The following is a 56561-nucleotide window of genomic DNA, read 5'->3' on the forward strand; positions in this document are numbered from 1 at the left end:
ACGCAAGTCAGCTATGGCAGCCTGCTGCAGATCTACTTCTCGGTGGCCCACAACCCGACCGAACTCAACCGTCAGGGCCCCGACAGCGGCACGCAATACCGCTCGGCGCTGTTCCCGGTCAACGCTGACCAGCAACGCGTGGCGCAGGCCTACATCGCTCAACTCGACGCGGCGCATGCCTACAGCCAGCCCATCGTCACGAAACTGGAAACCTACAACGGCTTCTACCCGGCAGAGGACTATCACCAGGACTTCCTGACCGAGCACCCGACCTACCCGTACATCGTGATCAACGACATGCCGAAGGTCGCGCAGTTGAAGCAGTTGTTTGCGCAGCGTTATCAGGAGAAGCCGGTGTTGGTGAAAAGCGGGACCTGATCCAGGCCTGTTACTTGAGCCTTGGCCGCTCCATGGCAATCACCGACGTTGCGAACCCCAGGCTGGTAAAAAATGCCTCCGCGCTTTCACGTCCGGCGCGCAGTACCCAAGAGATGTCGGGGTTGTCTCCCATGACATGCTCGACCAGCGCACGCCCGACGCCTGCGCGCCGATGCTGGTCATCGACCACGACCATCGACAGATAGCCGTTGGACAAACCATCGGTGATGCCTCGGGAGAAACCGATGATATGCTCGCCGCTCAGCGCGACGGCAGTGCGTTGGGAGTTTTCGATGAGTCGGGCGAAGTGGTCGCTGGAGCCTGTTCGGTGCCCCCAGCCATGTTGCCCGAGAAACAGCCGCACCGACTCCACTTCAGCGGGCAACAGATGACGTACGGTGATGTGGTTGTTCATTGGCTGGCGGCGTCCTTGTCGGCGGTTATTCGAGCGTAGTTGATCGCGACCGGTGTCAGGATCTGCCCCAGGTTTTCATCGCGAACTCGACGAAGCGCCGTAGCTTGGGCAAGCGATAACGATCCGGCGCGTACAGCAGATGCAACGGGCGGCTCGGGGGCTGGTAATCGGGGATCACCGTCACCAGTTTGCCGTCGCGCAGATCCTGTTCCACCAGCGCATCCGGCAGCATCACGATGCCCATGCCGGTGCGTGCTGCCTGATGCAGGCCGGCGGAGGTGTTCATCAGCATCGGGCCGCTGACGTCGACCAGAATCTCGCCGTCCGGGCCGCTAAGGCGCCAGCGTTTTTCCACCGATTGCCAGTCATCGCCGGCGGGGTAGGCGAACGACAGGCAGTCGTGTTGTTGCAGGTCCTCCGGGGTGATCGGCATGCCGCGCCGGGCGACGTAGGCCGGAGAGGCGCACACGGTCAGGGTGTAATCGATCAACGGTCGGGCGATCAGGTTCGACTGCTCGAAATGCCCCAGCCGAAACGCCACGTCGAGGCCACTTTCCAGCAGATCCGGGCGACGGTTGGTCAGCACCACGTCCATTTTCACCAGCGGGTACTGCAGGGAAAACTCGCTGAGCGCCGGTGCCAGGCGTTCGACACCAAAGGTCAGCGGCGCGGTGATGCGCAGCAGGCCGCGAGGCTCGTCGAGGGCCTGTTCGGCCAGGCGTTCGGAGTCGGCCACCAGCCCCAAAACGTCCAGACAGCGTTGATAATAAACGCTACCGAATTCGGTCAGCCGTTGTCGGCGAGTGGTGCGCTGCAGCAGCTGTACGCCGAGTCGTTGTTCCAGCGCGCGCAGGTGATTGCCGACCATAGTCGTGGACATTTCGCACTGCAGCGCGGCCGCCGTCATGCTTCCGGTTTCCACGACCTTTACGTACACGCCCATCGCCTGCAACAGGTCCATTATCAAGCTCTGCTTTTAAATGATTGAAGTTTTGCCGAGTTTATCCAGTTCTGGTGGCTAACCATACTGCAAACACACCGACCTTCACTGGAGTTTGAAGTCATGACCGCCGCCCTGATGAACACTTACCAACCGCTGGCCTTGAGTTTCACCAGAGGCCTGGGCACTCGCCTGTGGGATCAGGCCGGTCGTGAATACCTGGATGCCGTCGCAGGAGTCGCGGTGACCAATGTCGGCCATTCGCATCCGCGCATCGTCGCTGCCATCAGCGAGCAGGCCGCAATGCTGCTGCACACCTCCAACCTGTACAGCATCGACTGGCAGCAACAGCTTGCGCAGAAACTCACGCAGTTGTCGGGGATGGATCGAGTGTTCTTCAACAACTCCGGCGCAGAGGCCAATGAAACCGCGCTGAAACTGGCGCGTTTGTACGGCTGGCGCAAAGGCATTGAACAGCCGCTGGTGGTGGTCATGGCCAACGCGTTTCATGGCCGCACATTGGGGACGTTGTCGGCCAGCGATGGCCCGGCGGTGCGCCTGGGTTTCAATGATCTACCGGGGGATTTCGTCAAAGTGCCGTTTGGTGATCTGGCGGCGCTGGAGCAGGTGCAGCAAAAGCATGGCGAGCGGATCGTGGCGATTCTGGTCGAGCCGATCCAGGGCGAAAGCGGCGTACAACTGGCGCCGCCCGGTTACCTGAAGGCCTTGCGCGAACTGTGCAATCGTCACGCCTGGCTGCTGATGCTTGATGAAATCCAGACCGGTATCGGCCGCACCGGCCAGTGGTTTGCGTTCCAGCACGAGGGCATCGTTCCGGATGTCATGACCCTGGCCAAAGGCCTTGGCAACGGCGTGCCGATCGGCGCCTGTCTGGCGCGAGGCAGGGCGGCCGATCTGTTCACCCCCGGCAGTCATGGCAGTACATTTGGCGGTAATCCGCTGGCCTGCCGGGTCGGCTGCACGGTGCTGGAAATCATCGAAGAACAGGGGTTGCTGGAGAACGTCCGGCTACAGGGCGAACGCCTACTGAGCCGCCTGCGCGCCGAACTGGCGGACAACCCCAACGTGCTGGCGATTCGCGGGCAGGGCTTGATGATCGGTATCGAGTTGAAACAGCCGATCCGCGATCTGACGCTGATTGCGGCGCGGGATCATGGGTTGCTGATCAACGTTACACGCGGCAAGACGATACGGCTGCTGCCGCCGCTGACGATTGATGAGCGGGAGGTGGGGATGATTGTCAGAGGTGTCGGGCTTGCTGTAACCGCGCACTGACAGGCAGCCGATAACCCCTGTGGGAGCGAGCCTGCTCGCGATGGCGGTGGGTCAGTCGATATTTATATTGATGATCAATTACCTTCGCGAGCAGGCTCGCACATTGGAAAATGTGTAGCGCTAATCAGGATAATCCCCCAACTCCGGCGCCAGCATCCGCGTCTTCACCGCCCCATTCGAATTGTGCTGAACGATCTCGCTCGGCTGTCCGTTTTCATTGAAAAACACCTGCCCGATCCCCGCCGAATTCCACAGTCGCTCACCCGCTTCGGCATGTTCCGGGGTGTACGGCACGATGCGCATGCGCCGGCGTTTGGTGAACCAGTTGAGCGGTGAGCGCGGCGAGTAGAGCCAGCGGTTGAGGCGGTCGAACCATTCCAGCAGGGTTTTCGGAAACTCGTTCTTGATCCCGCTGCTGGTGATCTGCCAGATCCGTGGCCCGGCCTTGCGGTGTCGGATCAGCACTTCGTAGACAAAGGAATAATGCACGTCGCCGGACAGCACCACGTAGTTCCCGGGTGTACGTGAGTGTCGGAAAATGTTCAGGATCACCTGCGCGGCGCCACGGTGGGCCATCCAGTTTTCCGCGTCGACCAGCAGGGGATATCCGCACCAACTGAAAACCTTCTGCACGGTTTCGATCAGCTTCACGCCGAAGATCGGCGCCGGCGAAACGATGATTGCCGACGGGTGATCGAGCAACTCTTGCTGCAGCTCGCTCAAAGCTTCCCAATCGAGCAAACCGGAAGGTTGCTTGAGCGCCATTTCGCTGCGCCAGCGGCGGGTGCGGGTGTCGAGGACAACCAGCGCGGGGCTGCTCGGCAACACGAAATGCCAATGCTGAAAGCGCAACAAATCATCGATCAGCGCGTCCTGTACCGGGCTGTCGAGATAGCGATCATCGCCGCTGGCGCTCAGGCGTCGGGTGTTCTCCAGCACATCCTTGAACGCCTCCGGATTGTTACCCCAACCCTGACACAGCATGTACGCGATCAAGGCATTGCCGATGATGCGTTTGGAGAACGGATGACCATAGGCGGTTTCCTCCCACTGCGCGGAAAGATTCCAGTCATCGGTGATATCGTGGTCGTCGAAAATCATCAGGCTCGGCAGGTGTGCCAACGCCCGGGCGACCTTGCCCAGGCCGGCCTTGAAGCTATCGATGCGGGTCTGTTCGAGGGTGTAGCGCTGCAAGCGCTCAGGCGTCAGCGCTGGCGCAGTCGGATGGATCAACGTCCACGCAACCGGCGACCACACCAACAAGTACATCGCCATGACTTCGGCGAAGGTCACCAGGTGATTGTCGGCGCTGCTGCTGGTGAAAATCGGCTTACGCGCGCCGCCGAAAAATCGTTCGCGCAATGTCTCGTTGCTCTCCAGCGCCGGTAACAAATCCGCGCGGTGGTAGTAGCTGGCCGGGTGTTCGTAGAGCCTGGCGCTGTCGCTGACCACGGTACCGTCGAGGTGTTCGTCGAACAGGCCGAGGCGTTCGATCAAGGCATGAATTGCTCGCAGCATCGGGCCGGCGACGTCATCGGCGTAGATCTGGTCGCCGCTCATCATCAGCAGGGCGGGGCGTTGTTGCGGATCGGTTTCTGCTGCCAGCAACTGATCGACACAGAGCAAGCCATCCGCTGCCGGGTGATGAGGCTTGCGGCAGGAACCGTGGAGCAATTGATCGATTCGCGAGCGCACCACCAGGTTGGGACTGGAGGCATCGCCATACAACAGATGTGGCGCCCAGTCAGCGATTCGCTGCTGGCCATCGATCAGCAAGTCGTAGCCTACAACGGTATCGCAGGGCAGCGCGCTGTCGAGGGCAACGTCGATCAGATGGATGAACGCTTGGCTGCCTACGGGAATAACCGTGCATTTCCCGGCATCGAGAGGAATGTCTCGGACACCCTGCAAGCGCAAGGTCAGCGACAGCTCGCGCGTACCGACCAGCCACAGCACCAGCCGCGTCGGTTCCAGCCGTCGCAGCAGCGGGCCGGCCAGGACGGGAGGCAGCGGGTTCAGGTCAGCAGGTGTCGGGGACATTCGGGGGCAAAGCTCAAGGCGCACAGGCCGGCGATGATAGCGCAGCCGGCGCCTTGAACCCTTAAACGAGGCTTAAGAGTCGATCTTCTTCAGCTTCAGGTCGAGCAGTCGCCACGCGGCCTTGTCAGCATCTTTTGCGTCCACTTGTTGGACTGAGCAGTCGAAACCGTAGCTGACATTGTCGCCCAACATGTTGAGAGCGCTGACGGTGCTGCTGACGGTATAGGTCTGATCCTTGAACCGTTGGCTGCTCGCGCTCTTGGCACTGGCGATCGCTGTCGACGCCGAAAAGCGCATGGCACTCTTGATGAAGGGTTCGCACATCATGAACGCCATCATGGATTTGTCCGCGTTCGGATGAGAGCCGGCCAATCGGCGCGAAACGGTAAAGTCGTTATGCACGTTGTCCTTGAAGTCCTTCTCCAGCAGTGAGGCGGGCAGACGCTTGCTGTAGTTCGGCAGAAGTGCGGACTCGGGCGCAGAAGGCTCGTTCTGTGGTTCGCTGGCGACATAGGTCGCAAGGTTGTCGGACTCGGCAGGGGTGGATGCGATCACCGGTCTAGGCTGCATTGACCGTTCTAACTCAGGCATGAGTGCCGCCGCAGCACTCTGTGTCTCGCTGCTTTGTGTTTGCGTCAGCGCCGATGGAAACAACGACAGCGTGATTGACAGCACCACCATCGCCACAATAAAACCACCCGCCGCGCCAACGAGGTTGCCGTAGAAAATATTCCAGCTACCGCGGTTCTTCACCACCCAGCGCCACATGAAACCCCAGGCCGCGACAAACGCCAGAAAACGCAGAAACTCCATTCGATCCTTTCCTTAACTTCAAAACCTGAAATCAACGCACGCCCGAAGTGAACGCTGACGATGGGCGGCAAGATAACAAAACAGACGTTTAATGCCAGTGACGATAGCGGCGATCAGTGAAAGTTGAGCGCAAAAAACATCAACGTCGTCACACCGGCAGCCAATCCACAGATGCCGGCGAAAAGTTGACGGGCCAGCGGATTCTCTGGCTCAGGACGCCTGACCAGCCACATCCATACGCCCGCCAGTACGCCGATCGTTGTGATCACTTGCAGCACGCTACTGGCCAAACCTGCTGGTGAAGGAGGCACAAACGACGGGAAAAGGCTTGAGCAGACCACCGAAAAGGTCATGGCTACGATGAAGCCGCAAGCAGCACCCGCCAGATTGGCGAGGATCAGGTTCCAGGCCCCCCGGCCCTGAACCACCCAAGCCCAAACCGCTGCCCAGACGAAAAAGTACAACAACGCCATCATGGTGTTTTTTACCTCTGAAAATTGATCTCCATCGAGGCGCTGGCGACCTCTTCATTGGCAGTGGACGGCAAGATATCAAAATAGTAGCTTCGCGCCACTTTCTTGATTCCTGTAATGGACTACTCATGTCAAAAGCCGCTTCTGCGCTGCGCCTGCTTTGTGCAATCACGCTCGCCACCGCCATTACCCCGGCACTCGCTGCCTGGAAAGAGCCGCCGGAGAGCAGTTGGCAGTATTACCTCGCCAGCTGTCAGCGAATGCAGCAAAAAATGGCCGACGTCCAGAGCGGTCGCGTATCTGGCGCCATTGAGGTGATAGGCGATCTGGAAAACAGCCTGCGAATTATCAATGAGCGCCGCTCGAACCTGACGCCCCAGTACTTGGGCTCGCAAGAGTTCGCACAATGCGAAAACGTCGCCGCCCAGGCGGAAGCGACGATAGCCCAAGGCAGAGCCGACTTCGCCGCCAAAATGAACCAGTCCGCCGAGCAAGGCCGCATCGCCCACCAGAACTCGCCCGCCTATCAACGCGCGCGTTCACTCGGCTACAGCGATGTCGGCGACATCTCCTTCCTCAAACTGCACGAAGACATGGACGGCGAAGCACGCCTGAAAACCATGCTGATCACCGTCGATGAAGTCTGCGGCCAATACTTTCGCGCAACGCAGTATGTGAAACCGTATGTGATCTACACCGTTCGCCCGTCGGATGGCGGCTGTGGTGAAGAAAAACGCGTGGCAATCGTCGGTGGTCGGTCGGTGGAGAAGGGTGATTACATCGATGAGCGGGGAGAGTTTCAGTATGTGGGCTGGAAGAAAATTGTCGGTGCGGATGGATTTGCAACGGATATTCGGGTGTTGAAGGCTCGGCGCTGATAAAGAAGAAACACCATCAATGGCTGACAGAGCCATGGCTTTATTAATTATGTGAGTTTTGTTTATGCAAGTATCTGGCGGGTTTGAGTGGCGGGCGTCGTATCTCCGTGAGGGCTGGAAAGGAAGAGCATCCATAGCGTTTCTGGGTTTTGTCTTGTATTGGCTGATGCAAGTCGCAGGTGGATATGTTTTCCGAGAGAGTTCCGGTGAGTTCCTGGTCGTGGTGGGGGCTCATCTGGTTGCCTGCATTGTGATGGTATTGCTGTTTTGCTTGCTTCGAAGAATGCACCCGATCGGAAACCGTTTCAAAGGTGAGGGTTTTTCGAGCAAGGCCTTATGGATGGGGCTTGCAAGTGTGGCGTTGCTGTATGTGGCCAGCTATGCGTTTTCAAAATGGATAGGGCAACCTCCCGAGCCATTTATGCAGCAGTTCATGAGCGCGCTGCAGGCAGGATCGATCTATAACAGTGGGATATTGCTGTTTCTTATTCTTGTACTGGCGCCATTGGGTGAAGAATTGGCTTTCCGTCATTTCCTGATCAATCTGTTTGCCTTCAAGAAGACGTTTTGGCGATACGCCGCAATCCTGTTTTCAGCCCTGCTGTTTACAGCCATTCATTGGCAGTATTCGTTCAAAACTACCCTCGTTTCTCTGTTTGTTCTGGCGCTGATGTTGGCGATTGCCAGGCTCGCAACAGGGGGGCTGTTGTTGCCGATGATCATGCACGGCTTCGCCGGCCTGCTGGCGGTCGGACTTTATCCGTTTTTTTATTCCTGATCTGCCACAGGCGCGGCGAGAGCTTTTGCTGACCGGAGGTCGCAGGCGCCCGTGTAGGAAGTAATCGGGGAGGGAGTATCAACTTCCTCCCCGATCAAACTACTGAATATCCTTCAGGTAGTTCGTGAGCAGAACCACGGGTTGCTGCAGCTGTTCAACAGATTCAGCCTGACTGAACGCCATCGACAGTTTGTGCAGCTCGCGGCCCAAGGGTTTCTCGATCCCACCCACCGCACTCATCGCCAATTCAAGGCACTCATTCAGCTTAAACTGAATGGTCTCGACATCCCCGCGCCGCACCAGCAATTCGAACACGTCTTTCTGATAGTCACCCATGACCATGTCATCCCGCAAAATCGGGCTCAGGCCTTCTTCCTCGTAAGCGAGCTTGAGGGAGAAAAGGGCGACTGTTTCCAGTGACGTTTCCATGCAATGAATCCTTTGAGATGTCCTGTCGGTGGAGCGGAGGAAGATCAAAAGATCGCAGCCTTCGGCAGCTCCTACACGGGAGGCACTTTCCGGCAGACGAAAAAAAGGCCTTGCTAAGCAAGACCTTTCTTAATTTTGGTGCCGAGGGAGACTCGTGCGTTCTATATAATTCGTGGCTTGCGGACAAATTATACAGTGAGGGATACAGATAGGGATACAAGCTGTTCCTTGCTATTCGTATCTCACGTCGGATCGATATTTAGTTTGAAAAGGACGTCATCGGTTGATGCCTGGTAACAGCTGACGTGAGCGAGCATCGAGTTTTCGCCGATCAGTTCAAGAAATTTTGCCCTAATGGCCTGGGGCATGCGAGCTCCTAGTATCACAGACTTGATGCAGGAGGAGGGGAACTCAAAAAGGTGGTAGGTTTTCTCGTGAACCGACAGGACCGTTGTAGCGTCATTCAAGTCCACCATCATTCGCCACTCTCGTTCGTAGGACCAATGCTCGCTCTTCGTGAGCATGGCTTTCATATCGGCATTATCGAAGATCAGTGATGGCCTGACATTTGAGTATTTAACAGGCCTGAGGTGCCTGAATTCATCTTTTGCAGATCGCCGCTGATTAAAAAAAACTGACTCTGGATCGAATTCGATCACAAAGCCCTCATGGGAGCACGCGTAGTGCGCCCACATCAAAATGTCGTCGGGTTTCTCCGTCAGGCAAAGAATACCAACTCTGTTTTCCATTACTTGATTAAAGCGTGAGTGAAGGGCAGGAGTTAGCTCCTTCAGGATTTTGAGAAAGCCATTATCTTTCGAAAGCAATTGAGCTCGCGCCCGAGACTCAATTTGCCTTTTCGTCGCTTGATTCCTAAAGGGGGGAGGTAGCTCGGCGAGCGTCTCTTCGATCAGGGCGGGCAGCAGCTCATCGACCATAGCCCACATCGATTCGTCTGATTCATAAAGGCGTACAGGGGGCTTCAGCTCAAACGGGTCATTAAGGTTGAGCGAAGAGGAGAAGCAAATTTTGCACGCCTCCAAGACATCGATCCGGTCGGAATGTAGATATTTGAACAGTCGCGGCGGTGTCGTCTGGGAAGAAGCGTCAGATTCACTCGGGCTTTGCATCAGAGCCAGCCTCAGCAGAAAGTGAGATTAAGGCGAGAGTCAGAAACCCTTCATTCCTATCCAAAGCAGCCAGGGCGCCTCGAACGTTATCAGCCACGTCTATGGAGCCACGTTGTTCAACCCAGTTCGAAAGCTCTTCTACAGCAGCCCCTAACGCGATTTGGTTTTCGTTGATGCGTTTTAGTACCGAAACCAGTAGTGCTTTGTCTTCCATGAATTGTTCCCATTTTTCAGCCTGCGGTCAGCGAACGTTCCAGTCAATGAGCCTAGTCCAAGCATCGTATGCCGGCGGTTACCCAAATACCACTGGGGACCCTGAGAGTATTCTTCTTACACGGGGTCGGAAACCCGCGGGATCTTGTTAGCGGCACAACTTTAAGCTTATTGAATTTCAATCATTGAAATCGAAAGGGTTTCGTTTGAAAAAGGCCATCGTTACAGGGGCGGTAACGATGGCTTGTTGTGTTGATGATTCCGCACGTCTTCGGTCGTCAACCGTGGCAACCTGTCAACCAATGCAAAAAAATCAACCGGCCTCAAGATCACGCGGGTTTTATGCCCCGGGTCGTTTAGAAATACCCAGACTCCCCCGGCTACCTCCCAGTACCTTGTGCAAGTGCACTGTTGAGCTGCGTGTTCATCTAGTTCACCAGTTCACTAAGCTGGGCACCTGTCCGCTGACACCGTCCCGCGGTTACCGACCCGTGTCTCAAACCTAGTCTCAGGGGCTCCGGCACAACATGGGGAAAACGCCTGATATCGCTGGCGGCGATTGATGCCTCCGGGGAGTGGGGATCCGAAACCGTGAATAGATTGGTGTTACTGAAGTTACGGGTGTAACGAAGCGGGGTAAGTGCCTGTATTTATTGGATATGGACAAAGTAACATTCGCTTTGTGTGCGCGTTTTGATGAGTGTTACTAGTCCAATAGGTGTAACGCTTGAAAGTTGAAAGGTAGAGGCTTGAAGGCAGCACTTACAAGGCAGAAAAGGGAGGGGCGGCCCTTTCTAATAATGTGGTCGAGAATGCCATACGTTCCGACACTCAGAGTGAATAGTGGATTGACTTCCACAGAAAAGACCACGCTTGGCAGGGCTTCGGCAGGCCTTGGAAGGCGACGCGGCTAACCGCCCAGAGAACCACGATGAGCCGGCCACAAAGGGCGTGACCTGTGAGTACATCCGCTTAGCTAAAATAGCGCATTGACGTTTTGTGTGGCTTGGGGCAATTTGCCTTCATGTGAATCTCTGCCGGCCCTTCACAAAAGGGCCAGGGTGGCTTCCGGCGTTATGATCATGGAGGCGAGGATAATGAAGGTTAAGGAGCAATAGAATGGTTGAAATTAAAGTAATTACTTTGAATGCAGTTCCTAACTCCTTAATTACTAGTATCGAAAGTCGGGACGTATCTCTTTGGGTTAGAGATATCGATAATAATAAGTTCTCAGCTGAGACGTTAGCAAAGTTTATTGGGCTGCCATGGCGCTCGGTGTTCATGGAGTCCTACTGCCCAGAGGTAATAAAGTTACTTGAGAGTTCGCTAAGCTTTGAAGCATCAGAGACTCGAAAGCGCGGTTTTATACAGGTTGTTGATAGCGACCCCTCAGCTATAACTTTGCCTCATAGATGTTTGCCTCTCTACCTTTTATCTGGCAGATCTTCCCTCCAGACAAATGATTTCAAAAGTAAGCTTCGACGAATGTCGATGCTAAATGTATTACAAGAGTCTCAAGTCAGAAACGTTTTGGTAATAGGCGAGGGCGTGGATGCAGTTCCTGCTGCATTAGGCGAGCTTTGGGATTCGGGATTTAAATCTTATCTCACGGTATGTACAACTGTTCCAGGCGCTATTAACCTTTTGGAGCAGTGGGTTGATAAGCATGGCGATACCCATACAGCAAACTTTTTACATCGAAGTATAGATGAATTAAGTGTGGAGGTTGTTAGCAGGTATCACGAAACATACCCAGATACTGCTACTATGGTAAGGATGAGGCAGAGAGACGGTGGTTTTCGAAATGTCGATCTATCCTCTGCTGATGACCCTCAGCGTCCAATCTCTGAAAATTATAGCATCATCCAATTAAAAGATTTATCGCCGCTGGTTCCAGAAGATTTACCTGAAGAGGAATTTATTGATTTTTTTAAAAACTCTGAGGATTCTTGGAAGCCCTACGCTGCAGGGGTGCCTTGGATTAGAGATAAAGCAGCTTCAAGGAAGTTGACAGGCTACATGAATCGCCTGGACGCAACAGGTGCTGACGATAACTGTATTGCATATATCGCATCTGAGTCAGGCGCCGGCGGAACTACATTAGCTCGTGCTCTCGCATGGGAGCTAGCACGCGAGGGATACCCGGTACTCATAGCTAAACACTTGCCATTTACTCCTGATGCGTTAAGTGTTTCAAATTTCCTTACTCGTGCGCACGAGTGCTTTGAGACTGGGGCGTCGGCGGTAGTGGATTCGGGGGAGGGGGAGGTTGTTACCACCAAGGGTAGCGCATCCAAGAGGTACGAAACTCCTTGGGTAATATTGTTTGATAGCTTGCATTGGCAAGGGCGCGACGCGGAGTTGCAAAGGTTTAATCAAGAATTAATTAAATCCGGCCGTCCAGCTTGTCTATTGGTTGTGACCGGCACTGTTCTTGGTCTTTCTTATTATAGTTCCGTATTCAAGAAGCTTGCCGAGCTTAATCATGCGATCGATGAGGAGAGTACCCGTGATTTGGGGCGTCATCTCAATAAGTTTTTGAAAGTTTATGGGAAAGTAAGAAATGAAGCTCAGTGGAATAACTTTTATAAGTCCCACTCAGTCGAATATATAGAGGGAGTAGCAGCTTTTTGGGTTGCGCTCTCATTTTGGATACAAGGGCAGTACGATCTGTCTGAATCTATACAGACTTGGATGTATCGTAATTTTAAAGAGTCAACCGACAGCGTCCTCATCCAGCGCGCAGTAGTTGAAATTGCGGCGCTGAGTTCGGAGCGTCTCCCTTTGCCTGAAGGTCTTCTGATTTCCGAGCCAGGCCAATGGCCTACCTCTCATTTATTAGAAGACCAGAGGGCGGCGCTGTCATCGCTTGGGTTAGTGAAGGTCGCCGCTAATGGCGAGCGATACTGGGCTCTTACTCACGATATTCTTGGGCGCTTTCTGCTAAATGCAATATTTTACGATAATGCAATGAAAATTCTTTTAGGGCTGGATGCAGCACGGGATGCCGAGCATCTAAGGTTTTTGGTCCTAGAGCAGATATCACAAAAGTCTCAGCTTGGGGAGGTCCGTTACAGAACCATCGGTGAAGATTTTTCTAAGTCTATTTTTAAAATTGACCCAGCACATGGTCGCGCTAATTTTCTATTTTTTTGGCGAGAGGTACTTGATGCCTTAGATCGTATGCCGTCAGGTTTGCGTAATACTAGTAGGGTTTTTCGGCACCATACAGCTATTTCAAGGCGGCGGATTGCAAAGATTGATGAGCGTAGTAATACCGTCAGTAGTCTTGAAAGGAAAGAGTTACTTCAGGCCGCGATTGTGGATATTCGGTATGCGCTTGAGTTTATACAGTATGAGCCAGGCTCGGAGCCGGATATAAATTTATATAACTCTTTGGCTAATGCGTATTTAGACTTGGCTCGAATCCAGACAGCTCTGGAAGAGCCAAAGCCAGATATTATCGAAAATATGTTGTTGGCTAGTGTCGCCACGAAAAAGGCATACGATCAAAATCCGAGCAGTCCATTTGTAATTGAGACGTATGTTAAGCATTTATTGGAAGAAGCATCGCTAGCGCCAGTGGAAAGCGCTATTGGCCACTGCGTAGAAATATTAGGGGTGTTGTTCTCGGCGCTATCGTCAAATTCTCATACTAGGCGAAATGTACAGCTGCAAAGTCTAGCGGATGAAGCAATACGTAAGTTGTTCAGGCTAAGTCCTTTCGATTTGGCGGCAAAGGAGCCTGAGAATGCTATTGATATGCTCGTTAATGCATGGAAGATTTTGGCCCGTGACTTTCCTGATTTAGAGAGAATGGATTTCTCTATGGTCTCTAAGGAAACTAGATCAGAAGCTATTGATCTTTTGTCTCACTCTTTGGGTGTTGGAAATATCCAGGTCCTTAGTCTACGTTATGAACTGATTTCTCTCAATGAGCCTTATGGTTATAAAGGGCAGCTTGAGATATTGGAGCAAATAGTATCTTCGAATTACCGCGCTCCGCTTCAGCTAAGCTTGGAGTACGCAATTTTACTATTTCAGGTAGGTAGGGCAGTTGAAGGTGATCGAATTTTTAGGGACCTGAGGAGGACATGGAGGGATAGCGAATATTATGTTCAGGTTCCCACTCGGCTTAGATGGTTGCGGATAGCTGATTCCGATCAACTTCAAGTGGTTCATGCCGAAACTGGATCGGACTATGAGAAGCGATCGCTTGCTAAAGTTCAAGAGTTTGTCAACGTCGCTGTACCTTTTAGGGTACAAGAATTTGGCCATCGTGAGCTTAAGCCGGGAATAAGGTTCTTTGCACACGTATCTTTTGGACATAATGGGCCATTTTTGCGTCCCGTCCTGTCATCAACTCAACGGGATGAATAGCGTTATGACGGACCATATCGCGATGTACGCCGCATCTCTTGGTATGCAAATCAAGCCCCGTACTATTTTAGTAGAGGGCACATCTGATGTCGCACTCTTGGGTTTGGTTTCATCTCTCGAAAAAGAACTCTCTGGCAAAGAACTTTTTGGGGACTTTGCTATTGTTGCAGCAGGAGAGAGAGATCAAGGAGGGGTGAATGGTGTTGTGCGGGAACTAATTGCATTCCGAGGGATGGCAAGAACTTTTTTGCAACCCAACGGGAAACCTGTTTATAGATTTGTCGGGTTGTTTGATAACGATTGGGCTGGCAGAAGAGCCATCGCAACTGCTCGTGATCTGGATTCCAGTATTCTAGAATACAAAGATGTTTTTAGGTTGATGCCTGTTATGCCTGAACCAGGTAATTTGGACCCAGGAACAGTTGCAGCGGCTTTTGCTCGTAGTAATGAGCCATATAAGGGTTTGGACTGGGAAATAGAAGATTTGGTTTCTGAGGAGTTGATAAGTGCTTTCGATGATGAGCATTACGGCGCTATTAAAAAACGCAATGTTCTAGCGGATAAAACGCATCATGAATTTACCCGGGACGGTAAAGCGCAGCTTCATAGGTTTGTAAAACTACACGGGATGCGAGAGGATTTGATGAAAGTCGTTGAGCTAATTCATGCTTTGCGTTGCTATCTCAACCTACCCTCATTGCGATAGCATCTATAGCGAAGAAGGTCTAACGGTATACTTTCCTGAAATACTCAGAAAGTCGAAGGCAGACCATAGGATTACTGTGAGATGTTAAACACTCTCACTGTTTGCGCATAAACAAAAAGGGCTCTCTTGAGCCCTTTTTCAGATGAAGCGATCTTACTTGTTCAGCCAGCTCTCGACTACATCGGAACCGTGCTGGTTTTTCCACTCCTTCAGCGTCTTGTGATTGCCGCCTTTGGTTTCAACCACTTCACCTGTGTGCGGGTTCTTGTAGATCTTCAGTTCACGAGGTTTACGCTTGCCTGGTGCCGCCGCCGGCGTTGAAGCGCGCTTCGTGCTCTGTGGATCCAGCAGGTTGATGATGTGCTTGAGGCTGAAACCGTACTGATTCAGCAGCTCTCGCAGCTTGGTCTCGAACTCGATCTCTTTTTTCAGCGCACCGTCGCTCTTCATCGACTCCAGTGCCTGGAGCTGTTCAGCGAGGTGTTTTTCCAGCTGACGGTATTCGGCAAGTTTGGACATGGTTTTTTCCTATGTTTGTTTAATGACAGTTTGAATTTTGTGCGGCTCAAAAGTTCAGCCCTATTCTGGCAGCTTCAGATACTCCTTAATGCTAATAATCTCTGCCTTGATCAATTTTACCGTGAGAATCTCGACTTTCGTTTTTATGCGAGGTTTGTCCACGAACTCCAGCATTTCCGATAAGGAGACTATTCTTGCTTTCAGTAGGTCTTTCCAGTTGGGGGTGTTTCTAAGGTCAAATTGAATGATCATTTTTTAGCCTGTTGAGGTTGAACAGCCTACCTGCGCAGGCTGTTTCGGTGGCTCAATGCCCTACAGCGAAAGGATGTCTTGCACGCTGTACTTGCCGGCTCGATCCGACAGCTCGCGCCAGGTCCAGCTATGGAAGTCTTCGCCTTCTTGTGGAAGTACCAGCTTCATCAGGCTGAGGTGTTCCCCTCCCAACATGCCTTGTACATTCCACAGCTTGCCGCCCAACTCCATCAGCGCTTGCGCTTGTTCGTTCCATTGTTCCTCCAGCACTGTGCGGGCCAGGAACATCGCTGTTTTTTGGATCGAGCCGTATTCCCTTTGCGCCTCGGCAATGTGCTGGTCGACGATGGCCAGCTCTTGTTCCAGTGCAGTGATGATCAGGTGTTGGCGCCGATTGTGTTCGGTCGCCGTCGCGAGGTTTTTCGCAGCCTTCTGCGCATCGGCATTGGCGTTCTTTTCGCCTTCGGTATCGCCCCAGGCCACGGCCTGCGCATAGGCGGTGGCGGCGTCGGTTTCGGCTTGCCGGGCCTTGGCCATGTCCTCTTCCGCTTGCTGCTGAATCTGCGCCAAGCGGGTGCTGAGGCTGTCGCGTTTTTCGTTGAGTTCTTGTTCGTCGGCTTTCCAGTTCGCCATCGACTCGGTGTAACCCGCCATCAGGGTTTCATGATTGAGCAGTTTCTCGCGGCGAGTGATCTTCGCATCCAGCAGCCAGGCACGGTGCTTACTGGCGTCGTAAGGAACTTTCAGGCTGCTGTGCTCCTTGCGGATTTCGGTCAGCCGTTCCTCCTCGATGACTTCGTCGCCTTCCAATAGCGCCTCCAGCGGCGCCATCTTGGTGTGGTGCTGTTCAGCGTCGCTCAGGTGTTTATCGCGTTGGGCGGTCAGATGGTTGATCTCGTCGATCAACCGTTGTTTCTTGTCACAATGACCGGTCGCTGCAGCGTTGTCCGAAACCGGCCGTGCCAGCCCGGTGGTCTCGCGGCCGAGCAGTTCGTGTTGTTCGGTAGAAGCGTGGAATTCTTTCATCTGTCTTGTTCCTTCAAAAATGGGTTTGGGTTGAATGAGCGGCTGGCGAGGCCGGGAATAAGCCGGCGCTACCTCGATCAGCGGACGTGCTTTCAGGCAGCCCGAGCCTCGCTCTCATCCGTTCCCGGAATCCTCTTCACGATGTAGCAGCGCTGGGGCCCAAGTCCGGGCAATCGGACCAGACTCGATGCCTTGCCATCGCTGGCCGGCTCCAGCACGCCGCGCTGCAACAACTCCTTGTTCACGGCGTTGATGTTCATGCCCCGGAAGATTTCGGAGCGCCATGCCTCCGGCAGCACGTAATAGGTGTTGGTGGTGTGCATGGTGTCGCCCATACCGTGCTCCAGCGTCTTGCGAAAACCGAGGCGGTCGATGGTGCGCGGACCGTGTTCATCGATCTTCGCCGCTGCCGATTCCCAGCGAGTGAAGCGACTTTCGCCGAAGCGTTCGATGACCTGGCGCAGCCGCGCCAAAATCGCATCGCCCTCGAAGTTTCCGGCGCCACCGCGCTCGTGGAGCCAAGCGTTCAAGCACACGCGAGCGGCGGTGGTGGCCGTGCCATCCGGCCAGCCGGTGATGCCCATCGCGGTGGCCAACTCGCCAGCGGCTGCTGCAAGGCCGAAGCGGGCGGCAGCGCGGTGCGCCTGTCCGCTGGCGGATGCAGGGAGCGACTGCGCAATAAAGCCTTCCAGCGTGCGGCGCAGGATTGCCGCCCAGCCGTGGCGCTTGCCGGGTTCGCATAGCGCGGACAGGAACGCGGTAAGCGGGGTGCCGTAGTAGTTCGCTACGCGAGCCTTGAGTGCGTCGGACAGAGTGGCGGCGTCTTCGAAACCGTTGAGTGTGTCGAACATGCCAAGGCCTCTGCTGGCATCCGCCGGAACGGCGAGCATGCGTACCTCCATGCCGGCTTTCAGCTCCTTGTTGGCCTCGGCCATGTGCTGGGCTAAGGTCTTTTCACCGGTGGAGAGAAACAGCAGGCGCCATTCCTGCACCTGTCGGCCCGCTTGGCCTCGATCATTGGCGCGGGCCTTGCCGGTGCCGTTGCCGAGCATGTACACGGTCTCGCCGATGATGCGGGCATCACACATGCCGATTTCATCGAGCACCAGAAGCCCGTCGGAATGCGCGGCAGCGATCGACTCAAGCGCGTTGTCGGTCGAGCGCCACGAGCGCACCAGGCGCGGCCCTCCGTAAACCGAGGCGGCAACCTGCAGGTGCGTGGTCTTGCCGCCGGAGCTGTCGCCGTACAGGTGAAAGCCGCCCGATTCGTGGCCGAGCATGTGCAACAGGGGGCCGGCGAAGGCCACGCCGACGACAAACGCCAAACGATGGTTGCCGATACACAGCGCACCGATTTGCTGTTGCCATTGTTCCAACGTGCCCGCTTCGCTGATCGGCGGAAGCTGCGCGCCGGCCTCGTAGAAGTGCAGGTGTTCCGCGTGCATGCCGACCTGTTGCTCGGGCAACAGAAAGGCGTTGTCATGCCAACCCAAACGAGTGACCAGACGCGCACGTTGAGCACTGTCGAAGCCGCCCAGGTAACTCTGCAAATCGTTGCGTGCGTTGCGCCCCGAACGACTGCCGGCTAGACGCAACCCCATGTCCACCAATGGGCCGAGTACGTCCTTACCGAAGTCGCCGGTCATGGTGCGCGCCGGGATGTTCCAGCGTTTCTTGGTGCCGTCGGGGTCGTCGAACTCGACCAGCAAGCCCCAGTTGTGGCCCTTCTCGTCACGGGTACGCGCAAGGATCGCCAGCGGCGAACATACCGGGCGTGCTTCACCGTCGTCGCCGGCATAAAACACACCTTCGGGCGTCAGGCGAAAGCCTCCCGGCATCAGATCGTTTTTCGATTTTGCCGGACGCTTGGTTGCTGCTTTGGGTTTCGGTTCCGGCTCTGGTTCCGGCTTGGGTCCCACCTGGGCAATTACCGGTTTTTCTTCGATCACTCCGAACAGCTCGCCGCTGCTTTGCAGTTCGGCGAAGTGGCCCGCGCTCCAGCCTTTGGCGAGCGCATCGGCGGCATCGTCGCCGTCATCCCATTGACCACCTTTGGCGAACGCGGCGTGGTCGTTCTTCAACGTTGGCTTGCGTTTAAACACCTCCAGCGCGATGACCCGGACCGAGGCGGCGCCGATTTCCCGCAGCCTCTCGGCGACGATGTCCATGCAGGCTTTACCGCTATCATCGTTGTCCGGCCACAACACCACGTCGCGTCCCTTGAGCGGCGTCAGGTCGGCTTTGTGCCAGGAGTTGGAGCCGTTCGGCCAGCAGGTGGCCACGTAGTCCTGCAGCAACTCAGCGGCGGCATCTGCCGCTTTCTCGCCTTCGCACAGAACCACCGGTGCGTCGGCGCGCTGGGCCAGTTCATCAAGGCGCAGCAGCGGACGCGGATCCGGCAGCCCCTGCCAGCGCCATTGTTTGGTTTGGCTATCGGCGCGCTGACACCACGTCAGGGGCGCAAAGACCTTCTTCGGCTTGCCGTCTTCATCGGGGCCGAGGTCGAAGCGATACAGCGCCATGAGCGGCTGACCCTGCGCGTCACGATAGATCCAGACCTTGGACGGCACACCATGATCACGATGCTTGGCCGGACACTTGTTCATGGCCTCGGCCGGGATCGGCTGGATGGCGTTCCACGTCGGTGCCTTCGACTTACTTGGGGCGGCCTTAACCTTGGCGGCGCCGGGCGCAACGTTCAGCCAATCTGCCAGTTTGTGGCAGGCTTCCACGTCGGTGCCGCCGTCCAGATAGCGCACCAGATCGATCAGGTCGCCGCCTTTGTCGCCGGTGGCAAAGTCTGCCCAGGTACCCTTGTTCAAATTGACCTTGAGCGAACCGGCGCGCTTGTCGCTGCGGGTTGGATTGGGGGCGGTGTATTCCTTGCCGCCGTCCACGCGCTTGCCATTGGGCAGCCAGTGCGACAAGACACGATCAATGTCTTTCAGCGCGGCGGCTTTCACGTCGGCAAAGCTTGGGCGTTTCGCGGTGCTGTTCGGGCGCTGGCTCATGTCTCAGCCCTCGGCAGAAACAACGCGTCGTTAATGTCATCAATCAGCGCTTTGGCCATCTCGCCCAGGTACAGAGCAGGCCAACTGAAACGCTCGCCGTTGTCACTCATGGCAGCGTCGAAATTGAGTTGATTCGCGTGATGCTGAAGCAACGACACCATCTCCAGTGCGTCTTCGACTGGCACACCGGCATTGACGCGAAACAGCTTCAGGTCAGAGGCATTGACGCGGGAAAAGGTGGCGTGACCTAGCGTGGTGGAGGTGGTCATAGCGCACCGCCTTTCTGCACCGCAGGCGTTGACGTGGTGTCGCCGTGCATGGCCAGCGTTTTGATCAGGCCGAGGGTGCCGCGAACGTCCCAGAGGACGGCAGCAATGACGTGATTGGCAAGGCGCGAGGATTCGTTTTCGAAGTGATCCTCAAGCAACGTCAGCACCGAGTCAGCGCGGTCGATAGCGCAGGTGATGGCGTCGATAGGAATGCCGGCCTCTGCGGTCGGATTCACGCAAAGCAGGTTTTCGGGCAGGGCAAAACTCAGTGAGTTGTTCATTGGGCACCGCCTGCGGTTTCGAGCGCGCGGGCTTTGGCCATGTGAGCGTTGTAGCGGGAGAGGCGTGTAGCGAGGCTGGAGTTGGCGTGTAAAGCGGCGAGAGCCATTGCACGATGTGCAGCGGCGCGAATTTTGGACGGATTGAGGGCGTGTTGCATTTGTGAAGGCTCCTTGTACTGAGGAACCGCCACCGTCTGCCGCCAAGCAGATTAGGGTGACGGATTGCGCAGGATTGGCGGACCGGCGTACAAGGAGACCGGCGCACCCGAGGGTGCTCCTACGCAACCCGCCATAACACGGGAATGCGGGCACAAAAAAAGCGCCTGCAATCGTAATGGGGGCGCTGTTGCGCCTTGTACTGTATGGGCCGCCAAGCCCAATCGCTGAATTTGCAGCGACGCCCAGAGAGTAACGTCCGTTTTTCCAAAGTGCAACTGCGCTGATGGCTTGCGGTTTTTTCAGGTGCGGCATAAATTGTTCGAGCATGTAGATTGACCTCAACGCCTCCGGATCGCTTCCGGAGGCGTTTTCGTTTCAGGCATGGGCTTCCCAGCGCAGGGAGAGAAGGGGCAGGAATCCTCCGCTGAGCATGGAGCGGGCATCTTCGTAGGCGTCGACCTGCTGGCCTTCGTCGACGACTACGGCACCCGTCTTTTCGCAGTGGAGGGAGAGGGCGCACCAGGTGCCGTCGGCCCAACTGAGCACGCTGACAACGCGACCTTGCCTGTCATGCTGGCTGCGGTAGCGTTCAAGACGCTGCATGACGCGAGACGAGAAACCGATCCGACGCAACACGGAAAAGGGATGCATCAAAGCGTTGTTTGCAGTCTTGTGGCTCATGCAGCCACCTGATCGCGTGCCTCGATGCGGCTGCGCGCCCACGCTTGAACTTCAGAAAGGACCCAGGCGACAGGGGCGCCGCGTGCGTTGCTGTTGCTCAGTTTGACGGGCTGCGGAAAGCCGCAGTCGGTGCGCTGCATCAGTTTGTAGATGGTCGAACGCTTCATCCCCACGATGCCTTCCACCTCCCGCATGCGGATCAAAGTTGAAGTGGCATCAAAAAGTGAGGTGGCGTTGGCGGGAGTCTTGCGGGGAAAATCGGTGACAGAGGTGTTCATAGGTATTGCTCTCGATTGATTTGGACAACGAGAGCAATGGTCTAGAGATTGGTCGGTGGTGAGCAGTTCACTTCCATTTGAAATGACATTGAAATATCGGTCACACCACCAAATTGCGCTTCAGGATTCCCTCCACGCTTTTGCGGGTTAGCGCTTTTTCGGTTTCCAGTGTCACCCACTCAGCGCGCTGCTTTAGTGGTTTGGACACCTCCCGTTCCAGCCAGGCGTGAACCGCCGTGGTCACGTTACGCCGTGACATTCCGCTAGCCACGTAGTGTCGACCTTGCCTAATGATTGCTGTATCTCGTGCGCCGATTTCTTCGTTACGCTCCATTCCGCTGATGATGCCTCCCTTAGTGCGGATAGCGTTCTCGATTGCCCTGTAAGCGATTGGGGTCAGCTCGTCACTGATCAAGCAGGGTAGGGATGTTATGGGCTCCAAAAACAGCACGTACTGGTCCAGTGCCTCAATACGTTCGTTAGGATCGACCTGCCTTTCCACAACCTGACAATAAAGGTCCCACGGCCAATCCGTCGGAGGCTCGGCAACATGCGACCAAGCCTCTTGTTCGGTGGAGCGCATCCAGTCCGCTAAGGCGCTCAGCGCTTTTACTGCGCAGGCCATGATGTAGGCTGCGTATGCCTCGCGTTCCGATGCTGAATGGCACTTGCTGTATTGGCGAACCCAATGCGCGAGACGGTTTTTTTTGTCGGTTGAGGCGTACTGAAAAATAGCCTCCTCATGCATCGTTGTCTGGATGCACATGCTGCTCATGTCGCTGCTGATGTTGCCGGCGTGGATGCGAATGCAGCACTGATTGATCAGCTCGCACGCGTCAGTGATCTGTTCATTGCAGAGCACGTAGAGTGGCTGCTCTGAGAGATATTGGATCAGTCCAGCGGTTAGCGCCGAGTGCAAAATCGGGTGGGTATCAATCATGCGAATGGCTCTCGACGTGCAACCCGCTTTCCCTCGCCCTGCGAGTTTGAAGCGTAGCCAGCGGGCTTTGCGCTATGGCCAAGTGTGAGGGAGTGTCGGCCCGCAGCAGGCAAGGGGCCTATCGTAGCGTTACACAATCGGCGTGCGTTACATCGAGTGTACGGAATAGCGTGCTGGAGTGTAACGGGGTTCAAAGCCAATGAATCCGGGGGATTGGCCGGCACCGTTACACGAGTAACACTCGTAACATGGATTCTGGAGGCGGTATGGATAGGTGCATTCATACCGCTTCTCCAAATTGTTCCTTGGTCACCTGGTCGTTTGCCAACGCATCAAGGTGATCTGCATACCACTGCATCATCTTCACCCTGTACTCTAGGTATTGAGCCTTGTTGTATACCCCGGATATTCCCTCTTCTTTGTGAGCAAGCTGCGCTTCGACATGCTCTTTCGGCCAGCCGTGTTCCCTGAGCAAAGTGCTGGCGGTGTGGCGAGTCCCATGCCCAACCAAGCGGCCTTTGTAACCAACCGTCGCGAAGACTTTATTGATTGTGTTTTCACTAATCGTTGGATTCTTCGCGCCCACTCCGGGGAAAAGCCAGCGGCTGCGACCAGTAAGGCAGTGAAGTTCTTTGAGAGCGGAAAGCGCTTGCTTAGGGAGTGGGCATACAAAGTCCCTGCGCATCTTCATCTTGGCGGCAGGCGTCGTCCATAACGCTTTATCAAGGTCGAACTCTTTCCATTCAGCTAACCGAACCATGCCCGGTCTAGATGCGGTCCAGATACAGAGCCATGCTGCAGTCCGGGCCGTCAGCCTGCTGGGAGTGTTTTTGAGTGCTTGGAGGAACTCTGCCAACTCAGGCTCAAGTAAATGAGGATGTTGCTGAGTCTTCGGAGCTTGAGCTGCAATATCTCGTAGCCGACTGCCCGGATCGTTTTCCGTGAGGCCCAAACCGATGGCTCGCCCGAATATCTGATTGATCCAAGTGCGACACTTTTCCGCCACGTTGTGTGCGTCCCGGGCTTCGATGGATGCTTGGAGCTCCGCGCAGTCGGTACGGGTGACTTCGTCTAGAGGCTTATCTCCCAGTGCCGGAAGTATGTCTTTGTCGAGGTAGGTGCGGATTTTGTTGAGAGTGGAGGGTGCGAGACCCTTTTCCTCTTTTGCCTTCAGCCAGGCATCAGCGGCAGCTCGAAAGGTTCGGGTCTTGGCCGCATCGATAGCAGCTTTCGCGGATCGCTTTTGTTCAAGAGGATCGGCACCGCTACTCACTACTTTGCGTAGATCGGCAGCTTTGTCCCTTGCCAACGCGCCACTAACTTCCGGGTAACCCCCGAGCCCCATCCAAGCCCAATTGCCCGCCGGACGTTTGTAGCGGAGCTGCCAGGATTTACCACCATCAGGTTTAACCCTGAAGTAGAGGCCGTTTCCGTCCAGCTCCCTGTATTCCTTTGATTCCGGCTCCAATCCCGCAAGTGTCGTGTCAGCGAGAGGGCGGCGCTTGATGTCTGCGCGCTTCATCCTTGTATCCCAAAGTTCGGTATTTTTCTCAGGATACAAGCAGGGATACAGGGATACAACGGATAAGGGGAGACAGGGGTAGACAGACAGGCACAAAAAAACCGGCCAAGTGGCCGGTTTCTTTGGGTCTGAGAGGTTGGTAGAGACTCTCAGATACTGCTATGTGGTGCCCCGAGGGAGACTCGAACTCCCACTCCTTTCGAAAACGGATTTTGAATCCGCCGCGTCTACCAATTCCGCCATCAGGGCTCAATGGCGGCGAAGTATAGAGAGGTGATTACCGTTGGTCAATCACGTTTCATGGTCAATTTTTGATAATTCCGCTAGACTTTCCGGCCCTGCTAGACGAACCCCATCATGCGCGTTGCTGACTTTACCTTCGAGCTTCCTGATTCGCTGATTGCCCGCCACCCTTTGGCCGAGCGTCGCGGTAGTCGCCTGTTGACCCTGGATGGGGTCAGCGGCGCCTTGGCACACCGTCAATTCACTGATTTGCTTGAGCATTTGCGCCCGGGCGATTTGATGGTGTTCAACAATACCCGGGTGATTCCGGCGCGGTTGTTCGGGCAGAAAGCCTCGGGCGGCAAGCTGGAAATCCTCATCGAACGGGTGCTCGATACGCACCGCGTGCTGGCCCATGTGCGCTCCAGCAAGTCGCCCAAGCCGGGTTCGAAGATCCTGATCGACGGCGGTGGCGAAGCCGAGATGCTCGCGCGTCACGATGCGCTGTTCGAGCTGGCCTTCGCTGAAGAAGTGCTGCCGCTGCTCGATCGCGTCGGGCACATGCCGTTGCCTCCTTATATAGACCGCCCGGACGAAGGTTCGGATCGCGAGCGCTATCAGACCGTGTACGCCCAGCGTCTCGGTGCGGTGGCGGCGCCGACGGCGGGGCTGCATTTCGACCAGTCGCTGATGGAGGCGATTGCCGCCAAGGGCGTCGAGACCGCGTTCGTCACCCTGCACGTCGGTGCCGGCACGTTCCAGCCGGTGCGCGTCGAGAAGATCGAAGATCACCACATGCACAGCGAGTGGCTGGAAGTCGGCCAGGATGTGGTCGACGCCGTTGCCGCGTGCCGCGAGCGTGGCGGGCGAGTGATTGCCGTGGGCACCACCAGCGTGCGTTCGCTGGAAAGTGCCGCGCGCGATGGCGTGCTCAAGCCGTTCAGTGGCGACACCGACATCTTTATCTACCCGGGCCGGCCGTTCCATGTGGTCGACGCCCTGGTCACCAACTTCCATTTGCCCGAATCCACGCTGTTGATGCTGGTTTCGGCGTTCGCCGGTTATCCCGAAACCATGGCCGCCTATAAAGCCGCCGTCGATAACGGGTACCGCTTTTTCAGCTACGGTGATGCGATGTTCATTACCCGTAATCCCGCACCGACTGCCCCTGAACACACAGGCCCAGAGGAAACAGAATGAGTCGCGAATGTCGCATGTCCTTTGAACTCCTGGCCACCGATGGCAAGGCCCGTCGTGGTCGCCTGACCTTCCCGCGTGGCACCGTCGAGACCCCGGCCTTCATGCCGGTGGGCACCTACGGCACCGTCAAGGGCATGTTGCCGCGTGACATCGTTGCCACCGGCGCAGAAATCATTCTGGGCAACACCTTCCACCTGTGGCTGCGCCCGGGCACCGAGGTGATCAAGGAGCACGGCGACCTGCACGATTTCATGCAGTGGAAAGGCCCGATCCTCACCGACTCCGGCGGCTTCCAGGTGTTCAGCCTGGGCGCGATGCGCAAGATCAAGGAGGAGGGCGTGACCTTCGCCTCTCCGGTCGACGGCTCGAAAGTGTTCATGGGCCCGGAAGAATCGATGCAGGTGCAGCGCGATCTCGGCTCCGACATCGTGATGATCTTCGACGAATGCACGCCGTACCCGGCTGACGAAGACGTCGCGCGGGTGTCGATGGAGTTGTCGCTGCGCTGGGCCCAGCGTTCGAAAAATGCCCACGGTGACAACACCGCGGCGCTGTTCGGCATCGTTCAGGGCGGCATGCACCAGGATCTGCGCATGCGTTCGCTGGAAGGTCTGGACAAGATCGGCTTCGACGGCCTGGCCATCGGCGGTCTGTCGGTGGGCGAGCCCAAGCACGAGATGATCAAGGTGCTGGATTATCTGCCGGGCATGATGCCGGCTGACAAACCTCGTTACCTTATGGGCGTTGGCAAACCGGAAGATCTGGTTGAGGGTGTGCGCCGCGGTGTGGACATGTTCGATTGCGTGATGCCAACCCGTAATGCCCGCAATGGGCATCTATTCATTGATACAGGCGTGCTGAAGATCCGTAACGCGTTCCATCGCCATGATGATTCGCCGCTGGATCCGACCTGCGATTGCTATACCTGCCAGAACTTCTCCCGCGCTTATCTGCATCACCTGGACAAGTGCGGCGAAATGCTGGGAAGCATGCTCAATACCATCCATAACTTGCGCCATTATCAGGTGCTGATGGCTGGTTTGCGCGAGGCTATTCAACAGGGTACATTGGCCGCCTTTGTCGATGCCTTCTACGCCAAACGCGGGCTCCCCGTTCCGCCTTTGGACTGAGTTTTCTGACCCCAAGATTCAACATTTGCAACTGGAGTGCTAAATGAGCTTTTTTATCTCTAATGCCATGGCTGACGCAGCTGCACCGGCTGCTGCTGGCCCAATGGGCGGCGGCTTCGAGTGGATTTTCCTGGTCGGCTTCCTGGTCATCTTCTATCTGATGATCTGGCGTCCACAGGCCAAGCGCGCCAAAGAGCAGAAGAACCTGCTGAGCAGCCTTGCCAAGGGCGACGAAGTGGTCACCACCGGCGGCATCGCCGGCAAGATCACCAAAGTGGCCGATGACTTCGTGGTTCTGGAAGTTTCCGACACCGTGGAAATGAAGTTCCAGAAGGGCGCCATCGCCGCCACGCTGCCAAAAGGCACGCTGAAAGCGATCTAAGGTTCCAACTTCTACTCAATCGACGGGGCGCGCAAGGCGCCCCGCGTTCATAACGGGCGGCGTGATGCTGAACAAATATCCTCTGTGGAAATACATTCTGATCCTGGCGGTGCTGGCGATCGGTCTGATTTATTCCGCTCCCAATCTATACCCCGATGACCCGGCCATTCAGATCAGCGGCGCCAGCACGGCTCTGCAGGTCAATCAGGCCGATCTGGATCGCGTCAGCACTGCGCTGCGTGAGTCCGGCATCAACGTCAAGGCTTCGAGCCTGGCGGCCAACGGCAAGGGCGGCCTGATCCGTCTGACCAAGGCTGAAGACCAGCTGCCGGCCAAGGACGTTGTGCGCAAGGCATTGGGTGATGACTATGTCGTCGCATTGAACCTGGCACAAACCACCCCGCAATGGCTGCGCAACCTGGGTGCGCACCCGATGAAGCTGGGTCTGGACTTGTCCGGTGGTGTGCACTTCCTGCTGGAAGTGGACATGGATAAAGCCCTCGACGCACGCCTGAAAGTCTACGAAGGCGACGTCAAGAGCCTGCTGCGCAAAGAGAAGCTGCGCTATCGCAGCCTGCCGCAGCTCAATGGTGCCATTCAACTGGGCTTTGCCGATGCAGACTCCCGTGAGCAGGCCCGTGCGCTGATCCGCAAGAACTTCAACGATTTCGACATTGTTCCGGCCGACCTCAACGGTCAACCGGTGCTGCGTCTGGCGATGACCCCGGCCAAGCTGGCGGAAATCCGTGAATACTCCATCAAGCAGAACTTGACCACGGTACGTAACCGCGTCAACGAGCTGGGTGTTGCCGAACCGATCGTTCAGCGTCAGGGCGCCAACCGCATCGTGGTTGAGCTGCCGGGCGTGCAAGACACTGCCGAAGCCAAGCGTATCCTCGGCAAGACGGCCAACCTTGAGTTCCGTCTGGCTGCAGAGCCGGGTGCTTCGAAAGCCACTTCCGAAACCTTCGAGTTCCGTGAAGGCAAGCGTCCTCCTGCACAGATCGAGCGTGGCCTGATCATCACCGGTGACCAGGTGACTGACGCCAAGGCCGGTTTCGGCGAGCACGGCACCCCGGAAGTGAACATCCGTCTGGATGGCCACGGTGGCGAGCTGATGAGCCGCGCGACCCGTTCGAACGTGGGTCGCAGCATGGCCGTGATCTTCATCGAACAGCGTCCGGTGACCACTTACACCAAGCAGGTTGTGGACGGCGTCGAGAAAGACGTACCGGTACAGACTTTCAAGGAAGAGAAGAAGATCATCAGTCTGGCGACCATTCAGTCGCCGCTGGGTGCGCAGTTCCGTATCACCGGCCTGAACGGCCAGGGCGAGTCGTCCGAGCTGGCGCTGCTGTTGCGTGCCGGTGGTCTGGCGGCGCCGATGTACTTCGCTGAAGAGCGCACAATCGGTCCGAGCCTGGGTGCTGACAACATCACCAAGGGTATCGATGCATCGCTGTGGGGCATGCTGTTCGTCTCGCTGTTCATCATCGCCATCTACCGCTTCTTCGGTGTGATCGCCACCGTCGCACTGGCTGTGAACATGGTGCTGCTGCTGGCCCTGATGTCGCTGCTGGGTGCAACGCTGACCCTGCCGGGTATCGCCGGTATCGTGTTGACCATGGGTATGGCGGTCGACGCCAACGTGCTGATCTTCTCGCGGATTCGTGAAGAGATCGCCGCCGGCATGACCGTACAGCGTGCAATCAACGAAGGCTTCGGCCGGGCATTCACCGCGATTCTCGACGCCAACCTGACCACTCTGCTGGTCGGCGGCATCCTCTTCGCCATGGGCACCGGCCCGGTGAAGGGTTTCGCAGTGACCATGTCCCTCGGGATCTTTACCTCGATGTTCACGGCCATCATGGTGACCCGCGCGATGGTCAACCTGATCTTCGGCGGTCGTGACTTCAAGAAGTTGTGGATTTAAGGGGCTGCCATGTTACGTACAATCAACTTCATGGGCGTTCGCAACTTCGCGTTCGGCGTCACAGTGTTTCTCACGTTGCTGGCTATTTTCAGCGTCGTCCACAAGGGCATGAACTGGGGTCTGGACTTCACCGGCGGTACGCTCATCGAGCTGACCTACGAGCGTCCGGCCGATGTCACCAAAGTGCGTGAGCAACTGGTGACTTCCGGTTACCACGAGGCCATCGTGCAGAACTTCGGTGCGACCACCGACCTGTTGGTGCGCATGCCGGGTGAAGACCCGCAGTTGGGCCATCAAGTGGCGGACGCCCTGCAGAAAGTCGGCGGCGACAACCCGGCGACGGTCAAGCGCGTCGAGTTCGTCGGCCCGCAGGTCGGGGAAGAGCTGCGCGACCAGGGCGGCCTCGGCATGCTCCTGGCGCTCGGCGGTATCCTGATCTACCTGGCTTTCCGCTTTCAGTGGAAATTCGCAGTCGGCGCCATCGTTTCGCTGATTCACGACGTGATCGTGACCGTCGGTATCCTGTCGTTCTTCCAGATCACCTTCGACCTGACGGTACTGGCGGCAGTGCTGGCGATCATCGGTTACTCGCTGAACGACACCATTGTGGTATTCGACCGGGTTCGTGAGAACTTCCGTGTGCTGCGCAAGGCTTCGCTGATCGAGAACATCAACATCTCGACCACTCAGACCCTGCTGCGGACCATGGCGACGTCGATCTCTACCTTGCTGGCGATCGCGGCGCTGCTGTTCTTCGGTGGCGACAACCTGTTCGGCTTCTCGATCGCCCTGTTCATCGGTGTTCTGGCGGGTACCTACTCGTCGATCTACATCGCGAACGTGGTGCTGATCTGGCTGAACCTGAGCACTGAGGATCTGATTCCTCCGGCTAACACCGAGAAGGAAGTCGACGACCGTCCATAACGGCCATCGCTTCTCCGGCTGTCAGCCCGAAAAAGGCGCGAGTTGAACTCGCGCCTTTTTTTATGCTCCAAGGCTGGGAGAAGCGCGGGCGCGTCCCGTATGTGATGGTCAGGAGGTTCATGTGAACAAGTCGTTGCTGGTTGGTGCGGTATTGGGTGCTGTCGGTGTGACTGCCGGGGGCGCTGTTGCCACCTACAGCCTGGTTAAAAGCGGCCCTGAGTATGCGCAAGTACTGGCCGTTGAACCGGTCAAAACACAGATCAAGACTCCACGTGAAGTGTGCAAGGACGTGACAGTGACTCGTCAGGCACCGGTAAAAGATCAACATCAGATTGCCGGTACGGTGGTGGGTGCACTGGCAGGCGGTTTGTTGGGTAATCAGATTGGCGGCGGCACCGGCAAGAAGATTGCCACGGTAGCCGGTGCAGTCGGTGGCGGTTATGCCGGTAACAAGGTGCAGGAGGGCATGCAAGAGCGTGACACTTACACCACTACCCAAACCCGCTGCAACACGGTCAATGACATCAGTGACAAGGTCGTAGGTTACGACGTGCGTTATTCGCTGGATGGCAAGGAAGGAAAAGTGCGGATGGATCGCGATCCGGGCAACCAGATTCCGGTCGACAAGGAAGGCAAGTTGATTCTGTCGCAGAACGAGCCGGGTCAGTGATCGGCTAAGTGGACTCAAAAAGAAGCACCCTGCGGGGTGCTTTTTTTGTGCCCCCATTTAAGTCGCACAACAAATCCTCTGTAGGAGTGAGCCTGCTCGCGATAGCGTTTTTCCATTCAAAACAAGTGGCGACTGATACACCGCTATCGCGAGCAGGCTCACTCCTACAGAGGGCCGGAGGTGTGCCGGGTGACGAATTCCAGGTATAAAAAAAGCACCCCGCAGGGTGCTTTTTGCGTTTCGCGAAAAGCTTAGCGCTTCAGCGAAGCCGGCAGGTGCGGCTGGATGGCCGTCAGTACTGCCTTGAAGCATTTGGTGTTGCCGGCAACGATGTGGCCTTTTTCAAGGAAGTCGTGACCGCCGGTGAAGTCGCTCACCAGACCACCAGCTTCCTGGATCAGCAGGGCGCCGGCAGCCATGTCCCACTCGGACAGGCCCGATTCCCAGAACGCGTCGAAACGACCGGCAGCCACGTAGGCCAGGTCCAGGCTGGCGGAACCGGCGCGGCGGATGCCGGCAGTCTGGCCAACCAGGGCGCGGAACATGCCCAGGTAGTTGTCGAGGTTGTCCATCTGGTCGTCACGGAACGGGAAGCCAGTACCCAGCAGAGCGCCGTCGAGGCTGGTGCGACCGCTGACGCGCAGACGACGACCGTTCAGTTGAGCACCGCGACCACGGCTGGCGGTGAATTCTTCCTGGCGAACCGGGTCCAGAACCACTGCGTGTTCCAGGCGGCCACGGTATTTGCAGGCAATGCTGACAGCAAAGTGAGGGATGCCGCGCAGGAAGTTGGTGGTGCCGTCCAGTGGGTCGATGATCCACAGGTACTCTTCGCCTTCGATGCCGTTACCGACGTGCATGCCGGTCTCTTCACCCTGGATCGAGTGATTCGGGTAAGCCTTGCGCAGGGCATCGATGATTTTCTGTTCGGCGGCGCGATCCACCTCGGATACATAATCCTTGGCGTCTTTTTCGTCGACCTTGATGGTATCCAGGCGCTCGATGGAGCGGAAGATCAGTTCACTGGCGCTGCGGGCGGCGCGCAGCGCGATATTCAGCATGGGCTGCATGGATGTGTCACCTAAGGTTGTTAAAGAAAGCCGCGCATTCTATCAGAACTTTTCTTCAGGTGAAGGTCGCTGTTCGCATTCATAGCTTAACGGTAGGCTGTTCTGTAAGATTTGCACCCCTTTCCTGTGTCCGAGAGCGCCTCCCTTGCTGCAGAACATTCGTGTCGTCCTGGTCAATACCAGCCACCCCGGCAACATCGGCGGGGCCGCGCGCGCCATGAAAAACATGGGTCTGTCGCGGCTGGTGCTGGTCGAACCGCGGTTGTTCCCGCATCACGAAGCCGATGCGCGTGCTTCCGGTGCCGGGGATATCCTTGAAAACGCTCAAGTCGTCGCCACCTTGGAAGACGCGCTGGTGGGCTGCAATCTGGTGCTGGGTACCAGCGCCCGTGACCGCCGCATTCCCTGGCCGCTGCTCGATCCGCGCGAATGCGGGAGCAAGGTGGTCGAGGAAGCCGGGCAGGGCGCGGAAATCGCTTTGGTGTTCGGTCGTGAAGACTCCGGCCTGACCAATGAAGAGCTGCAGCGATGTCACTTTCACGTGCACATCCCCTCCGATCCTGAGTTCAGCTCGCTGAACCTCGGGGCGGCGGTGCAGGTGTTGAGCTATGAAGTGCGTATGGCCTGGCTGGCCGCTCAGGGGCAGCCGACCAAGATCGAGAAAGAAGAAGTGGCTTCGGTGAAAAGCGCCGAGCTCGCGACCATGGATGAGCTGGAGCGCTTTTATGAGCATCTGGAGCAGACGCTGGTGGCCATCGAGTTTCTCGATCCGGAAAAACCACGACACTTGATGGCGCGCCTGCGCCGGTTGTACGGACGCAGCTCGGTCAGCCGGGCGGAAATGAATATTTTGCGTGGCATCCTCACGGAAACCCAAAAAGCGGCCCGTGGTGAGCTTCTTAAGCGGAAGGACTAAATGATGTTTGAGCGTTTGCGTGAAGATATCCAGAGCGTATTCCATCGAGACCCGGCGGCGCGTAACGCTTTTGAAGTCCTGACCTGCTACCCCGGCATGCATGCAATCTGGATTCATCGATTGGCCGGTATGCTGTGGCGCAACGAGCTGAAGTGGCTGGCGCGACTGGTGTCGAACTTCGGTCGCTGGTTGACCGGCATCGAGATTCATCCGGGCGCCAAGGTCGGTCGGCGCTTCTTCATCGATCACGGCATGGGCATCGTCATCGGTGAAACTGCCGAGATTGGCGATGACGTGACCATTTACCAGGGCGTGACCCTCGGTGGCACCAGTTGGAATAAAGGCAAACGTCATCCGACGCTGGGCGACGGCGTGGTCGTGGGGGCGGGCGCCAAGGTGCTTGGCCCGTTCACGGTGGGCGCCGGTGCCAAAGTCGGTTCCAATGCCGTGGTGACCAAAGAAGTACCGCCGGGCGCCACTGTTGTCGGTATTCCCGGGCGGATCATCGTCAAATCCGACGAAGAGCAGGACGCCAAGCGCAAAGCGATGGCCGAGAAGATCGGTTTCGATGCCTATGGTGTCAGCGAAGACATGCCGGACCCGGTGGCGCGCGCCATTGGTCAGTTGCTCGATCACCTGCAAGCGGTGGACGGGCGGCTGGAGGGGATGTGCGGCGCCCTGAAGGATCTGGGCAGTAATTACTGTGCCAAAGATCTGCCTGAGCTGCGCGAAGAAGACTTCGCCTGCGTCAAAGGCAAAGACGAATCCAAAGCTGGCTGATGCGTCTCTGTAGGCGCTGCCGAAGGCTGCGATCTTTTGATTTTGCTCTTCTATAAGATCAAAAGATCGCAGCCTGCGGCAGCTACTACACAGGCAGGCGGCAACCAGCGTGCCATTAGGCCGCAGACCCTGCTATCATTCGCGCGCTCTTTTGCGGGTAAACCCGACTAAAGCACTAGGTCTTATAGTTGACTTAAATGCTCGGGAATTGCATACTTCGCCCATTCCGAACTCCGTGGTAATTGTCCATGCGACTGACTACAAAAGGCCGATACGCCGTGACCGCCATGCTTGATCTGGCGTTGCACGCGCAGCACGGGCCGGTGTCCCTGGCCGATATCTCCGAGCGCCAAGGCATCTCCCTGTCCTATCTCGAACAGCTTTTCGCCAAGCTGCGCCGCAGTAACCTGGTTTCCAGTGTTCGCGGTCCAGGTGGTGGTTACCAGCTGTCGCGCGACATGCAGGGTATCCAGGTGGCTCAGGTGATCGATGCGGTCAACGAATCGGTCGATGCCACCAAGTGCCAGGGCCAGGGCGATTGCCATTCCGGCGACACCTGCCTGACCCATCACCTGTGGTGCGACCTGAGCCTGCAGATTCACGAATTTCTCAGCGGTATCAGCTTGGCCGACCTCGTAACTCGCCGTGAGGTGCAGGAAGTGGCCCAGCGTCAGGATCAGCGTCGTTGCAATGGCAAGGCGCCGCGCCTGGACAAGATTGAAGCGTCCGCCGTCGAATGACAGCCAAAGAGCTAGCGGCACGCCAGCCAGCCTGATTTAGGAGATAGTCCATGAAATTGCCGATTTACCTTGATTACTCTGCGACCACCCCGGTCGATCCGCGCGTTGCGCAAAAAATGAGTGAATGCCTGCTGGTCGACGGAAACTTCGGTAACCCGGCGTCCCGTTCCCACGTGTTCGGCTGGAAAGCTGAAGAGTCCGTCGAAAACGCCCGTCGTCAGGTGGCCGATCTGGTCAATGCCGACCCGCGTGAAATCGTCTGGACGTCCGGCGCCACCGAATCCGACAACCTGGCTATCAAGGGTGCGGCACATTTCTATGGCTCCAAGGGCAAGCACCTGATCACCAGCAAGATCGAACACAAGGCCGTCCTCGACACCATGCGCCAACTGGAGCGTGAAGGTTTCGAAGTGACCTACCTTGAGCCGACTGAAGACGGTCTGATCACCCCTGCGATGATCGAAGCGGCGCTGCGTGAAGACACCATCCTGGTGTCGGTCATGCACGTGAACAACGAAATCGGCACCATCAACGACATCGCTGCCATCGGCGAACTGACCCGCTCCAAGGGCGTCCTGCTGCATGTTGACGCGGCTCAGTCCACCGGCAAGGTCGAGATCGACCTGCAGAAGCTGAAAGTCGACATGATGTCGTTCTCTGCCCACAAAACCTACGGCCCTAAAGGCATTGGCGCGCTGTACGTCAGCCGCAAGCCACGTGTACGCATCGAAGCGACCATGCACGGTGGCGGTCACGAGCGTGGCATGCGTTCCGGCACCCTGGCGACTCACCAGATCGTCGGCATGGGCGAGGCGTTCCGTGTAGCCAAGGAAGACATGGCTGCCGAAAACGTGCGCATCAAAGCCCTGAGCGACCGTTTCTTCAAGCAGGTCGAGCACCTGGAAGAGCTGTACGTCAACGGCAGCCTGACTGCCCGCGTTCCGCACAACCTGAACCTGAGCTTCAACTATGTTGAAGGCGAGTCGCTGATCATGGCCCTCAAGGATCTGGCGGTATCGTCCGGTTCGGCCTGCACCTCGGCATCCCTTGAGCCTTCGTACGTGCTGCGCGCCCTGGGCCGCAACGACGAACTGGCACACAGCTCGATCCGTTTCACCTTCGGCCGTTTCACCACCGAAGAAGAAATCGACTATGCCGCGCAGAAAGTCTGCGAGGCCGTTACCAAGCTGCGCGCTCTGTCGCCGCTGTGGGACATGTACAAAGACGGTGTCGACATTTCGAAAATCGAGTGGGCGGCACACTGATTTCAAGTCGCCGCGAACCGGCCCTGCGACCCAAGGTTGCAGGGCTTAAAGAGCGACTCTCTGATGAGTGAGGATTAAGCACCATGGCTTACAGCGAAAAGGTCATCGACCACTACGAAAACCCGCGCAACGTCGGCAAGATGAACGCGGAAGACCCGGATGTCGGCACCGGCATGGTCGGCGCTCCGGCGTGCGGCGACGTGATGCGTCTGCAGATCAAGGTCAACGACCAGGGCGTTATCGAAGACGCCAAGTTCAAAACCTATGGCTGCGGTTCGGCAATCGCTTCCAGCTCCCTCGCCACCGAGTGGATGAAGGGCAAGACCCTGGACGAGGCCGAGACCATCAAGAACACTCAGCTGGCCGAAGAACTGGCCCTGCCGCCAGTGAAAATCCACTGCTCGGTACTCGCTGAAGACGCCATCAAGGCGGCCGTTCGCGACTACAAGCAGAAGAAAGGCTTGATCTAAGCATTGCGCGACGAGTAAGGAGTCAACGATGGCTATCAGCATGACAGAAGCGGCTGCTCGACACGTGCGACGCTCCCTCGACGGGCGCGGCAAAGGTGAAGGGATTCGTCTGGGTGTTCGCACCACAGGCTGTTCCGGCCTTGCCTACGTGCTGGAGTTTGTCGACGAGGTGGTTGCAGAGGATCAGGTGTTCGAAAGTCACGGCGAGAAAGTGATCATCGACCCGAAAAGCCTGGCCTACCTGGACGGCACCGAACTCGATTTCGTCAAGGAAGGGTTGAACGAAGGCTTCAAGTTCAACAATCCCAACGTACGCGGTGAATGTGGCTGCGGCGAAAGCTTCAACATCTGAGGCTTGTCGTGGGTATTCCTTGTCATTTCGCTTTATTCGAGCTGCAACCGAGCTTCCGTCTGGATCTCGAGCAGTTGGCCACGCGCTACCGTGAGTTGGCGCGCGGTGTTCATCCTGACCGCTTTGCCGACGCTTCCGAGCGTGAGCAGCGGGCGGCACTCGAGCAGTCTGCACGGCTCAATGATGCCTACCAGACGCTCAAGAGCCCGGCCCAGCGTGCGCGCTACCTGCTGACCATCAGCGGGCATGAAGTGCCGATGGAAGTCACGGTCCATGATCCCGAGTTTCTTCTGCAGCAGATGCAATGGCGCGAAGAGCTCGAAGACCTCCAGGACAGCGCCGATCTCGACGGTGTTGCGGTGTTCAAGCGTCGCTTGAAAGTCGCTCAGGAACAATTGAACGAAAGCTTCGCAGCCTGTTGGGATGATGCGGCGCAACGCGAACAGGCCGAACGCCTGATGCGGCGCATGCAGTTCCTCGACAAGCTCACCTACGAAGTGCGCCAGTTAGAAGAGCGCCTCGACGATTAACCCAGTGCCGCTCCGGTCGCACGCCTGATATACAGATAAGTCCTGATCACGATGGCCCTACTGCAGATCGCCGAACCCGGCCAAAGTCCTCAACCGCACCAGCGTCGTCTGGCTGTGGGGATCGACTTGGGCACTACCAATTCGCTGGTCGCTGCGTTGCGCAGTGGTCTTTCCGAGCCACTGGCCGACGCTGACGGGCAGGTCATTCTGCCGTCCGCCGTGCGTTATCACGCCGATCGCGTCGAGGTTGGCGAGTCGGCCAAGCTGGCCGCGTCTTCCGATCCCTTGAACACTGTGCTGTCGGTCAAGCGCCTGATGGGGCGTGGTCTGTCCGACGTCAAGCAATTGGGCGATCAACTGCCGTACCGCTTTGTCGGCGGCGAATCGCACATGCCGTTCATCGACACCGTGCAAGGGCCGAAAAGCCCGGTCGAAGTCTCCGCCGATATCCTCAAGGTGCTGCGTCAGCGTGCTGAAGCCACCTTGGGCGGTGAATTGGTTGGCGCGGTGATCACCGTGCCGGCGTATTTCGACGATGCTCAGCGCCAGGCCACCAAAGACGCGGCAAAACTCGCCGGTCTGAACGTGCTGCGTCTGCTCAACGAGCCGACCGCTGCCGCCGTGGCTTATGGTCTGGATCAACATGCCGAAGGCCTGGTGGCCATTTATGACCTGGGCGGCGGTACCTTCGATATTTCGATTCTGCGTCTGACTGGCGGTGTTTTCGAGGTGCTGGCCACTGGTGGCGATAGCGCACTGGGCGGCGACGACTTCGATCACGCGATTGCCGGCTGGATCATCGAGAGCGCCGATCTGTCCGCCGACCTCGATCCGGGCGCACAACGCAATCTGCTGCAAACCGCGTGCGCGGCCAAAGAAGCCCTGTCCGATGCGGCCAGCGTTGAAGTCGCCTACGGTGACTGGAAAGCGCAGTTGACCCGCGAAGCCTTCGATGCGCTGATCGAGCCGATGGTTGCGCGCAGCCTGAAAGCCTGCCGCCGTGCCGTGCGTGATTCCGGTATCGAGTTGGAAGACGTGCACGCCGTGGTCATGGTCGGTGGTTCGACCCGTGTGCCGCGTGTTCGCGAAGCCGTTGCCGAAGCCTTTGGTCGTCAGCCTTTGACTGAAATCGACCCGGATCAAGTGGTGGCCATCGGGGCCGCGATCCAGGCGGATACGCTGGCTGGCAACAAGCGCGATGGCGGCGAACTGCTGCTGCTCGACGTGATTCCGCTGTCCCTGGGGCTGGAAACCATGGGCGGGCTGATGGAAAAGGTGATTCCGCGCAACACCACCATCCCGGTTGCCCGCGCTCAGGACTTCACCACGTATAAAGACGGCCAGTCGGCCATGGCGATCCACGTGTTGCAGGGCGAGCGCGAGCTGATCAGCGACTGCCGCTCTCTGGCGCGCTTCGAGCTGCGCGGCATCCCGGCAATGGTGGCTGGCGCGGCGAAGATTCGCGTGACCTTCCAGGTCGATGCCGACGGTCTGCTCAGCGTGTCTGCCCGTGAACTGGGGTCGGGCGTTGAAGCGAGCATTCAGGTCAAGCCGTCCTACGGCCTGACCGACGGCGAAATCGCCAAAATGCTGAAAGATTCGTTCCAGCACGCCAACGACGACAAGGTCGCCCGTGTTCTGCGTGAACAGCAAGTCGATGCCCAGCGCCTGATCGAAGCGGTGCAGGGCGCTCTGGAGGCCGATGGCGAGCGCTTGCTCGATGCCGAAGAGCGCATGGTCATCGACCTGCAAGTGCAGGAACTCACCGAACTGATGAAAGGTACCGATGGTTACGCCATCGAGCAGCAGACCAAGCGTCTGTCGCAAGTGACCGATGCTTTTGCTGCCCGCCGCATGGACCTGACGGTGAAAGCCGCTCTGTCGGGGCGCAACCTGAATGAAATCGAGGATATCTGATGCCGCAGGTCATTTTTCTGCCCCACGAGAAGTTCTGCCCTGAAGGCATGGTTGTAGAGGCTGAGCCGGGCATTTCGATTCTCGAACTGGCTCATGAGCACCATATCGAGATGGAAAGTGCCTGTGGTGGCGTTTGCGCCTGCACCACGTGCCACTGCATCATCCGCGAGGGTTTCGACTCGCTGGAAGAGGCTGACGAGCTGGAAGAAGACTTCCTCGATCGTGCCTGGGGCCTGGAAGCGCAATCGCGCCTGGCCTGTCAGGCTATCGTCGGTGAGGAAGACATCACCGTCGAGATTCCGAAATATTCGCTTAACCATGCGGCCGAAGCGCCGCACTGACTGGTAAGACTGTCATGAGCTACGGTTGGAATGATGTTCAACGCATTGCAGAAGAATTGGCCGAAGCCAAGCCGGATGTAGATCCGCTTTCTGTCAATTTCGTCGACCTGCAGCGATGGATCATGGAACTGCCTGACTTCGACAACACCTCCGGCCGTGTCGGCGAGAAGGTGTTGGAAGCGGTTCAGGCGCTCTGGATCGAAGAAGTCGACTGATCGTCCTCGCAGGTTAGGCAATACCCAAGAACCCGCGTATAATTCGCGGGTTTAATTTTTCGCAAATTACTGTTTCTGGAGTTACACCATGGCTGTTCAACGTACTTTCTCCATCATCAAGCCTGACGCCGTTGCTAAAGGCGCTGCCGGCGAAATCGTTACCCGTTTCGAAAAGGCTGGTCTGAAAGTTGTTGCTTCGAAAATGAAGCAGCTGTCCAAAGCCGAAGCTGAAGGCTTCTACGCTGAGCACAAAGAGCGTGGTTTCTTCGGTGACCTGGTTGCTTTCATGATCTCCGGTCCAGTGGTTGTTCAGGTTCTGGAAGGCGAAAACGCTATCGCTCGCAACCGTGAGCTGATGGGCGCTACCAACCCTAAAGAAGCTGCTGCCGGCACCATCCGTGCTGACTTCGCTGAGTCGATCGACGCCAACGCCGTTCACGGTTCGGACTCCGAAGCCGCTGCTGCTCGCGAAATCTCGTACTTCTTCGCAGCTACTGAAGTAACCACTCGCTAAGCATTGGCTTAAGAGTGAAGGTGAATCCATGACTACATCGACTGTTAAAACCAACCTGCTGGGGCTGACCCAGCCGGAAATGGAAAAATTCTTCGACTCAATCGGGGAGAAGCGTTTCCGTGCCGGTCAGGTAATGAAATGGATTCACCACTTTGGCGTCGATGATTTCGACGCCATGACGAACGTCAGCAAGGCCTTGCGCGACAAGCTCAAGGCTATTGCCGAGGTTCGTGGTCCCGAAGTGGTCAGCGAGGACATTTCCAGCGACGGCACCCGTAAGTGGGTGGTGCGCGTGGCGTCCGGCAGCTGTGTCGAGACCGTGTACATTCCCCAGGGCAAACGCGGCACGCTGTGCGTTTCGTCCCAGGCAGGCTGTGCCCTGGACTGCAGTTTCTGCTCCACCGGCAAGCAAGGCTTCAACAGCAACCTCACCGCCGCCGAAGTCATCGGGCAGGTGTGGATTGCCAACAAATCTTTCGGCAGCGTCCCGGCCACTATCGACCGCGCCATCACCAACGTGGTGATGATGGGCATGGGCGAGCCGTTGCTGAACTTCGACAACGTCGTGGCCGCCATGCATCTGATGATGGATGACCTGGGCTACGGGATCTCCAAGCGCCGCGTGACCCTGTCCACGTCGGGTGTGGTGCCGATGATCGATGAGCTGGCCAAGCACATTGATGTCTCCCTGGCGTTGTCCCTGCACGCACCGAATGACGCATTGCGTAACCAATTGGTGCCGATCAACAAGAAATATCCGCTTAAGATGCTGCTCGAGTCGTGCCAGCGCTACATGTCCGCCCTTGGCGAGAAACGTGTGCTGACCATCGAGTACACCTTGCTCAAGGACGTCAACGACAAGCTTGAGCACGCGGTGGAAATGATCGAACTGCTGAAAGACATTCCGTGCAAGATCAACCTGATTCCGTTCAACCCGTTCCCGCACTCCGGGTACGAGCGGCCGAGCAACAACGCCATTCGTCGGTTCCAGGATCAGTTGCATCAAGCCGGTTTCAACGTCACTGTTCGCACCACCCGTGGTGAAGACATCGACGCCGCGTGTGGTCAATTGGTAGGGCAGGTGCTGGATCGCACCCGTCGCAGCGAACGTTACATCGCCGTGCGCGAGTTGAGCGCCGACAGCGATCTGGCACAGAACGCCGCGAACACTAACTAAGAGAGGATCTCTATGTCCCTGCGCTTTGCGCTGCTGTTGCTGATGGCCAGCCTGTGTGCTGGTTGTGTCCTGTCGGGTGACTACAACCCGATGAAGACCAGCAAGGGCCGCGATGAAGCGCGGGCTGCCTACGTGCAGTTGGGACTGGGATACCTGCAGCAAGGGATGACCGAGCGGGCCAAGGTGCCGCTGAAAAAGGCCCTGGAACTGGACGGTTCCGATCCTGATGCCAACGCCGCCCTCGGGTTGGTGTTCCAGGCCGAAATGGAACCGAAGCTGGCCGACGAACACTTTCGCAAAGCCTTGTCCTCCCGCCCCACCGATGCCCGTATCCTCAACAATTACGGCAGTTTTCTCTACGAAGAACAGCGTTACAAGGAAGCCTACGAGCGTTTTGAACAGGCAGCCGCCGATACCCTGTATCCTGAGCGTTCGCGGGTGTTCGAGAACCTCGGCATGACCGCGGCAAAGCTCGGGCAGCGGGAGCTGGCGCAGCAGCAACTGGAAAAAGCCCTGCGGCTGAACCGTCAACAACCGCGTGCCTTGCTGGAAATGGCTGAGTTGTCCTTCGAAGACAGGCATTATGTGCCCGCGCGTGACTATTACGACCGTTTCAGCCTGCTAACCGAGCAAAATGCACGTAGTCTATTGCTCGGCGTTCGGCTGGCAAAAGTGTTTGAAGATCGCGACAAGGCCGCCAGTTACGGCCTGCAATTAAAACGACTCTATCCCGGTACGCCGGAATATCAGCAATACCTGTCGGAGCAATGATGAAAGCGGCGCATCCCGAAGTTGTAGCAGCGACTCGCGTTAATCCCGGTGAGACTTTGCGCCAGGCCCGCGAAAGCAATGGCTGGTCGCTGGCCGAAGTGGCCCTCAAGCTCAACCTCACTGTGACTTCCCTGAGCAATCTTGAGGCTGGCGCTTTCGACAAGCTGCCGGGGCATACCTTCGCTCGCGGTTACATTCGCGCCTATGCCAAATTGCTCGGCATGGACCAGACCGTTCTGGTCCAGCAATTCGACCAGTCCACCGGCACCGACTCCCAGGGCAGCAATGTGCATGCGCTGGGTCGTATCGAAGAGCCTGTGCGGGTTTCCCACACCATTTTGCGAATCGTCAGCCTGCTGTTGCTGATCGCAGTCATCGGCGGCGGTTTCGTCTGGTGGCAGGATCAGACCTCGCTGCGCACCAAGGACTTGACCAGTCTGGCCCCGGAGCACGTTGAAGTCGAAGGCGCCGACGGCACCACGCAGATTCACCCGATCGACGAGCCGGAAGACCAGGCCGTTGCCGAAGGTCAGGCGGAGGGTGCAACCGCTCTGGCCCTGCCACAGTCGGAAACCACCGCTGAATCGACCGGTGCCGAGCCAGCCGCTCCGGCCGCAGCTCCAGCAGCACCGGTCGTAGCGCCAGTCGCACCGGCTCACACTCCGGCCCCGGTTGTCGCCACTCCGGCTGCACCGGCACCGAACGTTCCGGCCACCCCGGCGCCGACCGTTACCGCGCCAATCGTCCCGGCGACGCCTGCGCCAACCGCAGAAGCGGCGACTCCAGCTGCCGGTGACGGTCAGGTGCAACTGCAGTTCACCGCCGATTGCTGGGCGCAGGTCACCGATGGTCGCGGCAAGGTGCTGTTCAGTGGTCTGAAACACAAAGGCGACAGCGTCTCGGTTTCCGGCAAGCCGCCACTGGCGGTACGCCTGGGTGTGGCTCGCGCCGCACAGGTCAGCTACAACGGCCAACCGGTCGATATCGCTCCGTTCACCAGTGGCGAGACTGCTCGCCTGAAGTTGGGTCAATAAGTCATGCACGGCGAATCTCCAATCAAACGTCGCGTTTCGCGCAAGATCTGGGTCGGTAACGTGCCTGTTGGCGGCGATGCGCCTATCGCTGTGCAGAGCATGACCAACAGCGACACCAATGATGTCGCTGCCACCGTCGCCCAGATCAATCGTCTGGAAGCTGCCGGCGTCGACATCGTCCGCGTTTCGGTACCGGACATGGACGCCGCCGAGGCGTTCGGCAAGATCAAGCAACTGGTCAAGGTGCCGCTGGTTGCCGACATCCACTTCGACTACAAGATCGCCTTGCGCGTCGCCGAACTGGGTGTGGACTGCTTGCGCATCAACCCGGGCAACATCGGTCGTGAAGACCGTGTGCGCGCCGTGGTCGATGCTGCCCGTGACCGTGGGATCCCGATCCGTATCGGCGTCAACGCCGGTTCCCTGGAAAAAGACCTGCAGAAGAAGTACGGCGAGCCGACGCCGGCCGCGCTGGTCGAGTCCGCGCTGCGTCATGTCGAGCACCTCGAACGCCTGAATTTCCAGGACTTCAAGGTCAGCGTGAAAGCTTCCGACGTGTTCATGGCCGTAGAAGCCTACCGTTTGCTGGCCAAGGAAATCGTCCAGCCGCTGCACCTGGGCATCACCGAAGCCGGTGGATTGCGTTCGGGCACAGTGAAATCCGCCGTGGGCCTAGGTATGCTGCTCGCCGAGGGGATTGGCGATACTATCCGCATCTCGCTGGCGGCCGACCCGGTCGAGGAAGTGAAGGTCGGTTACGACATTCTCAAGTCTTTGCATCTGCGTTCCCGTGGCATCAACTTCATCGCCTGCCCGAGCTGCTCGCGGCAGAACTTCGATGTGGTCAAGACCATGAACGAGCTGGAAGGGCGCCTTGAAGACCTGCTGGTGCCGCTGGATGTCGCGGTGATCGGTTGCGTGGTCAACGGCCCCGGCGAAGCCAAGGAAGCCCATATCGGCTTGACCGGCGGCACGCCAAACCTGATTTACATCGACGGCAAGCCGTCGCAGAAACTGACGAATGACAATCTGGTGGACGAGCTGGAAAAGCTGATCCGCGAGAAAGCGGCCGAGAAGGTCGAAGCTGACGCAGCGGTTATCGCACGCGGCTGACCTGACTGAAGCGCCGAACGAATTTAAGGATTTAAAGTGAGCAAGTCTCTGCAAGCCATTCGTGGCATGAACGACATCCTGCCCGAACAGACCCCGCTGTGGCGTTATTTCGAGGGCACTGTCGCGCGTCTGCTGGATAACTACGGTTACAAGCAGATCCGCATGCCGATCGTCGAATTCACCGAGCTGTTCAAGCGCTCGATCGGTGAAGTGACCGACATCGTCGAAAAAGAGATGTACACCTTCGAAGACCGCAACGGCGACTCCCTGACCCTGCGTCCGGAAGGCACCGCGGCGTGCGTGCGTGCGGTGCTCGAGCACGGCATCACCGGTGGTGGTCAGGTGCAGAAGCTCTGGTACATCGGTCCGATGTTCCGTCACGAGCGTCCGCAGAAAGGCCGTTATCGCCAGTTCCACCAGATCGGTCTGGAGGTGTTCAACCTCGACGGTCCGGACATCGACGCCGAGCTGATCATCATGACCTGGCGCCTGTGGGGCGAGCTGGGCATTCGTGATGCGGTCAAGCTCGAACTCAACAGCCTGGGCACCAGCGAGTCCCGTGGTCGCTATCGTGAAGCGCTGGTCGAGTACCTCTCGGCGCACCACGACAAGCTCGACGAAGACAGTCAGCGTCGTCTGAAAACCAACCCGTTGCGCGTGCTCGACACCAAAAATGCCGACACTCAGGCGGTGCTGGTCGATGCGCCGAAAATGGCTGACTACCTGGACGACGAGTCCCGTGCCCACTTCGAAGGCCTGAAGGCCCGTCTGGATGCCGTCGGCATTCCCTACGTGCTCAACCCGAAACTGGTGCGCGGCCTCGATTACTACAGCAAAACCGTATTCGAATGGGTCACCGACAAGCTCGGCGCCCAGGGCACTGTCTGCGCGGGCGGTCGTTACGACGGTCTGGTCGAGCAGATGGGCGGCAAGCCGACCACCGGCGTTGGTTTCGCCATGGGCATCGAGCGTCTGGTATTGATGCTCGAAACCCTGGAGCAGATCCCGGAAGAAATCTCCCGTCAGGTCGACGTCTACCTCTGCGCCTTTGGCGAGCAGGCCGAACTGGCCGGTCTGGCACTGGCCGAGCGGGTGCGTGACCAGCTTCCAAACCTGCGTCTGCAAGTCAATGCCGGCGCCGGCAGCTTCAAAAGCCAGTTCAAGAAAGCCGACAAGAGCGGTGCGTTGTACGCACTGATCCTGGGTGACGACGAAATGGCCCAGCAAGTGGTAGGTTTCAAACCCCTGCGTGGCCAGGGCGAACAACAAAGCATTGCCTGGGATGCGCTTGCCGCTCACCTGGCCACCTGCGTCGTGCAGGGTTGAAGCTGTCTAAACAGCCGATTTAGCGATTAAGGAGTATTGGGGTGTCGAGTACCGAAGACGAACAGTTGGCGGATTTGAAGGACTGGTGGACACGCAACGGCAAACCTCTGGTCACCGGCGGCCTGTTGGCGCTGGTCATCGTGTTCGGCTGGCAGGCTTTTCACAAGTATCAGAGCAACCAGTCGCAAGGCGCCTCGGTGCTCTATCAGCAACTGCTGGAAACCACGCTGACCCCGGACGGCAAGCCTGACGCTGCACGCGTTGCGGATCTGGCCGGCAAGCTCAACAGCGAATTCGGCGGCACGGCGTACGCACAGTACGGCAGCCTGTTCGTGGCAAAAGTAGCGGTCGACAGCGGCAAGCTGGACGACGCGGCGACCGAACTCAAAGCCATCGTTGCCAAACCGGCCAACCCGGCGTTGGGCGAAATCGCCCGTCAGCGTCTGGCTCAGGTGCTGGGTGCGCAGAACAAGGCCGATGACGCCCTGAAGCTGCTCGACGGCGATGCCGACAAGGCGTTCCTGGCCACTCGTGAAGAACTCAAGGGCGACCTGCTGGTACAGCTGGGTCGTACTGACGAAGCGAACGCGGCGTATCAAAAAGCCAAGGCGGCACTGTCGGATGAAGCGGCAGTCGGTGGCCTTCAAATCAAGCTCGACGACCTGGCCAAAGGGGATGCGTGACGTGATCCGTTGGAAGCATGCAGCATTGCTGGCTCTGGCCATTCTGGCCGCGGGTTGCAGCAGCAACAGCAAAAAAGAACTGCCACCGGCCGAGTTGACCGACTTCAAAGAAGAAGTGGTTCTGCAAAAGCAGTGGAGCCGTTCGATCGGTGACGGTCAGGGCGAAACCTACAACATGCTGGTGCCGGCGATCGATGGTGACACCATCTACGCGGCCGATGTGACCGGCGTGCTGATGGCCATGGATCGCAGCAATGGCGACGTGAAGTGGAAAAAGGATCTTGAACTGCCTGTCTCCGGCGCCGTTGGCGTGGGTTATGGTCTGGTCACGATCGGTACCCTCAAGGGTGAAATCGTTGCCCTCGACGCCATCAACGGTGAAGAGAAGTGGCGCGCCCGGGTATCCAGCGAAGTCCTCGCGCCGCCGGCCAACAACGGCGACGTGGTGGTGGTACAGACTCAGGACGATCGCCTGATCGGCCTGGACGCGGCCACCGGCAACCGTCGCTGGACCTACGACAGCACCCCTGCGGTACTGACCCTACGCGGCACCAGCGCGCCAGTCGTGACCAACCGCCTCGCGGTGGCAGGCCTGTCGACCGGTAAAGTGGTTGCCCTGGACATTTCCAACGGCGTGCCGGTCTGGGAACAACGGGTCGCGATCCCGCAGGGTCGTTCGGAACTGGAGCGCGTGGTCGACATCGACGGCGGCCTGCTGCTGTCCGGCGAAACCCTGTACGTCGCCAGCTATCAGGGCCGCGTCGCGGCACTCGATTTGCAAAGCGGCCGTCAACTCTGGCAGCGCGATGCGTCGAGCTATGCCGGTGTCGCCCAAGGTTTTGGCAGCGTCTATGTGAGCCTGTCCTCGGGCACCGTTGAAGGCGTCGACGAGCGTTCCACCACCGCGCTGTGGAGCAACGATTCGTTGGCCCGCCGTCAACTGTCGGCGCCGGAAGTGTTCTCCAGCTATGTAGCCGTTGGTGACATGGAAGGTTACCTGCACCTGTTGAGCCAGGTGGACGGTCGTTTCGTGGGTCGTGAGCGTATCGACAGTGACGGCCTGCGTGCCCGTCCGCTGGTGGTGGGCAACACGATCTATGTGTATGGCAACAGCGGCAAACTGGAAGCCCTGACCATCAAGTAACAACTATGCTTGGGGTTTAACCCCCAAGCGGCCCCGGATTCATGGGGCTTGCAGCGCTTACAGGCGTTGCCCCGAGCACCAGCCGCTGCCTCGCAGCGGCTTTTGTATTTTCTGAAATAACGAAGTGGAGAGCCGCATGGTTCCCGTAATCGCCCTGGTGGGCCGACCTAACGTCGGCAAATCCACCTTGTTCAACCGCCTGACCAGGACACGTGACGCCATCGTCGGCGACTTGTCCGGTCTGACCCGTGATCGCCAGTACGGTGAGGCCAAGTGGCAAGGGCGTTCCTACATTCTGATCGACACCGGCGGTATCTCCGGTGACGAACACGGTATGGACGAAAAAATGGCCGAGCAGTCGCTGCTGGCCATTGAAGAAGCGGATGTTGTGTTGTTCCTGGTAGATGCCAAGGCCGGTTTCACCGCCGCCGACCAGATGATCGCCGAACACCTGCGCAAGCGTAACAAGCGTTCCCACGTGGTCGCCAACAAGGTCGACAACATCGACCCGGAAATGGCCCGCGCCGAATTCGCCCCGCTGGGCATGGGCCACGCGATCCCGATCGCCGGTGCTCACGGCCGTGGTATCACTCAACTGCTGGAAGCGGCACTGAGCGATTTCCCACGTGACGAAGACGAGCCGCAGGAAGGCGAAGAGGAAGAGATCGTCGCCGAAGGCGAGGAAGCCAAGCGCATTCCTGGCCCGAGCGAAAAAGACGGGATCAAGATCGCCATCATCGGCCGTCCGAACGTCGGCAAGTCGACCCTGGTCAACCGCATGCTCGGTGAAGACCGGGTAATCGTCTACGATCAGCCAGGCACCACCCGCGACAGTATTTACATCCCGTTCGAGCGTAACGACGAGAAGTACACGCTGATCGACACCGCCGGTGTGCGCAAGCGCGGCAAGATCCACGAAGAAGTCGAAAAGTTCTCCGTGGTCAAAACCCTGCAGGCGATCAAAGACGCCAACGTGGTGATCTTCGTGATGGACGCCCGCGAAGGTGTGGTCGATCACGACCTCAACCTGCTGGGCTTCGCGATCGAATCCGGTCGTGCGCTGGTCATCGCGATCAACAAATGGGACGGCATGACGCCAAGCGAGCGCGACTTCGTGAAAGTCGAGCTGCAGCGTCGCCTGTTCTTCGTTGATTACGCCGACATCCACTTCATCTCGGCGCTGCACGGTACTGGCGTGGGCAACCTCTACGCGTCGGTGCAGAACTCGTTCAAATCTGCGGTCACCCGCTGGCCGACCAGCCGTCTGACCCAGATTCTCGAAGACGCGGTCAGCGAACACCAGCCGCCGATGGTCAACAGCCGCCGGATCAAGCTGCGTTACGCTCACCTGGGTGGTGCGAACCCGCCGATCATCGTGATCCACGGTAACCAGATCGAGAAAGTGCCGAAGTCGTATGTGCGCTATCTGGAAAACACCTATCGCCGCGTTCTGAAGCTGGTCGGTACGCCGATCCGCATCGAGTTCAAGGGCGGCGAGAACCCGTACGAAGGCAACAAGAACACGCTGACCGACCGCCAGGTCAACAAGAAGCGTCGCTTGATGTCGCACAACAAGAAAGCCAGCAAGAAGCGCCGCGACAAGAAGTGATCAAGTGGGTTGTTCCCACAATGGCGTGGGAATACTCAACACTTCTGTAGGAGCTGGCGAAGCCTGCGATCTTTTGACTTTGCGTTGAAAACAAGATCAAAAGATCGCAGCCTGCGGCGGCTCCTACAAGGTTCGGCGACAAGAAGGGTGCTCAGTTGAGCGCCCTTTTTTTATGGGCGCCGGATGGGCTATCCTCGGGCTCTCCCGCGCCGCCGTCAGAGCCGGGTGTAGAGCAGGGAACCCCCGATGATCACCAGTAAGCTGCCGAATGTCGGCATCACTATTTTCACGCAGATGTCTCAGCTCGCGGCGCAGACCGGAGCCATCAACCTGTCTCAGGGTTTTCCTGATTTCGACGGCCCGCAGTCCCTGCGTGATGCGGTCGGTCGGCATATCGCCAGCGGCCATAACCAATATTCGCCGATGACGGGCCTGCCGGCCCTGCGCGAGCAGATCGCGGCGAAAATCGCTCGCAGTTATGGGGTGAAGGTTGATGCCGACAGCGAAGTGACGGTGACGCCGGGCGCGACCCAGGCGATCTTCTGTGCGATTCAGGCGGTTATCCACAGCGGCGACGAAGTGATCGTGTTCGACCCGTGCTATGACAGCTACGAACCGGCGACGGAGTTGGCGGGCGGTCGTTGCGTGCATGTGCAACTGAGCCCGGACGATTTCTCCATCGACTTCGACAAACTCGCCGCGGCCCTGAGTCCGCGCACGAAAATGATCGTCATCAACAGCCCGCACAACCCGAGCGGTGCACTGATCAGTCGCGCGGAGCTGGATCAACTGGCGCAGTTGATTCGTGGTCGCGACATCTACCTGATCAGCGATGAGGTGTATGAACACCTGGTATTCGACGGCGTGCCGCATGTCAGCGTGCTGGCCCATGAAGAACTGTATCAGCGCGCCTTCGTGGTCAGCTCGTTCGGCAAGACCTACCACGTCACAGGCTGGAAGACTGGCTATGTGGTCGCTCCGCCAGCGCTGACCGCCGAGCTGCGCAAGGTGCACCAGTACGTCAGTTTCTGCGGTGTCACGCCGCTGCAATACGCCTTGGCCGATTACATGGCCGAGCATCCGGAGCACGTTGAAGAGCTGCCGGGTTTCTATCAGGCCAAGCGCGACCTGTTCTGCGATCTGCTGGCACCGTCGCGATTCACCTTCACCCGCGTGACCGGCACCTACTTCCAGTTGGTCGATTACTCGCAGATTCGTCCTGACTTGAACGACGTCGACATGGCGATGTGGATGACCCGCGAGCACGGCGTGGCGAGCATCCCGGTGTCGGTGTTCTACCAGAATCCCCCCGAAGGCCAGCGCCTGGTGCGCCTGTGCTTTGCCAAACGCGAGGAGACGCTGCGCGAGGCAGCGGCAAAACTATGCGTGATCTGAGTGCTTTGCCCGACCTCAATCTGGCGCTGATCCAGACCAGCCTGGTTTGGCACGACCGTCAGGCCAACCTTGAACACTTCGACGCGCTGCTGGAGCAGGCCCGAGGGGCTGACCTGATTATTCTGCCGGAGATGTTCACCACCGGTTTCTCCATGGAGTCCGAGACCCTCGCTGAAGCCGAGAACGGCCCGACCCGCAAGTGGATGAAGGCGCAAGCCGCGAAGCTCAACGCGGTGATCACCGGCAGCGTGATCATTCAGGCCGCCGACGGCAGCCATCGCAACCGCCTGCTGTGGGCGCGCCCGGACGGTGAAGTCTGGCATTACGACAAGCGCCACCTGTTCCGCATGGCCGGCGAGCACAACCACTACACTCCCGGCGAGCGTCAGGTGCAGTTCGAACTCAAGGGCTGGCGTGTTCGCCCGTTGATTTGTTACGACCTGCGCTTCCCGGTGTGGAGTCGCGACGCCCAGGACACCGATCTGCTGCTGTACACCGCCAACTGGCCGGGCGCACGGCGTCTGCACTGGAACCGTTTGTTGCCGGCGCGGGCTATTGAAAACCTGTGCTATGTGGCGGCAGTGAATCGCGTCGGCACTGACGGCAAGGGGTTTGCCTATACCGGTGACAGTCAGGTGCTGGATTTCCAGGGCGAAACGTTGCTGGCGGCGGGGGAGGCGGACGGGGTGTTCAAAGCGGTGCTGGAAGCGGCGCCACTGGCGGCTTATCGCGAGCGCTTTCCGGCGAATCTGGATGCCGACACCTTCGAGTTCACCTGAAAAGTAAAAGATCGCAGCCTTCGGCAGCTCCTACAACGGGACGGCGTACATCCTGTAGGCGCTGCCGAAGGCTGCGATCTTTTGATCTTCAACAAAAAGGCCCCGGCGTTCGCACCCCGGGGCCTTTTGCATGTCAGCGAAGGCTTAAGCGGCTTTCGCTTCCGGCTGGCTCAACGAACGGTTCAGTGCACTGAACAGCGCCTTGAAGCTGGCGGTGGTGATGTTTTCATCGATGCCCACGCCGTGCACTGCACGCTCACCGTTTACTCGCAGCTCAATGTACGCGGCGGCCTTGGCGTTGGTGCCCGCGCCGATGGCGTGTTCGTTGTAGTCCATGATTTCCACCGGGATCGGCAGGCCGGCCACCAGGGCTTCCAGCGCACCGTTGCCCTTGCCACGCCAGTGCAGGTTGGTTTCGCCCTGACCCTTGCTCGCCACTTCCACTTCGACGGCGCTGTTGCCGTTTTCTTCCTGCAGGCGATGGCTGACCAGCGCGTAAGGAGTGTTGGCTTGCAGGTATTCGCTGATCAACAACGAATGGATCTGCTTGGCAGTCATTTCCAGGCCGAGACGATCGGTTTCACGCTGCACGACCTGGCTGAACTCGATCTGCATGCGACGTGGCAGGCTGATGCCGTATTCCTGTTCCAGCAAGTAAGCGATACCGCCCTTGCCCGACTGGCTGTTGACGCGGATCACCGCCTCGTAGCTGCGGCCGATGTCGGCCGGGTCGATCGGCAGGTACGGCACTTCCCACAGGGTGTCCGGTTTCTGCTGGGCGAAGCCCTTGCGGATCGCGTCCTGGTGCGAGCCGGAGAATGCGGTGTGGACCAGGTCGCCGACGTACGGGTGACGCGGGTGTACCTGGATCTGGTTGCACTCTTCGACGACTTTGCGCACGCCGTCGATGTCGGAGAAATCCAGCTCAGGGTCGACGCCCTGGGTGTACATGTTCAACGCCACGGTGACCAGGTCGACGTTACCGGTCCGCTCGCCGTTGCCGAACAGGCAGCCTTCGACGCGATCCGCGCCGGCCATCAGGCCCAGCTCAGTGGCGGCGACGCCGGTGCCACGGTCGTTGTGGGTGTGCAGGCTGATGATCACGCTGTCACGACGGTTGATGTTGCGACCGAACCATTCGATCTGGTCGGCGTAGATGTTCGGGGTCGCGCATTCGACGGTGGCCGGCAGGTTGAGGATCATCTTGTGCTCAGGCGTCGGGTTCCAGACCTCGATCACCGCGTCACAGACTTCCTTGGCGAACTCCAGCTCGGTGGCGCTGAAGGTTTCCGGCGAGTATTCGAAGGTCCACTCGGTGTCCGGCTGCATCGCCGCGTATTTGACGAACAGCTTGGCGGCGTTGACCGCGATGGCCTTGATGCCGTCCTTGTCCTGGTTGAAGACGATGCGACGGAAAGACGGCGAGGTGGCGTTGTACAGGTGAACGATGGCTTTCTTCGCCCCGCGCAGGGATTCGAAGGTGCGCTCGATCAAGTCTTCACGGCCCTGGGTCAGCACCTGAATGGTGGTGTCGTCCGGGATGTGGCCTTCTTCGATGAGGGTACGCACGAAGTCGAAGTCGGTTTGCGACGCGGCCGGGAACGAGGCTTCGATTTCCTTCACGCCCACCTGAACGAGGGTTTTCCAGAAGCGCAGCTTCTTCACCGCGTCCATCGGCTCGATCAGCGACTGGTTGCCGTCACGCAGGTCGGAGCTGCACCAGATCGGCGCGGCGTCGATGGTTTTCGACGGCCAGGTGCGATCCGGCAAGTTGATGACGGGAAACGCACGGTATTTCGAAGACGGGTCTTTGAGCATGCTCATCGGGAAATTCCTTATTGTCTGGGCCGAAAAGAGGCGGCCTGCCGGTGGAACGAATGTTCGGGGAAACGCGTGGGACGAGGCGCAGCGATTCAGCCCGGCAGTCGTGCGCTGACGAGGCACAGACTGCGGTGCTGGCGAAGCTGAATAAGGGTGTGAGAGGTTTTCATGTCTTCAACCCTAACCGCGAGGGGAGAGGATGGCAAGCAGTCGAAAAAAATTGAGAGGAATACTCGAAAAGCCGGATTTTGCGCGATTTTATTGTGGGATATACCGGTAATCTTCTGGATGCTTGCGCGAGGTTTGATTGGGGCGCAATCGGGGTTGATGGGGTTTCAGGGGGATTGCGGTGGCAGTGAGTCAGTCATCGCCAGCAGGCTGGCTCCCACAGTGGACCGTGTTCACAACACAAATCCAATGTAGGAGTGAGCCTGCTCGCGATTAGGCCAGAAGCCTCACTGGATAAATCAGGGCTGGAACGCACCAATGAAAATCGCCGGATCCACCCGCGCATCATTCAGGCTGATATTCCAGTGCATGTGCGGCCCGGTCGCCCGGCCGGTCGAACCGACCTTGCCGACCACCGCCCCACGGGCCAGTTGATCGCCAACCTTCACATCGATTTTCGACATGTGGCAGAACATGCTGATAAAGCCCTGCCCGTGATCGACAAACACCGTGTTGCCATTGAAGAAATAGTTGCCGGTCAGAATCACTTTACCCGCCGCCGGGGTCTTGATCGGCGTGCCGGCCGGTACTGCAAAGTCGAGGCCGGCGTGAGGATTGCGCTCCTCACCGTTGAAGAAGCGGCGTACACCGAACTTGCTCGACAGAGGGCCGTTGACCGGTTTGTCCAGCAGCAGGTTGCTCGGGGTGTTTGGGCTGAAGCTGCGGTAGGCCTTGATCTGTTCGGCCAGTTCACCCTCGATGCGCTTGAGGTTGGCCGGGTTCGGGTTGACCTGCTGGGTGTTCTTCAGGGTGATGTGCTGTTCCGGGTATTTCTTGTTACCGACAGTGAATGGCAGATTACGTCCGCCACTGCTGATCTGCTGGCTGCCGGGTTTGACCGTCAGCGGCACGCCGACAATCGCCAGCCAGTTGTTCTGTTCCTTGACCACCAGCACCGGTTTGCCCTGATAAGTGGCTTTCGGCGCCTGTGCGGCGCTGCCCAGATCAACCACCGCCACGCCGCCCGGCACCGGTTTGTTCAGCAGGCGGGTGATGTAGCTGTCGGCGTGGGCGTTGAAGGTGGTCAGGCACAGCAACAATAACGGAGCAAAAAAACGCGGCATGGATCAGTCCAGTAAAGAAAGGGTGACGGGCGTCAGGTGATTGTCCTCGACGCGCACTTGCAGTTCGCCTTCGCCGAGTCTGGCTTTCAGGCGCTGGCCGGTGTGGGTCTGCGCGGCGTTACGGATCGCATGGCCGCGCTCATCCAGCAGAATGCTGTAGCCACGGCCGAGGGTCGCCAGCGGGCTGACCACATGCAGCGTCTGCATCTGGCTGTGCAGTTGCAGGCGACGGCTCTTCAGGCCTTCGCGCATGGCGCGGGGCAGGCGTTCGGCGAGGCTGTCGAGGCGCTGGCGCAACATCGCCAGTTGGCGTCCCGGGTGTTGCCCGGCAAGGCGGGTTTCCAGGCGGATCAGACGTTCACGGCGGGTAGTGAGCTGACGCTCGAAGGCGCGGCGCATACGCATGTCCAGGTCATCCAGACGCTGAGCCTGCTGACGCAGACGCTCGCCCGGGTGACGCAAACGGCGGGAGATGCCTTCCAGGCGCAGACGATCGCGCATCAGCCGGTCACGCATGCGCATCACCAAGCGGCGATGCAGGCTTTCGACGCGGCGCACCAGGTCGCTGGAATCCGGGGCCAGCAATTCGGCGGCAGCGGAGGGCGTTGGTGCGCGGACGTCGGCGACAAAGTCGCTGATCGACACATCGGTTTCATGCCCGACGGCGCTGACGATCGGCGTGACGCAGGCATCCACCGCGCGGGCCACGGCTTCTTCGTTGAAGCACCAGAGGTCTTCCAGCGAGCCGCCGCCCCGGGCGAGGATCAGCGCGTCGAAACCACGGGCATCCGCCAGTTTCAGCGCGCGGACGATCTGCGCCGTGGCCTCGCGGCCCTGCACGGCAGTCGGGATCAGCGTCAGTTGCACTTGCGGCGCCCGGCGGCGGAACACGCTGATGATGTCGCGAATCACCGCGCCGGTCGGCGAACTGATGATGCCGATGCGCTGCGGATGCGCCGGCAGCGGCACTTTGCGTTCGGCGCTGAACAGGCCTTCGGCGCTGAGTTTTTCCTTCAGTGCATCAAACGCCAGGCGTAGCGCGCCATCGCCGGCCGGCTCCACGGTATCGAGAATCAGCTGATAGTCGCCGCGCCCTTCGAACAGCGAGACCTTGCCGCGCACTTTCACGGCCAGCCCGTCCTTCAACGCCTGACGCACCCGCGCCGCATTGTTGCGAAACAGCGCACAACGTACCTGCGCACCGCTGTCCTTGAGGGTGAAATACACGTGGCCGGACGCAGGGCGAGCGAGGTTGGAGATTTCGCCTTCGACCCAGATGTTGCTGAACACGTCTTCGAGCAACACCCGCGCACGGCCGTTGAGCTGGCTGACGGTCAGGACTTCACGGTCAAGGCCGAGCCTTGAAAAGGGATCTTTAATCATGGGGCGCAGTTTAAAGCTAATTTCCGACTCAATACACGAGTCCCTGTAGGAGCTGCCGAAGGCTGCGATCTTTTGATCTGGATTCTCAAAAGCAAGAGCACAAGATCGCGGCCTTCGGCAGCTCCTACATGGGATCGTGGCGAGTGAAGGTATTGATGAAGAGTTGAACCAGTGGCGTGGGGTTTTGCCGGTAGGCGAGGGCGACCGTGCTCTGACAATCGGGATCGCTCAGCGGCAGAAATCGTACGCCGCTCGGGCTGATGTCCTGCATCGATTCGGGTAGCAGGGCGATGCCGAACCCCGCCTGAATCAATTGCAGTTGAGTGGTCTTGCGCGACATCACCCGCGCCGCTTTGGGGAAGAAGCCCTGGCGCATGCACAGGTCGGCACACAGATAACTGAGCCCGCCACGCTGCGGATGCGGGATCGAAATGAAGGGTTCGTCTCTCAGCTGCGCCAGTTCCACAGAGGATGAATCGGCCAGGCGATGATCGTTCGGCACCGCCAGCAGCAGGCGTTCGGTGAACAAAGGCACAACCTGAATACCTTCACGCTGACGCAACACCGGCAGGCGCAACAGGCCAATGTCGAGGCGTCCTTCAGCCAGTTCCTCAAGCTGCGCCTCGGAGGACAGCTTGCCGATGTCCAGCGACACGCCACTCTGCTGCTCCAGATAAGTGCCGATCCGGTGTAATAAATGTCCGCTGATCGACACAGTGCTGGAATGACTCAGGCGCAACGTGCCCCGTTGGCCGTTACCGACTTCGGTCGCCATCGCGCTGGCCTTGCTCAGTTCATTGAGCAGGTTTCTGGCCCGCGGCAAAAACGCCTCGCCCGCCGCCGTGAGCCGGGGCTGGCGCGCGGTGCGTTCGAACAGCGGTGTTTGCAGGCGGGTTTCCATGTCCTTGATCTGCCGGCTCAGCGCCGATTGCGCGATGAACAGGCGTTCAGCGGCGGCACTGAAACTGCCGCACTCGGCGATTTCCACGAAGTAACGCAGTTGACGGATCGACAGCACAAGGTATGCCTTTTCGAGATGAGTAATGGCCTTTGAACATATTAGTCGCAACGCTTGGCGCTGGCTAAAGTCATCTCAGGCTTATTAAGGAAGCGGATCGATGAGTGTGCTGGGGTTGTTGAGCGAGTGGTCGTGGGGCGCGGGCGGCTGGGCGGTGATCGGCTTGGGGATCACGCTGGCCTATATCGTTTTCGGAATTGCCGGATTCGGTACGGCGCTGGTCGCGGGGCCGATTCTGATTCTGTTCATGCCGCTGTCGAAAATCGTGCCGTTGCTGGTGCTGCTGGATTTCGTCGCGGCGTTCGGCAATCTGCTGCCTTCGCGCCGGGACGTGGCCAAGCTCGAGTTGTTGTGGTTGCTGCCGTGCATGGCGGTGGGGTGCACGTTGGGGGTGATTTTCCTGCTTAACCTCAAATCTGATTTGCTTCTGTTGTTGATGGGGCTGTTCATCAGCGCCTATGCGATTTACAGCCTGTGGGTGAAAACCCGGCCGACGCAGTTGTCTGCCGGGTGGGCGTTGCCGATGGGCACGGTGGGCGGGCTGTTTGGTGCGCTGTTCGGCAGTGGCGGCTTCTTGTATGCGATCTATCTCAACAGCCGTCTGCCCAAAGACGCGGCCCGGGCCACGCAAAGTGCGC

At 58.1% G+C, this 56561-nt stretch carries 56 protein-coding genes and 1 tRNA gene (2 of these 57 only partly in view); 34 read left to right on the forward strand and 23 right to left on the reverse strand.

The window, feature by feature from the left end:
• Window positions 1–378, forward strand: partial view of a peptide-methionine (S)-S-oxide reductase MsrA gene (gene msrA / locus NN484_RS24940; protein ID WP_274658155.1) — the 3' portion only. 327 nt of this gene lie to the left of the window's left edge; the window shows 378 of its 705 coding nt (coding positions 328–705); its start codon lies beyond the left edge, outside the window; it ends in the stop codon at window positions 376–378.
• 10 nt (window positions 379–388) lie between these two features.
• Here the strand turns inward: msrA and NN484_RS24945 are convergent, their stop codons facing one another.
• Together NN484_RS24945 and NN484_RS24950 are read right to left on the reverse strand one after the other, a co-directional pair.
• Window positions 389–793 carry a GNAT family N-acetyltransferase gene (locus tag NN484_RS24945; protein ID WP_274658156.1) on the reverse strand — a complete coding sequence of 135 codons (405 nt, stop codon included), beginning with the start codon at window positions 791–793 and terminating at the stop codon, window positions 389–391.
• A 55-nt stretch (window positions 794–848) separates the two neighbouring features.
• Entirely contained in the window at window positions 849–1754 is a 906-nt protein-coding gene (locus NN484_RS24950) for a LysR family transcriptional regulator (protein ID WP_274658157.1), read from the reverse strand.
• A gap of 102 nt (window positions 1755–1856) precedes the next feature.
• Here NN484_RS24950 and NN484_RS24955 point away from each other — a divergent pair, with 102 nt between their 5' ends.
• A complete protein-coding gene (locus NN484_RS24955; protein ID WP_274658158.1) occupies window positions 1857–3029 on the forward strand; it encodes an acetylornithine transaminase in 1173 nt (390 codons plus the stop codon).
• Window positions 3030–3149: 120 nt separating this feature from the next.
• On the opposite strand, the gene NN484_RS24960 is transcribed toward NN484_RS24955, so the two are convergent.
• The 3 genes from NN484_RS24960 to NN484_RS24970 all read right to left on the reverse strand — a co-directional run bounded on the left by NN484_RS24960 (window position 3150) and on the right by NN484_RS24970 (window position 6358).
• Window positions 3150–5069, reverse strand: a complete 1920-nt coding sequence (locus tag NN484_RS24960; RefSeq protein WP_274658159.1) for an alkaline phosphatase D family protein — start codon at window positions 5067–5069, stop codon at window positions 3150–3152.
• A 72-nt stretch (window positions 5070–5141) separates the two neighbouring features.
• The gene (locus tag NN484_RS24965; protein WP_274658160.1) at window positions 5142–5882 is read right to left on the reverse strand and encodes a hypothetical protein; all 741 of its coding nucleotides are present in this window, start codon (window positions 5880–5882) and stop codon (window positions 5142–5144) included.
• Window positions 5883–5995: 113 nt separating this feature from the next.
• Complete coding sequence (locus tag NN484_RS24970) at window positions 5996–6358, reverse strand: hypothetical protein (protein WP_274658161.1); 363 nt, start codon at window positions 6356–6358, stop codon at window positions 5996–5998.
• Between the two features lie 125 nt (window positions 6359–6483).
• Here NN484_RS24970 and NN484_RS24975 point away from each other — a divergent pair, with 125 nt between their 5' ends.
• Both NN484_RS24975 and NN484_RS24980 read left to right on the forward strand, forming a co-directional pair.
• Complete coding sequence (locus NN484_RS24975) at window positions 6484–7233, forward strand: hypothetical protein (RefSeq protein WP_274658162.1); 750 nt, start codon at window positions 6484–6486, stop codon at window positions 7231–7233.
• Between the two features lie 64 nt (window positions 7234–7297).
• Window positions 7298–8011: a CPBP family intramembrane glutamic endopeptidase gene (locus tag NN484_RS24980; protein WP_127648202.1), complete on the forward strand. Its 714-nt coding sequence runs from the start codon at window positions 7298–7300 to the stop codon at window positions 8009–8011.
• Between the two features lie 99 nt (window positions 8012–8110).
• Here the strand turns inward: NN484_RS24980 and NN484_RS24985 are convergent, their stop codons facing one another.
• From NN484_RS24985 to NN484_RS24995, 3 genes are all read right to left on the reverse strand, one after another.
• Window positions 8111–8440, reverse strand: coding sequence for a hypothetical protein (locus NN484_RS24985; RefSeq protein WP_274658163.1), 330 nt, complete (start codon window positions 8438–8440; stop codon window positions 8111–8113).
• Window positions 8441–8682: 242 nt separating this feature from the next.
• Window positions 8683–9570, reverse strand: a complete 888-nt coding sequence (locus tag NN484_RS24990; protein WP_274658164.1) for a DUF2971 domain-containing protein — start codon at window positions 9568–9570, stop codon at window positions 8683–8685.
• A complete protein-coding gene (locus tag NN484_RS24995; RefSeq protein WP_122747801.1) occupies window positions 9554–9784 on the reverse strand; it encodes a hypothetical protein in 231 nt (76 codons plus the stop codon). The genes NN484_RS24990 and NN484_RS24995 overlap by 17 nt, the downstream gene beginning before the upstream one ends.
• A gap of 1118 nt (window positions 9785–10902) precedes the next feature.
• Between NN484_RS24995 and NN484_RS25000 the strand changes: the two genes are divergently transcribed.
• Together NN484_RS25000 and NN484_RS25005 are read left to right on the forward strand one after the other, a co-directional pair.
• Complete coding sequence (locus tag NN484_RS25000; protein WP_274658165.1) at window positions 10903–14163, forward strand: P-loop NTPase family protein; 3261 nt, start codon at window positions 10903–10905, stop codon at window positions 14161–14163.
• Between the two features lie 4 nt (window positions 14164–14167).
• Window positions 14168–14869 (forward strand): hypothetical protein, encoded by a 702-nt coding sequence (locus NN484_RS25005; protein ID WP_124314308.1) that lies wholly within the window; start codon window positions 14168–14170, stop codon window positions 14867–14869.
• Between the two features lie 153 nt (window positions 14870–15022).
• On the opposite strand, the gene NN484_RS25010 is transcribed toward NN484_RS25005, so the two are convergent.
• The 10 genes from NN484_RS25010 to NN484_RS25055 form a co-directional block, all read right to left on the reverse strand.
• Window positions 15023–15388, reverse strand: a complete 366-nt coding sequence (locus NN484_RS25010) for a histone-like nucleoid-structuring protein, MvaT/MvaU family (protein ID WP_274658166.1) — start codon at window positions 15386–15388, stop codon at window positions 15023–15025.
• Between the two features lie 312 nt (window positions 15389–15700).
• Entirely contained in the window at window positions 15701–16543 is an 843-nt protein-coding gene (locus NN484_RS25015) for a chromosome segregation protein SMC (RefSeq protein WP_274659338.1), read from the reverse strand.
• Window positions 16544–16758: 215 nt separating this feature from the next.
• On the reverse strand, window positions 16759–19677 hold the full coding sequence (locus NN484_RS25020; protein WP_274658167.1) for a DUF927 domain-containing protein: 2919 nt from the start codon (window positions 19675–19677) through the stop codon (window positions 16759–16761).
• Window positions 19674–19946 carry a DUF3077 domain-containing protein gene (locus tag NN484_RS25025; protein WP_274658169.1) on the reverse strand — a complete coding sequence of 91 codons (273 nt, stop codon included), beginning with the start codon at window positions 19944–19946 and terminating at the stop codon, window positions 19674–19676. Before NN484_RS25025 ends, NN484_RS25020 begins: the two co-directional genes overlap by 4 nt.
• Window positions 19943–20227 carry a hypothetical protein gene (locus NN484_RS25030; protein ID WP_133338415.1) on the reverse strand — a complete coding sequence of 95 codons (285 nt, stop codon included), beginning with the start codon at window positions 20225–20227 and terminating at the stop codon, window positions 19943–19945. Before NN484_RS25030 ends, NN484_RS25025 begins: the two co-directional genes overlap by 4 nt.
• Window positions 20228–20761: 534 nt before the next feature.
• Window positions 20762–21067 (reverse strand): hypothetical protein, encoded by a 306-nt coding sequence (locus NN484_RS25035; RefSeq protein WP_274658170.1) that lies wholly within the window; start codon window positions 21065–21067, stop codon window positions 20762–20764.
• The gene (locus NN484_RS25040; protein WP_274658171.1) at window positions 21064–21345 is read right to left on the reverse strand and encodes a helix-turn-helix transcriptional regulator; all 282 of its coding nucleotides are present in this window, start codon (window positions 21343–21345) and stop codon (window positions 21064–21066) included. The genes NN484_RS25035 and NN484_RS25040 overlap by 4 nt, the downstream gene beginning before the upstream one ends.
• A gap of 100 nt (window positions 21346–21445) precedes the next feature.
• On the reverse strand, window positions 21446–22285 hold the full coding sequence (locus NN484_RS25045; RefSeq protein ID WP_274658172.1) for a primase C-terminal domain-containing protein: 840 nt from the start codon (window positions 22283–22285) through the stop codon (window positions 21446–21448).
• A 280-nt stretch (window positions 22286–22565) separates the two neighbouring features.
• Window positions 22566–23807, reverse strand: coding sequence for a tyrosine-type recombinase/integrase (locus tag NN484_RS25050; RefSeq protein WP_274658173.1), 1242 nt, complete (start codon window positions 23805–23807; stop codon window positions 22566–22568).
• Between the two features lie 164 nt (window positions 23808–23971).
• Window positions 23972–24056, reverse strand: a tRNA-Leu gene (locus NN484_RS25055).
• Window positions 24057–24164: 108 nt separating this feature from the next.
• Between NN484_RS25055 and queA the strand changes: the two genes are divergently transcribed.
• The 6 genes from queA to NN484_RS25085 all read left to right on the forward strand — a co-directional run bounded on the left by queA (window position 24165) and on the right by NN484_RS25085 (window position 30268).
• Window positions 24165–25229, forward strand: a complete 1065-nt coding sequence (gene queA, locus NN484_RS25060) for a tRNA preQ1(34) S-adenosylmethionine ribosyltransferase-isomerase QueA (RefSeq protein ID WP_127648211.1) — start codon at window positions 24165–24167, stop codon at window positions 25227–25229.
• Window positions 25230–25243: 14 nt separating this feature from the next.
• Complete coding sequence (gene tgt / locus NN484_RS25065; RefSeq protein WP_161794909.1) at window positions 25244–26359, forward strand: tRNA guanosine(34) transglycosylase Tgt; 1116 nt, start codon at window positions 25244–25246, stop codon at window positions 26357–26359.
• Window positions 26360–26402: 43 nt separating this feature from the next.
• On the forward strand, window positions 26403–26741 hold the full coding sequence (gene yajC / locus NN484_RS25070) for a preprotein translocase subunit YajC (RefSeq protein WP_003227923.1): 339 nt from the start codon (window positions 26403–26405) through the stop codon (window positions 26739–26741).
• 64 nt (window positions 26742–26805) lie between these two features.
• On the forward strand, window positions 26806–28674 hold the full coding sequence (gene secD, locus NN484_RS25075; RefSeq protein WP_127648212.1) for a protein translocase subunit SecD: 1869 nt from the start codon (window positions 26806–26808) through the stop codon (window positions 28672–28674).
• 9 nt (window positions 28675–28683) lie between these two features.
• Entirely contained in the window at window positions 28684–29598 is a 915-nt protein-coding gene (gene secF / locus NN484_RS25080; protein WP_127648213.1) for a protein translocase subunit SecF, read from the forward strand.
• Between the two features lie 121 nt (window positions 29599–29719).
• Window positions 29720–30268, forward strand: a complete 549-nt coding sequence (locus tag NN484_RS25085) for a glycine zipper 2TM domain-containing protein (protein WP_007956693.1) — start codon at window positions 29720–29722, stop codon at window positions 30266–30268.
• Between the two features lie 251 nt (window positions 30269–30519).
• Here the strand turns inward: NN484_RS25085 and suhB are convergent, their stop codons facing one another.
• Window positions 30520–31338 (reverse strand): type III secretion system regulator SuhB, encoded by an 819-nt coding sequence (gene suhB / locus NN484_RS25090; protein ID WP_003227916.1) that lies wholly within the window; start codon window positions 31336–31338, stop codon window positions 30520–30522.
• 145 nt (window positions 31339–31483) lie between these two features.
• Here suhB and trmJ point away from each other — a divergent pair, with 145 nt between their 5' ends.
• The 21 genes from trmJ (at window position 31484) to NN484_RS25195 (ending at window position 50409) form a co-directional block, all read left to right on the forward strand.
• Window positions 31484–32254 (forward strand): tRNA (cytosine(32)/uridine(32)-2'-O)-methyltransferase TrmJ, encoded by a 771-nt coding sequence (gene trmJ, locus NN484_RS25095; RefSeq protein ID WP_041071810.1) that lies wholly within the window; start codon window positions 31484–31486, stop codon window positions 32252–32254.
• Between the two features lie 3 nt (window positions 32255–32257).
• Window positions 32258–33034 (forward strand): serine O-acetyltransferase, encoded by a 777-nt coding sequence (cysE, locus tag NN484_RS25100; protein ID WP_007964422.1) that lies wholly within the window; start codon window positions 32258–32260, stop codon window positions 33032–33034.
• Window positions 33035–33282: 248 nt separating this feature from the next.
• Window positions 33283–33774 (forward strand): Fe-S cluster assembly transcriptional regulator IscR, encoded by a 492-nt coding sequence (iscR, locus tag NN484_RS25105; protein ID WP_007956690.1) that lies wholly within the window; start codon window positions 33283–33285, stop codon window positions 33772–33774.
• A 50-nt stretch (window positions 33775–33824) separates the two neighbouring features.
• Complete coding sequence (locus tag NN484_RS25110; protein WP_003227909.1) at window positions 33825–35039, forward strand: IscS subfamily cysteine desulfurase; 1215 nt, start codon at window positions 33825–33827, stop codon at window positions 35037–35039.
• Between the two features lie 83 nt (window positions 35040–35122).
• Window positions 35123–35509: a Fe-S cluster assembly scaffold IscU gene (gene iscU / locus NN484_RS25115; RefSeq protein WP_003227907.1), complete on the forward strand. Its 387-nt coding sequence runs from the start codon at window positions 35123–35125 to the stop codon at window positions 35507–35509.
• Window positions 35510–35537: 28 nt separating this feature from the next.
• Complete coding sequence (iscA, locus tag NN484_RS25120; RefSeq protein ID WP_003227904.1) at window positions 35538–35861, forward strand: iron-sulfur cluster assembly protein IscA; 324 nt, start codon at window positions 35538–35540, stop codon at window positions 35859–35861.
• Between the two features lie 8 nt (window positions 35862–35869).
• Complete coding sequence (hscB, locus tag NN484_RS25125) at window positions 35870–36391, forward strand: co-chaperone HscB (RefSeq protein WP_102357322.1); 522 nt, start codon at window positions 35870–35872, stop codon at window positions 36389–36391.
• A gap of 51 nt (window positions 36392–36442) precedes the next feature.
• Window positions 36443–38308, forward strand: coding sequence for a Fe-S protein assembly chaperone HscA (gene hscA / locus NN484_RS25130; protein WP_274658174.1), 1866 nt, complete (start codon window positions 36443–36445; stop codon window positions 38306–38308).
• Complete coding sequence (fdx, locus tag NN484_RS25135) at window positions 38308–38649, forward strand: ISC system 2Fe-2S type ferredoxin (RefSeq protein ID WP_127648217.1); 342 nt, start codon at window positions 38308–38310, stop codon at window positions 38647–38649. Before hscA ends, fdx begins: the two co-directional genes overlap by 1 nt.
• 14 nt (window positions 38650–38663) lie before the next feature.
• Window positions 38664–38864: a Fe-S cluster assembly protein IscX gene (iscX, locus tag NN484_RS25140; RefSeq protein ID WP_027619659.1), complete on the forward strand. Its 201-nt coding sequence runs from the start codon at window positions 38664–38666 to the stop codon at window positions 38862–38864.
• 88 nt (window positions 38865–38952) lie between these two features.
• On the forward strand, window positions 38953–39378 hold the full coding sequence (gene ndk / locus NN484_RS25145; RefSeq protein WP_003227894.1) for a nucleoside-diphosphate kinase: 426 nt from the start codon (window positions 38953–38955) through the stop codon (window positions 39376–39378).
• A 28-nt stretch (window positions 39379–39406) separates the two neighbouring features.
• Window positions 39407–40555, forward strand: a complete 1149-nt coding sequence (gene rlmN / locus NN484_RS25150) for a dual-specificity RNA methyltransferase RlmN (RefSeq protein WP_003227893.1) — start codon at window positions 39407–39409, stop codon at window positions 40553–40555.
• A gap of 12 nt (window positions 40556–40567) precedes the next feature.
• The gene (gene pilW / locus NN484_RS25155) at window positions 40568–41326 is read left to right on the forward strand and encodes a type IV pilus biogenesis/stability protein PilW (protein WP_127648219.1); all 759 of its coding nucleotides are present in this window, start codon (window positions 40568–40570) and stop codon (window positions 41324–41326) included.
• On the forward strand, window positions 41326–42360 hold the full coding sequence (locus tag NN484_RS25160; RefSeq protein WP_127648220.1) for a RodZ domain-containing protein: 1035 nt from the start codon (window positions 41326–41328) through the stop codon (window positions 42358–42360). The genes pilW and NN484_RS25160 overlap by 1 nt, the downstream gene beginning before the upstream one ends.
• Before the next feature lie 3 nt (window positions 42361–42363).
• Entirely contained in the window at window positions 42364–43473 is a 1110-nt protein-coding gene (gene ispG, locus NN484_RS25165; RefSeq protein WP_025109215.1) for a flavodoxin-dependent (E)-4-hydroxy-3-methylbut-2-enyl-diphosphate synthase, read from the forward strand.
• Between the two features lie 36 nt (window positions 43474–43509).
• Window positions 43510–44799, forward strand: coding sequence for a histidine--tRNA ligase (hisS, locus tag NN484_RS25170; RefSeq protein ID WP_007964435.1), 1290 nt, complete (start codon window positions 43510–43512; stop codon window positions 44797–44799).
• Between the two features lie 41 nt (window positions 44800–44840).
• Window positions 44841–45482: a YfgM family protein gene (locus NN484_RS25175; RefSeq protein ID WP_127648221.1), complete on the forward strand. Its 642-nt coding sequence runs from the start codon at window positions 44841–44843 to the stop codon at window positions 45480–45482.
• Window positions 45475–46626 (forward strand): outer membrane protein assembly factor BamB, encoded by a 1152-nt coding sequence (bamB, locus tag NN484_RS25180; protein WP_127648222.1) that lies wholly within the window; start codon window positions 45475–45477, stop codon window positions 46624–46626. The genes NN484_RS25175 and bamB overlap by 8 nt, the downstream gene beginning before the upstream one ends.
• A gap of 136 nt (window positions 46627–46762) precedes the next feature.
• Window positions 46763–48235, forward strand: coding sequence for a ribosome biogenesis GTPase Der (der, locus tag NN484_RS25185; protein WP_025109212.1), 1473 nt, complete (start codon window positions 46763–46765; stop codon window positions 48233–48235).
• Window positions 48236–48481: 246 nt separating this feature from the next.
• Window positions 48482–49630 (forward strand): pyridoxal phosphate-dependent aminotransferase, encoded by a 1149-nt coding sequence (locus tag NN484_RS25190; RefSeq protein WP_274658175.1) that lies wholly within the window; start codon window positions 48482–48484, stop codon window positions 49628–49630.
• Window positions 49618–50409, forward strand: coding sequence for an amidohydrolase (locus NN484_RS25195; RefSeq protein WP_274658176.1), 792 nt, complete (start codon window positions 49618–49620; stop codon window positions 50407–50409). Before NN484_RS25190 ends, NN484_RS25195 begins: the two co-directional genes overlap by 13 nt.
• 144 nt (window positions 50410–50553) lie before the next feature.
• Here NN484_RS25195 and leuA read toward each other — a convergent pair whose 3' ends face one another.
• The 4 genes from leuA to NN484_RS25215 all read right to left on the reverse strand — a co-directional run bounded on the left by leuA (window position 50554) and on the right by NN484_RS25215 (window position 55923).
• Entirely contained in the window at window positions 50554–52233 is a 1680-nt protein-coding gene (gene leuA / locus NN484_RS25200; RefSeq protein WP_025109209.1) for a 2-isopropylmalate synthase, read from the reverse strand.
• A gap of 464 nt (window positions 52234–52697) precedes the next feature.
• Entirely contained in the window at window positions 52698–53522 is an 825-nt protein-coding gene (locus tag NN484_RS25205; protein ID WP_007964447.1) for a peptidoglycan DD-metalloendopeptidase family protein, read from the reverse strand.
• Window positions 53523–53525: 3 nt separating this feature from the next.
• The gene (gene xseA / locus NN484_RS25210) at window positions 53526–54905 is read right to left on the reverse strand and encodes an exodeoxyribonuclease VII large subunit (RefSeq protein WP_127648226.1); all 1380 of its coding nucleotides are present in this window, start codon (window positions 54903–54905) and stop codon (window positions 53526–53528) included.
• 124 nt (window positions 54906–55029) lie between these two features.
• Entirely contained in the window at window positions 55030–55923 is an 894-nt protein-coding gene (locus NN484_RS25215; protein WP_274658177.1) for a LysR family transcriptional regulator, read from the reverse strand.
• A gap of 100 nt (window positions 55924–56023) precedes the next feature.
• On the opposite strand from NN484_RS25215, the gene NN484_RS25220 reads away from it, so the two are divergent.
• Window positions 56024–56561, forward strand: partial view of a sulfite exporter TauE/SafE family protein gene (locus NN484_RS25220; protein ID WP_274658178.1) — the 5' portion only. Its footprint extends 236 nt past the window's final position; the window shows 538 of its 774 coding nt (coding positions 1–538); its start codon is at window positions 56024–56026; the stop codon falls past the right edge of the window.

The sequence above is a fragment of the Pseudomonas serboccidentalis genome (genome assembly GCF_028830055.1).
Taxonomy (GTDB): Bacteria; Pseudomonadota; Gammaproteobacteria; order Pseudomonadales; family Pseudomonadaceae; genus Aquipseudomonas; species Aquipseudomonas serboccidentalis.

Coding starts and splice junctions, on each gene's coding strand:
- NN484_RS25020 (WP_274658167.1), bottom strand. CDS start 19,677: ATGAGCCAGCGCCCGAACAGCACCGCGAAACGCCCAAGCTTTGCCGAC.
- NN484_RS25205 (WP_007964447.1), bottom strand. CDS start 53,522: ATGCCGCGTTTTTTTGCTCCGTTATTGTTGCTGTGCCTGACCACCTTC.
- ndk (WP_003227894.1), top strand. CDS start 38,953: ATGGCTGTTCAACGTACTTTCTCCATCATCAAGCCTGACGCCGTTGCT.
- ispG (WP_025109215.1), top strand. CDS start 42,364: ATGCACGGCGAATCTCCAATCAAACGTCGCGTTTCGCGCAAGATCTGG.
- NN484_RS25045 (WP_274658172.1), bottom strand. CDS start 22,285: ATGATTGATACCCACCCGATTTTGCACTCGGCGCTAACCGCTGGACTG.
- NN484_RS25160 (WP_127648220.1), top strand. CDS start 41,326: ATGAAAGCGGCGCATCCCGAAGTTGTAGCAGCGACTCGCGTTAATCCC.
- der (WP_025109212.1), top strand. CDS start 46,763: ATGGTTCCCGTAATCGCCCTGGTGGGCCGACCTAACGTCGGCAAATCC.
- NN484_RS25025 (WP_274658169.1), bottom strand. CDS start 19,946: ATGACCACCTCCACCACGCTAGGTCACGCCACCTTTTCCCGCGTCAAT.
- NN484_RS25110 (WP_003227909.1), top strand. CDS start 33,825: ATGAAATTGCCGATTTACCTTGATTACTCTGCGACCACCCCGGTCGAT.
- secF (WP_127648213.1), top strand. CDS start 28,684: ATGTTACGTACAATCAACTTCATGGGCGTTCGCAACTTCGCGTTCGGC.
- NN484_RS24985 (WP_274658163.1), bottom strand. CDS start 8,440: ATGGAAACGTCACTGGAAACAGTCGCCCTTTTCTCCCTCAAGCTCGCT.
- NN484_RS25000 (WP_274658165.1), top strand. CDS start 10,903: ATGGTTGAAATTAAAGTAATTACTTTGAATGCAGTTCCTAACTCCTTA.
- xseA (WP_127648226.1), bottom strand. CDS start 54,905: ATGATTAAAGATCCCTTTTCAAGGCTCGGCCTTGACCGTGAAGTCCTG.
- tgt (WP_161794909.1), top strand. CDS start 25,244: ATGTCCTTTGAACTCCTGGCCACCGATGGCAAGGCCCGTCGTGGTCGC.
- leuA (WP_025109209.1), bottom strand. CDS start 52,233: ATGAGCATGCTCAAAGACCCGTCTTCGAAATACCGTGCGTTTCCCGTC.
- NN484_RS25190 (WP_274658175.1), top strand. CDS start 48,482: ATGATCACCAGTAAGCTGCCGAATGTCGGCATCACTATTTTCACGCAG.
- NN484_RS25040 (WP_274658171.1), bottom strand. CDS start 21,345: ATGAACACCTCTGTCACCGATTTTCCCCGCAAGACTCCCGCCAACGCC.
- NN484_RS25010 (WP_274658166.1), bottom strand. CDS start 15,388: ATGTCCAAACTTGCCGAATACCGTCAGCTGGAAAAACACCTCGCTGAA.
- bamB (WP_127648222.1), top strand. CDS start 45,475: ATGCGTGACGTGATCCGTTGGAAGCATGCAGCATTGCTGGCTCTGGCC.
- fdx (WP_127648217.1), top strand. CDS start 38,308: ATGCCGCAGGTCATTTTTCTGCCCCACGAGAAGTTCTGCCCTGAAGGC.
- NN484_RS25005 (WP_124314308.1), top strand. CDS start 14,168: ATGACGGACCATATCGCGATGTACGCCGCATCTCTTGGTATGCAAATC.
- NN484_RS24980 (WP_127648202.1), top strand. CDS start 7,298: ATGCAAGTATCTGGCGGGTTTGAGTGGCGGGCGTCGTATCTCCGTGAG.
- NN484_RS24955 (WP_274658158.1), top strand. CDS start 1,857: ATGACCGCCGCCCTGATGAACACTTACCAACCGCTGGCCTTGAGTTTC.
- NN484_RS24990 (WP_274658164.1), bottom strand. CDS start 9,570: ATGCAAAGCCCGAGTGAATCTGACGCTTCTTCCCAGACGACACCGCCG.
- NN484_RS25050 (WP_274658173.1), bottom strand. CDS start 23,807: ATGAAGCGCGCAGACATCAAGCGCCGCCCTCTCGCTGACACGACACTT.
- NN484_RS24975 (WP_274658162.1), top strand. CDS start 6,484: ATGTCAAAAGCCGCTTCTGCGCTGCGCCTGCTTTGTGCAATCACGCTC.
- pilW (WP_127648219.1), top strand. CDS start 40,568: ATGTCCCTGCGCTTTGCGCTGCTGTTGCTGATGGCCAGCCTGTGTGCT.
- queA (WP_127648211.1), top strand. CDS start 24,165: ATGCGCGTTGCTGACTTTACCTTCGAGCTTCCTGATTCGCTGATTGCC.
- NN484_RS25030 (WP_133338415.1), bottom strand. CDS start 20,227: ATGAACAACTCACTGAGTTTTGCCCTGCCCGAAAACCTGCTTTGCGTG.
- NN484_RS24970 (WP_274658161.1), bottom strand. CDS start 6,358: ATGATGGCGTTGTTGTACTTTTTCGTCTGGGCAGCGGTTTGGGCTTGG.
- NN484_RS25195 (WP_274658176.1), top strand. CDS start 49,618: ATGCGTGATCTGAGTGCTTTGCCCGACCTCAATCTGGCGCTGATCCAG.
- cysE (WP_007964422.1), top strand. CDS start 32,258: ATGTTTGAGCGTTTGCGTGAAGATATCCAGAGCGTATTCCATCGAGAC.
- NN484_RS24965 (WP_274658160.1), bottom strand. CDS start 5,882: ATGGAGTTTCTGCGTTTTCTGGCGTTTGTCGCGGCCTGGGGTTTCATG.
- hscA (WP_274658174.1), top strand. CDS start 36,443: ATGGCCCTACTGCAGATCGCCGAACCCGGCCAAAGTCCTCAACCGCAC.
- iscX (WP_027619659.1), top strand. CDS start 38,664: ATGAGCTACGGTTGGAATGATGTTCAACGCATTGCAGAAGAATTGGCC.
- rlmN (WP_003227893.1), top strand. CDS start 39,407: ATGACTACATCGACTGTTAAAACCAACCTGCTGGGGCTGACCCAGCCG.
- NN484_RS24945 (WP_274658156.1), bottom strand. CDS start 793: ATGAACAACCACATCACCGTACGTCATCTGTTGCCCGCTGAAGTGGAG.
- NN484_RS24995 (WP_122747801.1), bottom strand. CDS start 9,784: ATGGAAGACAAAGCACTACTGGTTTCGGTACTAAAACGCATCAACGAA.
- NN484_RS25035 (WP_274658170.1), bottom strand. CDS start 21,067: ATGAGCCACAAGACTGCAAACAACGCTTTGATGCATCCCTTTTCCGTG.
- NN484_RS24950 (WP_274658157.1), bottom strand. CDS start 1,754: ATGGACCTGTTGCAGGCGATGGGCGTGTACGTAAAGGTCGTGGAAACC.
- suhB (WP_003227916.1), bottom strand. CDS start 31,338: ATGCAGCCCATGCTGAATATCGCGCTGCGCGCCGCCCGCAGCGCCAGT.
- iscU (WP_003227907.1), top strand. CDS start 35,123: ATGGCTTACAGCGAAAAGGTCATCGACCACTACGAAAACCCGCGCAAC.
- iscA (WP_003227904.1), top strand. CDS start 35,538: ATGGCTATCAGCATGACAGAAGCGGCTGCTCGACACGTGCGACGCTCC.
- iscR (WP_007956690.1), top strand. CDS start 33,283: ATGCGACTGACTACAAAAGGCCGATACGCCGTGACCGCCATGCTTGAT.
- secD (WP_127648212.1), top strand. CDS start 26,806: ATGCTGAACAAATATCCTCTGTGGAAATACATTCTGATCCTGGCGGTG.
- yajC (WP_003227923.1), top strand. CDS start 26,403: ATGAGCTTTTTTATCTCTAATGCCATGGCTGACGCAGCTGCACCGGCT.
- NN484_RS24960 (WP_274658159.1), bottom strand. CDS start 5,069: ATGTCCCCGACACCTGCTGACCTGAACCCGCTGCCTCCCGTCCTGGCC.